Genomic DNA, 56,686 nt, shown 5'->3' with positions numbered 1-56,686 from the left:
GCGACCCCCATCACTAGAACCTGTTCCATGATCATGGAACAGGTTCTAGTGATTTCGTGGCGCTACCGGCCGGTAACCAGCGACTGCGTCTGGGACAGCACGGGGGCGGCTTCGGCCGAGCCGGACCGCCCCTGCTGCACGCCCGCCGCGAACAGCGCGCCGCACAGCACCAGGAACGCCGCCGTGTGCAGGACCGCGCGCACGATGTTCCAGCGCACCCAGCTCGCCTCGAAGTCCGCGCGCACCGCGGCGAGATCCGCGATCAACGCCGGATCGCCCGCCGCCATCAACGCGTCGTTGAGCGGGACATTGAGCGCGGTGGTGACCGCGAAGGCGATCACATTGAGCGCCAGCGCGATCGCCAGCCAGATCAGCGTGGCACGGTGCTCGCGGCCCAGACTCACCACCGCGGCCAGCGCGCTGAAACCGACGGTGCCCAGAAAGCCGAACATGAACCAGGGGTTGATGATCACCACATTGATCTTCTGCATGACCTCGATCAGCGTGCGGGCGTCGGTGCGGGCCAGCGCGGGCATCACCGAGATCGCGTAGGCGTAGAAAGTCCCCGCGATCAGGCCGGTGCTCAACAGCGCGAAGACGATGGCGGACAACCGGATTGCGTACATTTCCCAGGCTCCTGACTCCCGATTCCGGAGCGGGGAATCCGTGCTCCGGCGTTGAGATCAGTCAACCGGGTGGCGGTCCGCGCCGACATCGTTCAGACGCTCGCCCACCTACGCGAGCGTCGTGGGCTCACAGATCGTGATCGGAGATCATCCCGCTCTGCATGGCCAGCGCGGCCAGCCGGGTGCGCTTCTGGTTCTGCGGCAGGTTCTCGACGCCGAACTTCGCGAAGAGGGCACGCAGGTGGGTCTTGATCGCATCGATGGAGAGGAACAATTCCTCGGCGATCTGCTGATTGGAGGCGGGGGTCGCGAATCCGGCGCCGTGTTTGTACGGGCGGCACAGCGCGACGAGCACCGCGCGCTGGGTATCGGTGAGCGAGCGCATGGTGGGAATGGCCGCGGCGGCGGCATGGGTGGCGTCGTCGACCACGCCGCCGAAATCGAAGAAATGCAGCAGGGTGGTGCCGACACGGATGCGATCACCGGGGCTCAGGCGACGGCGGCCGATGAGACGTTCGCCGTTGACGAAGGTGCCGTTGCGGGACAGGCCATCGTCGATGATGGTCCAGTGCGTGCCCAGATGCTCGACCGCGGCGTGCAGGCGGGAGACCTCGGCATCCCAGCCGAGCACGAGATCGGCCTGGACATTGCGACCGATGGTGAACCGCTGCCGTTCCGGGACCAACGGCAGTTCGTGCTGCCGACCGGTGTTGTCGGTATACCGCAGGAACGAACTGGCTGCTTCGGTCACTGTGTCGATACCTTACCTACCTCGGAGGCCCCCTTCAGCGATCCCATTCTATCTCCCGGGGTTCCCGGCCCGGATCATGCTGTCCACCAGCGTTTTCCGAGACGCCTGAGGGGCCGATCCGGGCAGGTGGTCCTGCGGTGGATCGGCCCCTCGGGCGCGGAGACGAACGGCGCGACGAGCGCCCGCCGGCTAGTTCTTGCCGACCTCTTTGTTGTAGGCCTCGGTGATGTCGGCCGAGATACGGCCACGGGCCGAGACCTTGTGGCCCTTACGGCGGGCCCATTCGCGAATGGCGGCGCTCTGCTCGCGGTCCATGGAAACGCGGCTCTTGCCCTGCGGCGCGGGCGCACCGGCGGCCTTCACCCGGCGACGGCCACTCACGCGGCGGGCGTTGGCGACCCACTCGTCCAGCCCTTCGCGCAGGCGAGCCGCATTTTCCTCCGACAGATCGATCTCGTACGAAACCCCGTCGAGCGCGAACTCGATGGTCTCGTCCGCGATGGACTCACCGTCGACATCGTCGATCAGGCTAACGGTGACCTTCTTTGCCATGAGATGAACGTCCTCTCGAAATCGTCAAGCCTGCCTCCAGGCCGAATACCCGAGGCAAGAATACCCCGAAATGCGAAATTTCCAACACGAGACCTTCGCCCCGCAAATTGACTGGTCAGCGACTAGTCGGACGCACAATCGGGAACAGGATCGTTTCCCGGATTCCCAAACCGGTCAGTGCCATCAACAAGCGATCGATTCCCATACCGGTTCCGGTGGTCGGCGGCATGCCGTGTTCCATCGCGGCGAGGAAGTCTTCGTCGAGCACCATCGCCTCGTCGTCGCCCGCCGCGGCGAGCCTCGCCTGGTCGACGAAGCGTTCCCGCTGGATCACCGGGTCGACCAACTCCGAATAGCCGGTGGCCAACTCGAACCCGCGGACATACAGATCCCACTTCTCCGTAACCCCGGACTTCGTGCGATGCTGACGGGTCAGCGGAGATGTCTCGACCGGGAAGTCGCGGACGAAAGTCGGTGCGTAGAGCTTGTCACCATAGGCATGTTCCCACAGTTCTTCGACGAGTTTGCCGTGACCGTAGCCCTTACCCGTGGGAATTTCCAGACCCACCCGATCGGCGAGCGCCAGCAATTCTTCGACAGTGGTTTCCGGAGTGACCTCGACACCGATCGACTCCGACAGCGAGGGATACATCTCGACGGTCGTCCACTCGCCACCGAGATCGTATTCCGTCCCGTCGGCGAGGGTCACCACCAGGGTCCCGAAAGCCTCCTGCGCGACTTCCTGGATCAATTCCCGGGTCATCGTCGCCGAGGTGTCGTAGGTACCGTAAGCCTCGTAGGTTTCCAGCATGGCGAACTCGGGCGAATGGGTCGAGTCGGCGCCCTCGTTGCGGAAGTTCCGGTTGATCTCGAAGACCTTCTCCAGGCCGCCGACCACGCAGCGCTTGAGGAACAGTTCCGGCGCGATGCGCAGGAAAAGGTCCATGTCCAGGGCGTTGGAGTGGGTCACGAACGGGCGCGCGGCGGCGCCGCCGTGGATGGTCTGCAACATCGGGGTCTCGACCTCGAGGAAACCGCGGCGCTCCAGCGCGGTGCGCAGCGCGCGGACCACGTTCACCCGGGTCCGAGCCATTTCCCTGGCCTCCGGGCGCACGATCAGGTCGACATAGCGCTGCCGGACCCGCGACTCCTCGTTCATCTCCTTGTGCGCCACCGGCAGCGGCCGCAGCGACTTGGCCGCCATCGACCAGGAATCGGCCATCACGCTCAATTCGCCGGTGCGCGAGGAGATGACCTCACCGTGCACGAAGACGAAGTCGCCGAGGTCCACATCGGACTTCCAGGCGGCCAGCGCCTCGGCACCCACCGCGGCCAGGCTGATCATGGCCTGCAGCTTGGTGCCGTCGCCCTCCTGCAGGGTGGCGAAACACAACTTGCCGGTATTGCGCACGAAAATGACGCGACCCGCGACACCGGCCCGCAGACCGGTCTGGGTGTCGGGCTCCAGATCCGGGTAGGCGGCCCGAATTTCGGCCAGGGTGTGCGTGCGCGGCACGACGACCGGATAGGCCTCCCCGCCCTCGGCTAGCAGCCGTTCCCGCTTGTCCCGGCGAATCCGCATCTGCTCGGGGACATCACTGTCCACGGCGGAACTGACGGCGCGGCCGGTCTCGGCAGGGTTAGGGGTGCTCACATCCGATAACAGTAGCGTGCGCCGAAAATGGATTCGCGCGCTCCCCGGACAAACTCCCCGGTCATCGGAGCCCACCCCGCCCATTCCCCGGCCGGATGCAACCCACGTCACACAACTGAAACACAACGAGCCCTGAAACGACACGCGGACAACACAACTCACCCCGCCGTCCGGCACGCGGACAGCGGGGTGATCGAACGGCGAACTACAACGCGGCCAGCGAGTCCAGTTCGCGGGCGAAGTGCGGGACACCGACGCCGACGGTCAGCATGCCCGCGGACTTCAACGCCTGGTATCCGCCGATGAGATCGGTGGCCCGGTGCAAACCGAGCTGTTGCAGCGAGGCCGCGGCCAAACTCGAGGTGTAGCCCTCCGAGCAGAAGATGATCCATTCCACGTCGTGGTCCGCCGCCAGCGACAAGCGGGCCGAGGAGGTGGGGTCCAGCCGCCATTCCAGGACATTGCGCTCGATCACCAGCGCGCCCGGCAGCGCGCCTTCGCGGACCCGCTGGGCGGCGGGGCGGATGTCGACCAGAATCGCGCCCCTGGCCAATGCGGCGGGCACGTCGTAGACATAGAGCCGCTGTAGCTCCGCGCGGGCGTTCTCGAGCATCTGATCAATCGTCAAACGACTCATCACAGGTCACCTTCGGGCTGGTCGGTGAGGACAGTTTTGGTGCGCCGCAGGGTGCCGTGACCGGTCACCTCGTAATACGACATCGCCGACAACGGCGGGGAATAGGCGTGCACGCTGAGCGTGGGGTCGAGCGGGCCGACGGATTCGGCCGCGGCGGGCGCGCGCACCACGTCGTGCACCCAGCCGATCGGGAAAGATGCCTGGTCACCAGCGGCGAGGGTGCGCCTGCGCAGTTCCGAACCGTTCCAGCGGAATTCCGAGAGCGCGCCGCTGAGCACGGTGAGCGCGCCGAGCGAACCGGCGTGGTCGTGCAGGTCGGTGGACTTACCGGGGGTCCAGCTGATCAGCCAGACGTCGACCTCGTCGTCGTGCTGCAGGCGGGTGGCCCAGCGCTGTTCGGTGGGCCAGATGCCGTCGGCGGGTAACAGGTGGTCGTAGCGACCGGCGAGGACGTCTTCGGCACCCTCGTCGGTCAGCCGCAGCAGATCGGCCGGACGCAGGCGGGTCGGCAGCGCCGAGGCGATGGCCCGGTCGAGCGGGGGCGTCGCGGAGTATTCGTCGCGCGCGGACGAAAGGGAAAGGACAGAAGAACGCATGAGCGCATCTCCAGAAGGTGTGGATCGGTCGAGGGGAAAACGTCAGCCTCGAACGGTCGAGGCAGGTCAGCCTCGACAACACTCCTGGGTGCTCACACGGAAATACACAAGCGTGAGTTTAGCAGGTCATGATCAGCGGAGTCGATCATGACCTGCGTCTCACTTCTTGTTGCGCTCGTAGACGTGGCGCAGGCCGGTCAGCGTGAGATGCGGCTCGTGGGAATCGATCGTCTCGGATTCCGGGACGATGAGCGGGGCGCCCGCGCCGGTGCCCACCACGGTGACATCGCTGCCCGCGAAGGCGTCGAATTCGTCGCGGATGCGGTCGATCAGGCCGTCGACCAGGCCAGCGAAGCCGAAGACCGCGCCCGACTGCATGCACTCCATGCTGTTCTTGCCCAGCACCGAGCGGGGGCGGGTGAGTTCCACCCGCCGCAGCGCGCTGCGTTCGACCAGCGCCTCGGTGGCGATCTCCACGCCCGGCGCGATCACCCCGCCGAGGAACTCGCCCTTGGCCGAGACCAGGTCGACGCAGATGGCGGTGCCGAAATCGACCACGATCGCCGGGCCGCCGAACTGGCGGTAGGCGGCCAGGCAGTTGACGATGCGGTCGGCGCCGACCTCCTTGGGGTTGTCCACCAGCAGCGGGATGCCGGTGCGCACACCGGGTTCCACCAGCACGTGCGGCACGTGCGCCCAGTAGCGGGCGAGCATGGTGCGCAGCTCGCGCAGCACCGGCGGCACGGTCGACAGCGCCGAGACGCCGATGACCTGGTCGAGCTCGTCACCGACCAGCCCGCGCACCTGCATGGCGAACTCGTCGGCGGTGAGCAGCGGGTTGGTGTGGATGCGCCAGTGGCGCACCAGCTTCGCATGGTCCCCGGAGCCGGAGATCAGGCCCAGTTCGATCCCGGTGTTGCGGACGTCGATCGTCAGCAGCATCTCGCGACCCCCGTCGCGCTCAGGCGAACGACAGCGAGCGCGGGGAGGTGAGCCCGGAGCCCTCGGGGGCGTGCGCCGGGTCGGAACCGAGTTCGACCGGGCGGTTGCGCTCGTCGACGAAGACCACCTTGGGGTCGTAGGCGCGCAGCTCGGCCTCGTCCAGCTGGCCGTAGGCGATCAGGATGACCAGGTCGCCGGGGTGCACGAGATGGGCGGCGGCGCCGTTGATCCCGATCACGCCCGAACCGCGCTCACCGGCGATCACGTAGGTCTCCAGGCGGGCGCCGTTGTCGATGTCGACGATGCAGACCTGCTCGCCCTCGAGCAGATCGGCGGCGTCGAGCAGGTCCTGGTCGACGGTCACCGAGCCGACGTAGTGCAGGTCGGCGTGGGTCACCGTGGCGCGGTGGATCTTGGACTTCATCATGGTGCGCAACATCGTCGTCGCCTTTCTCAGAGCGCCTGGGTGGCAGGCAGGGAGTTCGCGTCGGGGTGTCCGTCGATCTGGGCGCCGAGGACGATCGGGGCGTTGTCGATCAGGCGGGTGTCGCCGACCTTGGCCGCGACGAGCAGGCGGGCATTGCCCGCGGTGGGCGCGGGGCCGAGATTGGCGTCGCGCAGTTCGAGGTAGTCCACGGCGAGGCCGTCGACCGCGTCGAGCACGCCGCGCGCGGCGGCCAGCACGGCCTCGCCGCCCAGACCGGCGGCGTGCCTGCCCGCGGCAAGGGCGGCCGAGAGGGCCAGCGCGGTGTCGCGCTGCTCGGCGCTGAGGTAGCGGTTGCGCGAGGACAGGGCCAGGCCGTCGGCCTCGCGGACCGTCGGGTAGGCGACGATCTTGGCCTCGAGGTTCAGGTCGCGCACCATCTGCCGGATCAGGGTGAGCTGCTGGTAGTCCTTCTCGCCGAAGTACGCCTCGGAGGCGTGGGCGATATTGAGCAGCTTGGCGACGACGGTGAGCATGCCCGCGAAGTGGGTCGGCCTGCTGCCGCCCTCGAGCTCGGCGCCCAGCGGACCCGGCTGCACGGTGGTGCGCGGGCCCTCGGGGTACATGTCGTGGGCCGAGGGGGCGAACACCAGGTCGACACCCTCGTGGCGGAGCAGCTCGAGATCGGAGTCGAGGGTGCGCGGGTAGGCGTCGAGATCCTCGCCAGCGCCGAACTGCAGCGGGTTGACGAAGATCGACACGATTACGACCTGGTTGGCCAGCTTGGCCTGGCGGACCAGCTGCAGATGACCCTCGTGCAGGGCGCCCATGGTCGGCACGAAGCCGATGGTGCGCCCGGCGCCGCGCAGCGCCTTGGCCACGGTCGAGAGCACCTCGGGGCTGTGGTGCACGGTGAGCGCGCCGGGCTTGTACGCGCCGGTGGCCCTGGCCCCACCCTGGTGGTAGTGCACTTCTCGGGGTTCCATCAGTGGCCTTCCTTCGCGAGCAGGTCCAGCAGAGCAGGATTGGTCTCGGCGCGTTCGGCGGTGCGCAGCGACAGGGCCCGGTAGGCCTCGGCCAGGCGCGGATCCACCGACTCGAACGCGCGCAGATGCGCGGCCACCGCGTCGACATCGCCGCGCGCGACCGGACCGGTCAGCGCGGCGGGCCCCCGGCGCAGCGCGTTGTCCAGCGCGGCCGAGACGAGCGGGGCGAGCAGTCGTTCGGGCAGGCCGCCGGGCTGGTCGTCGACCACCGGCTGGCCGAGCAGGCCCGGACCGGACAGCGCCGCACGCAGGGCGGCGACCGCGTCGACGATGACGGTCACCAGGTGATTGGCGCCGTGCGCGAGGGCGGCGTGATAGAGCGTGCGCTGCTCTTCCGAGACGCGCACCGGTTCGCCGCCCATCTCGATCACCAGCGCCTGGGCGATGGCGTAGCCGATCTCGTCGGCGGCGGTGACGCCGAAGCAGGCATTGGCAAGGCGCTCGATGTCCTCGTCGTGGCCGGTGAAGGTCATGGCGGGGTGGATGGCCAGGCCGAGGGCGCCCTGCTCGATCAGCGGGTTCAGCACGGCGATGCCGTTGGCGCCGGAGGTGTGCGCGACGATGGTGCCGGGCCGCACGACGCCCGCGCTCGCCAGGCCGCGGACCAGTCCGGCCAGCTCGGCGTCGGGGACCGCGAGCAGCAGCAGCTCGCTGCGGCGGGCGATCTCCTCGACCGGCAGCACCTGCGATTCGGGCAGCCGCGTCTGCGCCCGGTGCACCGAGGCATCGGAGATCGCGGCGACACCGAAGACCACATGGCCGGCTCGCTCGAGCGCGACACCCAGGGCCGAACCCACCCGTCCCGCCGAGACGATTCCCACCGTCAGCCGTGCGGGCGCAGGGTCGACACCCACGTTCGCGCCATCGGAATTGACACTTCTCGAGGTCAACGTTGTCCTCTCGATTTCGTTCCAGTCCCGCGCAGCGGGTACCGGACGTTACGCATCGAGAATAGAGGGCGGGCGGTCCGCACCGCCACGGCCCGCGCCCGTGATCTATCTCTCGGGGCTCAGGACCGGCTGGCCTCGGACTCGAGGTTGGCCATGATGTCGGCGACCGAGAGGCGGGTGGCGCCCTCGGATTCGGCGCGGCGGCGTCGGCGGGAGCTGGTGCCGACGGCGGGCGCGGCGGGTTGCGCCGGGTCCGCGGGCGGTTGGGGCGCGCTCGACGCGGGATTCGCCACCGCGGCGGGCTCCGGGGCAGGGCTCGCCGCGGACGCCGGGTCGGCGGGCTCCTTGCTCGCCGTGGCGGGGTCGTCCAGGCCGTCGGCGTTGAGCTGACGGGTGTGCGGGGCCGACAGGCGCGGCGGGGGCGTCTTGCCGGTGGTGGGCGGGACGAAGGGCGAATCCGTGCCGGTGGCCGAGGCGACGACCGGCGAATCGGTGGCAGCGGCCTGCTGGGCCTCGGCGTAGTCCTCGAGCGAGACGGCCGAGGTCTCGGCGGTGACCGGGTCGTCGTAGGGGTCGGCGAAATTGGCCGCGACGGGCTGCATGAAGACCGGTTTCAGTGCGCTGGGCGGTTGCTGCCACGGGCCGAACCAGGCCGCGTTGGCATCCACCGGGCTATCCTCGAAATCCGGCTCGACGTCGTCGAAGGCATCGAAACTGCCCGCGGGCAGGGCGTCGATGCGGACCGCGTCGGCCTGCAGGGCCACCTGCTCGTCGGGCAGGGCACCCTCGAAGAGAACCTGCAGGTTCTGGCGCAGCAGGGTCAGCTCGGCGCGCAGCGCGGCGATCTCGGTGGCGTCGGCACCCACCTCGGCGCGCACCCGCGCCTCCACCCCCATCTCGTACTCGCGGCGCGCGTTGATCTCCCGTTCGAGCTGCAACTCGTACACCGTCTGCAGATCACGAACCTTGGCCTTGTCGACCGCGGCGTCCTTGCGGTAGCGGGTGGCCGCGAGCGCGCCGATCACCGCCGCCCACAGAGCCGCTACCAGGCCGATCCGGACGTATTGCACGTTCTCGCTGAAGATCAGGAAAACGCTGGATGTCAGGCCGAGCAGGATGAGAACGCCGATGAAGAGCTTTCCCGCGTCGTCCCGCCGTCGACGGGGCGTGGTGCTACGGGAGGGTGAAACCATGGTGGCCAGGGTAGCCGGGAATCGCTGGTGGGCCCACCGTTGTGGCCGGTGGTTCCATTCGAAAGTTGCTATGTGGTAGCCGGTTCGTCCGGCGGATCCTCGGGTGCCCGGCAGCAGTACTCCAGCCAGAATGCCGCAGCAACCAGGGCAGAACCGGCCAGCAGGCCCGCCACCGCACCCGGGGTGTCGGACGCGGCGGCCGTCACGGTGGCGCGCTGTGGCAATACCCACAGCAGGAAACCGAGCCAGGCGCCCGCCGCCAGCGAACCCACCTGCAGCGATGCCTTCGCCAGCGCGGCCAGCCGGGCCACATTGATCGGGTGCACCTCGCCGGGACCGTCGCCGACCTTGTCGTCGGCGATCTTGGCCTTGATCGCGAACCCCAGTACGGCCTCGAGCGCGGCGACCGGCAGCAGCGAGGCGCCCGCCGCCACCGAGATCGGCGGGAAGGCGGAATACGCGACGCGGGTGCCGATCCAAGCCACCGCGGCGGCCAGCACCACGTTCAGCGCGAGGTCGAGCAGCCGGGTGGGTTTCAGCACGGGCGGACGCCCTCGTCGATGAGGGTCAGGTCGGTGCGGATCACCCCGGCGCGCTCGGCCGGGTCGAGCACGGCGAGCAGCTGGGTGAGGGGGATCTCGGCGCCCGCGACGGGCAGGGTAGCGGTGGGCCGCACGTCCAGCCACGGGATGAGCACGAACGCGCGGTGGTGGGCCTGCGGGTGCGGCAGGATCAGCGCGGGATCGGTGTCCCGCACGATCGTGGCACCGGTGGCGTCGGTGCAGGTGAGCACGTCGACGTCGAGCGTGCGCGCGCCCCAGCGCACTTCGCGCACCCGGCCAGCGGCCTGCTCGAGCTCCTGGCCGACGCGCAGCCAGGCGTAGTCGTCGAAGGCCGGGTCCTCGGCGACGAGCACCGCGTTGAGGTAGTCGTCCTGGTCGACCCCGCCCCACGGCGCGGTGGTGTACACCGGCGACACCGCGACGACCCGCTCCCCCAGCCCGTCGACCACGCTGCGCAGGTGCGCCAGGCGATCACCCAGGTTCGCGCCGATCGAGAGCACAGCGCGAGTCATCGGCGCGGCTCCGGGGCGATGGTGCGGTAGCGGGTGGCCACCACGCGCACATCGGCGAAGGTGTGCGGGATGGGCGCGGACGGCTTGTGCACGACGGCTTCCACGGCCTCGATGCGCGGGTCGGTCATCACGTCGTCGGCGATCTCGGAGACGACCGTCTCGATGAGGTCGCGCGGCTCCCCCGCGACGATGCGGACCGCGCGCTCGGCCAGCGCGCCGTAGTCGACGGTGTCGGCCAGGTCGTCGGAGGCCGCGGCGGCGGCGAAATCGACCCACACGGTCAGGTCGACCACGAACTCCTGACCATCGCGCCGCTCGAAATCGAACACGCCGTGCCTGCCGAACACCCGCAGTCCACGCAACTCGATCCGCGAGGACGCGGCACGCCCGGCGGGCGGGGGCAGCAGCGGTGAGTTCATCGGGCGGCTCCTCGGGCAGCGGTGGCGTGACGCCACGTGTCGACGACGGCGATAGCGTCCAGCGAGGCGCGCACATCGTGCACGCGCACCCCCCACGCGCCCTGGGTGGCGGCGATGGCCGACACCGCGGCGGTGGCGATCTCCCGGCCGTCCGGCGGACGCGGGCCGGACTCGTCGGCCAGCAGCGCGCCGAGGAAGCGTTTGCGGGAGGCGCCGATCAGGATGGGCAGGCCGTCGGCCACGAATTCCGGCAGCGCGGCCAGCAGTTCCCAGTTGTGCTCGGCGTTCTTGGCGAAGCCGAGGCCGGGATCGAGGATGAGCTTGTCGGCGGCCACGCCCGCGGCCACGGCCAGTTCGACCTGGGCGGCCAGTTCGGCGCGCACCTCGGTGACCACGTCGTCGTAGTGGTCGGCGGGACCGGTGTGCCGGTAGTCCGCGCCCGCGCGCCAGTGCATGAGGATCCACGGCACTCCGGCCTCGGCGACGACCTTCACCATGTTCGGGTCGGCCCGCCCGCCGGAGACATCGTTGACCACCGCGACGCCCGCTGCCAGGGCCGCCTCGGCGACCTCGGCGCGCATGGTGTCGACGCTGGTCGGCACGCCTTCGGCGACCAGGCCGCGGATCACCGGCGCGACCCGCGCGGCCTCGGTGGCCGGATCCACCCGGTCAGCGCCGGGCCGGGTGGACTCGCCACCCACATCCACGATGTCGGCGCCCGCCGTGTACAGCTCGATACCGTGCGCGATCGCCAGTTCCGGATCCAGATAGCGGCCACCGTCGGAGAAGGAATCCCCGGTCACGTTGACCACGCCCATGACCACACAGGAGCGGTCACCGCGCGCGATCACGCCGGATTCGCTCATTTGCGCAGGATGAGGTCCAGCGCCTCGGCACGCGAGGCGGCATTGGTCTGCAACAGGCCGCGCACCGCCGAGGTGGTGGTGCTCGCGCCGGGCTTACGGATACCGCGCATCGCCATGCACAGATGCTCGGCCTCGATCACCACGATCGCGCCGCGCGGTTCCAGCTTGCGCATCACCGCGTCGGCGACCTGGCTGGTCAGCCGCTCCTGCACCTGCGGGCGCTTGGCGTAGAGGTCGACGACGCGGGCCAGCTTGGACAGCCCCGTCACCCGGCCGTGCGGGCCGGGGATGTAGCCCACGTGCGCCACCCCGTGGAAGGACACCAGGTGGTGCTCGCAGGTGGAGTACATCGGGATGTCGCGCACCAGCACGAGTTCCTGGTGGCCCTCGTCGAAGGTGGTGGAGAGCACCTCGTCGGGCTCGGTGTAGAGCCCGGCGAACATCTCCCGGTAGGCGCGGGCCACCCGGGCGGGGGTGTCGAGCAGGCCGGGGCGGTCGGGGTCCTCGCCGACGGCGAGCAGCAGCTCGCGCACCGCCGCCTCGGCCCGTTCCTGGTCGAATTCGCGCCCGGTCGCCAGTGCCGTCAGCTGCGACGGGCTCGTCGCCCCGAGCTCGCCGGCGAATTCGGCGCTCGACCCGTTACCAGACAACTTCTCCGCACCTCCACATGTCGATGCCGGGTCCTGCACCGGCATCCGACGATCGAGCGTAGTTGGCCACCGGTCAGCGGCGGCCGTTCGGCCCTTCCCAGTCGTTGTTCTCCGGCTCGGGCGCGGGCTGCTGGGCGGGCTGTTCGCCCCAGGCCTGGAAGCCGTCGGCGTGCTGCTCGGGCTGGGCCCAAGCGCTGCCCTGGTTCGGCGGCGGGGCCTGCGGCTGCGGCGGTTGCTGCTGCTGCGGCTCCTCGCGCGGCGGCCAGCCCGGCGCCGACCAACCGGCCGGGGCACCGTAATCGGGCCGCGAACCGTGCGTGCCGGACTGGCGCGGGAACGCCTGGGTCGGTGCGCTGGGCAGCGGGTACCCCGACGCGGGCGGCGCGGGCTGGTACTGCGGCGGTGCCGGATGACCGTTGGCCGGTTCCATCGGCGCACCGGCGGGCACCGGCGCTGGCTGGGCGGGCGGCCACGGCTCGCCGCGCTCGGCGGCCAGCTCACCCGGGGTCTTCACCGGCGGCTTGTCCGAGGGCAGCCGGTCACCGAAATCGTTGAACGCGGTGATACGCGGGCGCTTCTCGACCCCGGCCAGGATGGTCTCGAGATCCTTGCGGTGCAGCGTCTCGCGCTCGAGCAGCGCGGTGGCCAGCGCGTCGAGCTGCTCGCGGTACTCGCTCAGGATCGACCACGCCTCGGTGTGCGCGGCCTCGATCAGGTTGCGCACCTCCTCGTCGATCTCGCGGGCGACCTCGTGCGAGTAGTCGGCCTGGGTGCCCATCGACCGGCCGAGGAACGGGTCGCCCTGCTCCTGGCCGTAGCGGACGGCGCCCAGGCGCGCGCTCATGCCGTACTCGGTGACCATCCCGCGGGCGATCTTGGTGGCCTGGTCGATATCGGAGGACGCGCCGGTCGTCGGCTCGTGGAACACCAGCTCCTCGGCCGCGCGGCCGCCCATGGCGAACACCAGCCGGGAGATCATCTCCGAGCGGGTCATCAGGCCCTTGTCGTCCTCGGGCACCGTCATGGCGTGACCGCCGGTGCGGCCGCGGGCCAGGATGGTGACCTTGTAGACGGGCTCGATATCGGGCATCGCCCAGGCCGCGAGCGTGTGGCCACCCTCGTGGTAGGCGGTGATCTTCTTCTCGTGCTCGCTGATGATGCGGCTCTTGCGGCGCGGACCACCGATCACGCGGTCGACCGACTCCTCCAGCGATTCGCCGGTGATCAACTGACCGTTCTCGCGCGCGGTGAGCAGCGCGGCCTCGTTGATGACATTGGCCAGGTCGGCGCCGGACATGCCGACGGTGCGCTTGGCCAGACCCTCCAGATCGGCCTCGGGCGAGATCGGCTTGCCCTGCGAGTGCACCCGCAGGATCGCGCGGCGACCGGCCAGGTCGGGATTGCCGACCGGGATCTGCCGGTCGAAGCGGCCGGGACGCAGCAGCGCCGGGTCGAGGATGTCGGGCCGGTTGGTGGCCGCGATCAGGATGATGTTGGTGCGGTCGCCGAAGCCGTCCATCTCGACGAGCAGCTGGTTGAGCGTCTGCTCGCGCTCGTCGTGACCGCCGCCGAGACCGGCGCCACGCTGGCGGCCGACGGCGTCGATCTCGTCGACGAAGATGATGCACGGGCTGTTCTGCTTGGCCTGCTCGAACAGGTCGCGCACGCGCGAGGCACCGACACCGACGAACATCTCGACGAAGTCCGAACCGGAGATGGTGAAGAACGGCACGCCCGCCTCACCGGCGACCGCGCGGGCCAGCAGGGTCTTACCGGTTCCGGGCGGGCCGTAGAGCAGCACGCCCTTGGGGATCTTGGCGCCGAGGGCCTGGTAACGCGAGGGGTTCTGCAGGAAGTCCTTGATCTCGTAGAGCTCCTCGACCGCCTCGTCGGCACCGGCCACATCGGCGAAGGTGGTCTTGGGCATGTCCTTGGACAGCATCTTGGCCTTGGATTTGCCGAAGCCCATCATCCCGCCGCGACCGCCGCCCTGCATGCGCGACATCACGAACAGGAACAGGCCGACCAGCAGCACCATCGGGACGATGAACAGCAGCAGCTGCGAGAGCCAGCTCTCCTGCTTGACGACCGTGTCGTACTTCGCGCCGGACTGCTTGACCGCGTCGAAGATCTGCGCGGAGGTCTCCCCGCCGCCCGGATACTTGGCGACGATCTTGGTGTTGTCGTTGGTCGCCTCGTTGCCGTTGTTCAGCTCGATGCGGAGCTGCTGCTCCTTGTCATCGATCTGGACGTTCTTGACGTTGGCTTTGTCGTTCAGCTGGCTGAGCGCCACGGAGGTGTCGACACTCTCCCAGCCGCGCGTGTCATCGCCGAGATAGCTGAACAGCCAGATCATGAGCATGATGCCCGAGATGATCGCCAAAGTGCGAAACACTGTCTTGCGGTTCATAGAGCGTCGGCCGGACGGCCCAGTCCTTTCCGGTTATTTCTCCGGGTGTGCCTAGCGAAGCGTCGAGATCGGCGGGTTTCGGATGCGGACATGCCACGTTACCGCGTACGGTCTAGTTCGATACATCGCGCAGTTCGGCTGCTGGTGCAGTTGCACTGGTAAACGCCCGGAGCACGCAAGAGGTTCCCGAACGCTCCGAGGCGGGTTGTGGCAAGTGGCCACAATCATGTCATGCCCGCCCTATCGTGGGCGGCGACACAACTACAGCGCAGGGGGTACGGTCATCGTCGAGCTACGAACACCCACAGCGATTCTGCGCCACGGCCGCGGGCGGCTCACCGTCCTGCGACCGGGTAGCGACGGCGAACGGGTTCTCGACGTTCCCATCGCCGACCTGCTCAAAGTGCGGCTCAACCGCCGTGCCGACGACGCGGTGGTCATCGAGATCTACCTGCGTTATCCCACCCCCGTGCTCACCGGCGTGCCCGCCGACCGCACCCCGCTGCCGGTCCTGATCGCCGAGCACGACGTGCCCGCCGCGCTGGGCATCGTCGACCGGATCAACGACCAGATCATGGCCACCCAGCGCATCGACGTGGCCGCCCCCGACCTCACCCCGCCCGCGCCCGAGTGGGGCAAGTCCGGCCCGACCCGCGCCGATGTGGAGCGGGCGGTGCGCCGGATGGCCCCGCGCAAGGAGGCCCGCTCGGCGGTCACCGCGCTCAACCGCTACGTCACCCCGGACGAATACGTGCTGGAGACCGCCATCGCGGTGGCCGCGCCGCCCGCGGGTTCGGGCACCGGTCTGCTCGCGGCGACCACCACCCGGCTGCTGTTCATCGCCGTCGGCGGCGGCGAGCGCTACGCCCATGAGCTGGCGGTGCCCGCGATCCTGGGCGCCCGCACGGTCGAGGCGCGCACCGCGCCCGGCGAGATCGATACCCGGCACGGCGGCTCCGGCATGGATGTCAACGACGGCAACCGCACCCTGCACTTCGCGGGCGTCGACCGGGCCGACACCGAGCGCGTCACCTGCGCGGTGAACTTCGCGGTGCGCAGGCAGGCCGCCGACGGTGCCGCGGGCCCCGCCGATCCGGGCGTCTCTCAGCTCTACGCCGAATGGGAACTGCTGGTGGAACGGCATTCGCTGGGCATGGTCGACGACACCCAGTTCCAGCGCTACGGCCGCGGCATCCTGCGCAGCCTGTAGAGCTGTGTTGTTTGGAGCGCTGGCGCGCTCGAGTTCGCGCCCCCTTGGGTCCCGTCGGGATGTGTGGGGCTGAGTCGGGTGCTCAGGTCGGTTCGGTGGCTTCGGTTTCGGTCTTCTGTTCCGGCTCGTTGAGTTCGATCCGGCGCCACGGGCTGGTGGGCCGGGTCCACAGCCGCAGCAGTTCCATCCGCCGGTCGACGCCGCCGTTCTTGAGTTCGGCGAGGTCCTCGGTGGCCTGCCAGTAGGTCCAGCCGGTGAGGTAGGCGTCGCCGAACTGGCGCCAGTTGCGGTAGCGGCGCTGCGCGGGGGCCAGCGCGCGCATGGCGTACTCCCAGGCCACGTCGGCATCGATGTAACCGGCGGTGAAGGCCATCCGGGCCACCGCGACCACGCGGGCCAGGTCCCAGGCGTGGATGTCGTTGGGCAGCGGGCGGGCCAGGTGGTCGGTGAAGCCGATCTTGATGGCCTGGGCCCAGATGTCGTAGTCGCGGACCAGCGCTTCGGGGTTGTCCATGCCGCGGAAGGAGCCGACCTGGCGCAGGAAGGCGCGGTGGCGGTCGGCGCGCTCGCCGAAGCGGTCGCGTTCGCTGGCGTTGATCGAGGCCGACACCAGCGGGTGCACCAGCGCGTAGAGCGGGGCGTGCATGCCCTCGAGCAGCTGCTCCATCGAGGCGCGGGCCTCGGTGCCGTCGGTGATGCCCCAGGCACCGGTCAGGGTGTCGATGGCGAGTTCGCGGCGGTCGCCGAGCGGATGCTCGCGTTCGGGGCCGAGCAGCATCGCGTCGTGGAAGGCATCCCAGCGGGTGGAGTAGAAGGCACCCAGCGACAGGGCGCGCAACTCGTCGTCGCTGACCCCGGCGCCGGACCAGTGGTCTTCCTCGCGATCGTCCAGTTCCGGGTACGGAAAAGTGGTCAGCGCTGGTACTCCCCGAGCAGGCATGCGGCCGAGTCTAGTGCCGGACACGCCGTCGTGGGCGGACAGCGCGGGCCCGTGCGTCACGAGATTTTCAGATCGCGGCTTTCTTGCCCTGACGTGAGATGCCCCACAGGTCTATGGTTCTGACATGTGTAGAAATATCACCGTCTTGCGTGGTCTGGAGCCTGCCGCCACCGAGCAGGAGATCTACGCTGCCGCCTTGCAGTACGTGCGCAAAGTCGGCGGCATCTCCGGGCTGAGCAGCACCACCAAGCCCGCCGTCGACAAGGCCGTCGCCGCCATCGCCGCGGCCACCACGACCCTGCTCGCCGAACTTCCGGATCGGCGTGTCCCGCCGCCCACCGAGCCGCCCTTGCGCCGGATCGCCGCGCGCGACGCCGCCGCGGGCGAGGGTTCGGCCGCCAGGTAGACCCGGTCACGGCTCCCGCTGTCCCGTCGTTCCCACGCGCCGGGACGGTTTCCCCTGTTGTCACCGCGCCAGTTGTGCCACGCTGAGGGAAGGTGAACTGATTCACACAATGTAGTGGGGAGCACGACCGTGACCGATATATCGCAGACCGCCTCGGTGATCGAGGTTCGCAATCCCGCGACGGGGGCCCTGAGCGGCACCGTGCCGGATACCTCGCCCGAAGATGTGGCCGCCGCGGTCCGGGAACTACGCCTCTACCAGCCCGAATGGGAGGCCATCGGCCCCGACGGGCGCAAGCAGTGGCTGCTGAAGCTGCAGGACTGGCTCATCGACAACACCGAGCACCTGGCCGAGGTACTCCAATCGGAGACCGCCAAGCCGCGCGTGGACGCGCTCATCGATCCGACCTTCGCCGTCGACCTGCTCGGCTACTACGCCCGCCGCGCCGGGAAGTTCCTCGCCGACGACCATCCCTCCCCGCACAGCCCGCTGGCCCGGGTGAAGACCCTGACCGTGGCCTACCGGCCGTATCCGGTGGTCGGCGTGATCACCCCGTGGAACTTCCCGCTGGCCATGCCCGCGATCGATGTGTTCCCCGCGCTGGCCGCCGGTGCCGCGGTGATCCTCAAGCCCTCGGAGGTCACCCCGCTCTCGGCGGTGGAGCTGGCGCGCGGCTGGGCCGAGATCGGGGCGCCGCCGGTGTTCAAGGTGGTCACCGGGGCCGGGGCCACCGGCGGTGCCGTGGTCGACAACGCCGACTACATCCAGTTCACCGGCTCCACCGCGACCGGCCGCAAGATCGCGGCCCGCTGCGTCGAGCGGATGGTCCCCTACAGCCTGGAGCTGGGCGGCAAGGATCCGGCGATCGTGCTGGCCGACGCCGATATCGACCGGGCCGCGCACGGTATCGCCTTCGGCGGCATGTTCAACGCCGGGCAGGTGTGCATCTCGGTCGAGCGGGTCTATGTCGAGGCGCCGGTCTACGACGAGTTCGTCGCGAAGCTCACCGCGGCGGTGGCCGCGCTGCGCCAGGGCGCCGACGGGCGCGAGTCCGAGCACGAGGTGGGCGCGCTGGCCAACGAGAACCAGGTGCGCATCGTGCAGCGCCATGTCGACGAGGCGGTGGCCGCGGGCGCGCGGGTGACCACCGGCGGCAAGCGCACCGGCGTCGGCACCTTCTTCGAGCCGACCGTGCTGGTGGATGTGGACCATTCGATGTCGTGCGTGGCCGAGGAGACCTTCGGACCGACCCTGCCGGTGATGAAGGTGGCCGACGAGGCCGAGGCGATCCGCATGGCCAACGATTCGATCTACGGCCTGTCGGCCTCGGTGTGGACCGGCGACAAGGACCGCGGCGAGCGGGTGGCCCGGCAGCTGAACGCGGGCGCGGTGAATATCAACGACGTGTTCGCCAACCTGTTCAACTTCGCCATGCCGATGGGCGGCTGGGGCCTGTCCGGCGTCGGCGCGCGCTGGGGCGGCGCCAACGGCGTGCGCAAGTACTGCCGCGCGCAGGCCATGACCAAGCCCAAGCTCCCGACGATGACCAAAGAGCTGCTCTGGTACCCCTACGACATGAACAAGATCGTGTTCGCGCTCGGGGCGATGCGGGCGGCGGGCGCGCGCGGCCTGCGCCGGATCGACCTGCCGACCGTCCTGCGGCTCAAGAGCGGTAAGTAGCAACGGATTCCGGCCGCGGCGGCCGTCTCGCCGCGGCCGGATTTCCGGCCCCGAAACCTGTTGGTGACGAATATCACTCCCCTAACCGGTCCAGCCTCCTGAACCCCGGTCGACGGGCGGTTTCGGCGCACGAGGCGACCCCGACGGCACCCGCCGCGGCCAGGCACGATGTGTGAAGCCGGACGCATTTTCGCTGGTCAACCGCCCAGCTGTCCGGGACAGCCCGGCGCGGCACCGATTCCGGCCCCCGAAAACCGACTCGATGGTGCGACGCACCATGCCAGGCCATATGCTGTGCGTTACCAACCTGGTGACTGTTTTGATCCACCTCCGCGAACTTCCTTGCCCGTTTTGGCTGGAATTTCCCGACCGATTCTGATAGCAAGGTGCTATGGACCCGCATTTGCGCGATCTGCGGTATTTCGTCGCCGTCGCTGAGGAACTGCATTTCACCAACGCCGCCCAGCGGTTGCACATCGCTCAGCCGACGTTGTCGCGCCAGATCCGCCAGCTCGAACGCCAGCTCGACGTGGTCCTGTTCGACCGCAACCAGCGCAGCGTCGCCCTCACCGTCGCGGGCAAGGAACTGCTCGAAGGCGCCCGCAAGATCCTGGAGCTGTGGGAGGTGACCAACGTCTCCCTGCAGGAAGCCGGTGAAGTGCTGCGCGTGGGTATCCAGTCCGCGCTCGGCCGCGGCCTGCTCAACGATCTGGAGAGCGCCAGCGGCCACCGCCTTGCCCTGCACGCCGCCTCCTGGAACGACCCGTCCAGCGGGCTGGCCGGTCGCCAGGCCGACCTGGCCCTGGTGTGGCTGCCGCTGCCCGACCCCAACCGCTACCGCTGGCAGGTGCTGCGCACCGAGCCGCGCTGGGTGCTGCTGCCGGAGAACCACCCGCTGGCCGAACAGGACACCATCGAGTTCGCCGATCTGCTCGACGAACCGTTCGTCGCCCTGCCCACCGAAGCCGGTGCGGTGCGCGACTTCTGGCTCGGCAACGACGCCCGCGGCGGCCGCGCCGCCAAGATCGGCGCCGAGGCGGCCACCCCCGAGGACAAGCTCGAGGCCGTGAGCCTGGGCCTCGGCGTGTGCCTGCTCGCCGAGAACAATGTGCCGATGTACCGCTGGCCCGGGCTCACCGCCCGGCCGGTCGCCGGGCTCACCCCGTGCGAGCTCGCGGTGGCCTGGCGGGCCGACGACACCCGCCCGACCATCCTGGAATTCGCCGGTCGCGCCGTCGACGGCGGTTTCTCCGAGCCCGCGCCGCAGCCGCAGCCGATCGCGGTCTAGCTCGACAGCTCCAACTGGGCGGCGAGGCCGAGCAAGGTGGCCTCGCTGCCCGGCGGACCGGCCAGCTGCGCGGCCAGCGGGGTGTGCGCCTCGGGATGCACCCCCATCGGCACCGACGCGGCGGGCCAGCCGACGAGATTCCACAGCCCGGTGAACGACGCGTAGCGCAGCGACGCGTACACATTGGCGCCCCAGCCCCGCCCGCTCCAGCGCCGGGCCTTGGGCGGCTGCGCGGCCAGCGTCGGGGTGATCACCACATCGAAGTTCTCGAAGAAGTCCAGCAGCCGGGCCTCGGTCCGGTCGACCTGCTGCGGGCGGACCAGCCCGAGCCGGTGGATGAGTTTGCCCAGCGCCAGATGACGGCGCGTGCGACGTTGCAGCGCGGCCGGATTCGGCAACCGCTGCGCGTCGCTGAGGCCAACGCTCGGCCAGCGCAGCAGCATGCTCAGTGCCGCGTCGCCGTAGGGCAGCTCGACCGGCTCCACCAGGTGCCCGGCCGCTGCCGCGCGCGCACCCGCGGTGCGCGCCGCCGCCGTCCAGTGTCGATCCATCCGGACCAGTCGCGACGGCGGAGCCACGGCCAGCCCGACCCGTAGTCGATGCGGCGCGCGCACCTCGGCCAGATCCGAGCGACCGGCCAGCACCGACAGCCCCAGCGCCGCGTCCGACACCGTGGTCGCCAGAATCCCGTTCTCGGCCATGCCACCCCAGGAATCGGCGCCGATCGCGCTGGGCACCACCTGGCGTCCCGGCTTGATCCCGAAGACCCCGCACGCGGCGGCGGGCACCCGGATCGAGCCGAGCCCGTCGGTGCCGTGCGCGATCGGGACCAGTCCCGCGGCCACCGCGGCGGCCGCACCGCCGGAGGAGCCGCCGGGCGTGCGGCCCACATCGCGCGGATTGCGGGTCACCTTGCCGTCCTCGTCGGTGCACGCCCACAGGCCCAGCTCGGGCATGGCCGTGAGCCCGACGACGATCGCGCCCGCGGCCCGCAGCCGCGCCACCACCGCGTGGTCGGCCTGCTCCGGCGCGGTCGAGGTCGCCGCCGAACCCGCGCGGGTCGGCTCCCCGGTGACGGCGATGTTCTGCTTGATCGCCACCGGCACCCCGGCCAGCGGCAGCTCGTCCAGATCGTCGCGGGCGGCCAGTTGCGCGGCCTCGGTCCGCGCGCGCTCGGCGCGCACCACGGTGAAGGCATTGATCTTGCGATTCTCCGACGCGATGCGGGCCAGTGCCTCGCTCACCACGTCCGTGGGCGTGATGGTGCCCGCGCGTACCCGGGCGGCCACCGCCGCGGCCGGGCCGCCGATCGGGTAGTCGTCGGCGGGTGGGTGGGACGACACCATCGTCACCTCAGCGTCCGTCACGCCGTCGTCGTCGACGGACTCCCATGCTACCGCTGTGAGGTCATCGTGCATCTGCGGATTCGCCCCCGTTCGCATGGTCGTCGAAATTCGGGTGATCAGCTCTCGAGGCGCAAGTTATCATTTCGAGTACGGCTCGGGGGCCCATGGCGTTGGGTGTCGCACGAACCTTTAGGTCGGTGGATGAGCGATAACACCGCAAGCGGCGGACGGCCCGACGGGAATTCCGGTCGGAACGCCGATCTGCGCGCCGACATGGTCGAGGCGTTCGCCGCGGCCTGGGGGCAGGCCGGTACCCGCCCGCCCGAGATCGCCGAGTTCCTGCCCGACGCGCGCACGCTGCGCCGCCACGCCCTGCACGAGCTGATCCGGGTCGATCTGCGCCACCGCTGGTTGCATCACGCGAGCGCCGAGGTCGACCGCAAGCGGCTGGCCCAGTACTGCGCGGAATTCCCCGAACTCGATCCGGCCGGGCTGCCGCCGGGGCTGGTGTTCGAGGAGTTCGTGATCCGCAGGCACAGCGGCGAGCGGGTCGACCCGCGCGAGTGCCTGCGCGAATATCCCGCCCAGGCGGCCAGCCTGCGCGCCCTGCTCAACAGCGACGAGCTCGACCAGAGCACCCATCGCAGCGAGCCGACACTGAACCATCCACCGGACCCCACTCGTACTACCGAGATGACCGCTCGGCAGCTCGACCTCACCGCCACCGCGACCTCGGCGGCCACCGCCGCGGACTCGGTCGCGGCCGGGCTCGCGCCGCTGGACCGCATCGAGGTAGGCGAGCGCATCGGCGATTTCGAGCTGCTGACCGGGCTCGGGTCCGGCGCGTTCGCGCGGGTCTTCCTGGCCAGGCAGCGTTCGATGCAACGGCTGGTGGCGGTGAAGATCTCCGCCGACCGCGGCACCGAACCGCAAACCCTGGCCCAGCTCGACCACGACTACATCGTGCGGGTGTTCGACCAGCAGCTGCTCGACACCGCCGCCGCGCCCGCGGATTCGCGGCGACTGCGGCTGCTCTACATGCAGTTCCTGCCCGGCGGCACGCTGCTCGGGCTGCTGCGCTGGGTGCGCGCGACACCCGCGAGCGAGCGCAGCGGCAAACTGCTGCTCGACGCCGTGGACGCGGCCATGGAGGAGAAGGGCGAGATCCGGCCCACCGATTCCAGCGTGCGCGACGAGCTGGCCGCGCTGAGCTGGCCGGAGACGGTGGCCTGGCTGGGCAGGCGGCTGGCCGAGGCGCTCGACTACGCGGCCGCGCACGGCGTGCTGCACCGCGATGTGAAACCGGCCAATGTGCTGCTCACCGCGGAGGGCGTGCCCAAGCTGGCCGACTTCAATATCAGCTTCAGCCGCACCGTCGCCGGGACCAGTCCGGTGTCGTATTTCGGTGGGTCGCTGTCGTACATGTCGCCCGAGCAGCTCGAGGCGTGTCATCCGGGGCTCGGCCGTACCGCCGCCGACCTGGACACCCGCTCGGATATCTACTCGCTGGGCGTGGTGCTGTGGGAGCTGCTGACCGGCGCGAAACCCTTCGATGACAGCACCGCCGAGGAGGGCCACGGCGACGAGACCACCCTCGAGGCCATGCTCGAACGCCGCACCGGGGGCGTGGACCCCGCCGCCCAGGACCGGGTGCCGCCGGACTGCCCCACCGCGCTGCTGCGCGTGCTGCTCACCTGTCTCGAACCCGACCGCTCGCGCCGCTGGGCCGACGGCGCCGTGCTGGCCAAGCAGTTCGACCTGTGCCTGGACGCGCGCGCCCGCGACCTGGTCGACCCGCCGCCCACCAGCTGGCGGCTGTGGTTGCGCAAGTGGCCGCTGCTGGTGCTGGTGCTGGCCATCGGCGTCCCCAACGCCCTGGCCTCCTGGTACAACATCCAGCACAACGAGACGCTGGTGGTGAGCAGGCTCGGCGAATCCGCCCAGCAGACCTTCGTGCTCATCACCGCCGGGGTGAACCTGATCTTCTTCCCGGCCGGGGCCGCGCTGCTGATCTACCTGTCCCGCTTCGTGCTGTGGGTGCCCGGCGGCTTACGCAAGGGCAGACGCTACGACTCCGAGACCCTGCGCCGCGCCCGCCACGACACCCTGCGCTTCGGTGACCGGGCGGTGATCGTGGCCTTCTCGCTGTGGGCGCTGGCCGGATTCACCTTCCCGATCGCCCTGCGCCTGGCCACCGGCGACGTCCCCGGCCGGGCCGTGGTGCACTTCCTGGCCTCGCTGCTGGTCTGCGGCGCGATCGCGGTGGCCTACCCGTTCTTCCTGGTGACCTACTACCTGGTGCGCTGCGTCTATCCGGTGTTCCTGCGACACGGCGAGATCAGCGCCGACGACGGCAAATGGCTGCGCGACCTGCGCGGCCGCTGCACCTGGTACCTCGCCATCGCCGCCTCGGTCCCGCTACTGGCCGTCGCCGGACTGACCTTCCTGCCACCCGGCGACATCCCCTCGGTGATCCTCGCCGTCCGCGTCCTGTGCGTCGGCGGCATCATCGCCTTCGTCGGCTCGTATGTCCTGTTCCGCGCGCTCGAAGCCGACCTACAGGCCCTCGAGCGCGTAGTGTCCTAGGAGTAGACGGCCGGGTTCAGGGTGCCGATGTAGGGCAGGTCGCGATAGCGCTCGGCGTAGTCGAGCCCATAGCCGACGACGAATTCGTTCGGGATGTCGAAGCCCACGTGGGCGACATCGACCGGGGTGCGCAGGGCGTCGGGCTTGCGCAGGAGGGTGACCACTTCCAGCGAGGCCGGGTTGCGGGTGGCCAGGTTACGCTTGAGCCAGGACAGGGTGAGACCGGAGTCGATGATGTCCTCGACGATGAGGACGTTGCGGCCCGCGATGTCCTTGTCGAGGTCCTTCATGATGCGCACGACGCCCGAGGACGAGGTGGACGAGCCGTAGGACGAGACGGCCATGAACTCCAGCTGAGTGGGGATCGGCAGCGCCCTGGCGAAATCGGTCATGAAGAAGATCGCGCCCTTGAGCACGCAGATCAGCAGCAGGTCGCCTTCGGGGCTGTCGGGCGGGTACCGCTTCGCGACGAGCTCGGCCAGTTCCTCGATCTTGGCCTTGATCTCGTCTTCGGTGATCAGCACCGATGCGATGTCGTCTCCGTACACGGAAGTGGGTGTCCCTTCGTGATGTCGATCCCGACCGGGCCGGTTCATTATGTGTCATCGAGACGCGGCTGTGCGCGCACCGTCAGCGTGCCATGCTCGCGCGCCACGACCAACCTGTGGGCCCGGCTGCCCCCGCCCACGGCCACGCCCCCCTGCCCGCGCCAGTCGCTCACCAGCTCGTCGATCGCCTGTAAATGCGCGTTCATCAGCCCGCCGATCCCCTGCTCCGCCAACCACACCCGCACCGCCCTTCGCCTTACGGCCGCGGGCGCAGTGGCCAGGATCTCGATCGACAACCGCGGGCGATCGGTGTCGTCGGGGCCACTACCCCACACCACCGATTCCGACGACGTCATCTCCGGCACGAACTCCGCGGACGCGGGCGCGGCGGGTGGGATGGTCGCCGAGCGTCGCAGGTCCTCGGCGAGGGTGTCGAGGACAGCACCGTCCTCGCGCAACTGGTCGGCGGTGCGTGCCAGCGCCTGCGCGACCCCACCGCCGAGCACCTCCTCGAGCAGCGGCAGCACCTCGGTCCGCACGCGGACGCGGGTGTAGCCGGGGTCGATGTTGTGCGGGTCGTCCCACGGTTCGATCCCGAGATCCGCGCACATGCGCACCGTCTGCGCCCGCCGCACCCCCAGCAGCGGCCGCCCCCACGGCGCGTTCCACGCCGCCATCCCCTGAATCGAGCGCCCACCCGACCCCCGCCCCAACCCGAGCAGCACCGTCTCGGCCTGATCATCGAGCGTGTGCCCGAGCAACACCGGCCGCCCGTCCCGCACCTCCTCCAGCGCCGCGTACCGAGCCGCCCGCGCCGCCGCCTCCACGCCCCCGTCCCGCCCGACCGCCACCGGCACGACGACCGCGTCCACACACCCCAGCGCGAGTGCCTGTTCAGCGGCCCGGCGAGCCACCGCCCCAGAGCCTTCCTGCAACCTGTGGTCGACAACGACCGCTGTCACCGGACCTGCCTCGACCACGGCCGCCGCGACCAGCGCCAGCGAATCCGCCCCACCCGACAACCCGACGACCACCGGCGCACGCCCACCCCGAGCCGCGACCCACTCCCGCATACCCCGCCGCACCACCAGCACCGCCGCTGTCTCCGGCAACCGCACCGCACCGCCGGACCGCTTACCCGTCATCGGGCGCACCCCTGCGCGACGTCACGCCGTCGAGCATCGAACCACCGGACATGCCAGCAGGCTACCGAGCCCCGCACCATCGACACCGCAGATCCCGCCCCGATCACGCCCCCACCAACCTGGACCATTGATCACCACGCTCCGGTGGCGCACCCTTCTCGGCCGATGTTTACCTGAGAGCGTGGTGATCACCCGTCCAACATGGGTCAGGTGAGGACGCGGGTGATCCAGCGGCCGGGGTCGTCGATTTCGTCGAGCAGCGGCAGGGTGTCGGCGTTCGTCCAGACCGTGTTGAACTCCGCGACGCCGACGCGCTCCACCACCGCGTCCACGAACTTCTTGCCGCGCACGTACTGCGCCACCTTCGCGTCGACGCCGAGGAGCGCGCGCATGATCCGCTGGATCGGGTTGGACGGCTTCTGCCTGCGCCGGTCGAAGGCGCCGCGGATCTCGGCGACGGTCGGCACCACGGCGGGGCCGACGGCGTCCATGACGTGGTCGGCGTGGCCTTCGAGCAGGGTGCCGAGCATGAGGAGGCGGTCGAGGGCCTCGCGCTGGGGTGGGGCCTGGGCGGCACGCAGCAGGCCGACGATGCCGCGGCTGTTGGGGTCGTCGACGGCGTCGGCGTCGCGCCGGGCGCGGACCTCGCCGAGCAGACGGGTGAGCATCTCGCTCATCGGTTCCTCGCCGACCTCGCTGAGGATGTCGACATTGGTGCGCATGTACTCCGACAGCCACGGCGCCGAGGAGAACTGCACCCGGTGGGTCACCTCGTGCAGGCAGACCCAGAGCCGGAAGTCCGACGGGTCGACGCCCAGCGCCCGCTCCACCCCGACGATGTTCGGCGCCACCAGCAGCAGTGTGCCGTCGGCACCGGTGAACGGGTCGTACTGGCCGAGGATCGCCGTCGACAGGAAGGCCAGCATGGTCCCGGCCTGCACCCCGGCCGGTTTGCCGACGAACCGCCCGGTCGCCGAGGTGGTCTCGGTGCCGGTGAGCACGGCCATGGAATCGGCGGCGGCGGCGATCCAGCCGGGCCGGTCGACGATCCTGGCCTCGGGCACCGGCCGGTCGTCGAGCAACCCGCTGACCTCACGCACCGGCCCCTCGGCCCGCACCGACGCGGCCGCCAGCTCGGTGACGGCCTGTTCGGCCGCGTCCCGGGAGATCCGCGGCCCGGCGGGCGCGAGCGCCCCACCGGTGCGCGCGGCCAGCCGCCAATCCACCGCGCCGCTGAATCCCGACGGCTTGCGCCCGGATTTGTCCTCGCTCATCGCCACCCGCTCTCTCAGGAGCAACCGCAGTTGCGCAGGGCGCCCGCCACCGCGTCGAGTGCCGGCCTGCTCACCTCCGGCAACCTGTCGTTGGACATCAGCGCGAAGGTGAGCACCCGCCCGTCACGGTCGAGCACATACCCGACCAACGCGCTGGCGACGCTCAGAGTTCCGGTCTTGGCCCGCACCCAGCCCGCGCCCTGCCGGTTCTGGGTGACGAACCGCGGCGCGAGGGTGCCGGTGCCACCCGCCACCGGCAGATCGTCGAGCAGGGGCGCGAGAGCCGCTGCCCGCGGATCGGTTTCGGGCCTGGCCTGGGTGCCCGCCGGGACGACAGTGGCATCGCCGGTGGGTTCGGCGGCGGTGGCGATGATCGAGTCGAGCAGCCGCGGCGGCACCCGGTCGTCGACGGACAGACCACTGTTGTCGGCCAGATGCAGTCCGGTGACATCGAATCCGGCGGTGCTCAGCACGGCGGTGGTCGCGGCGACGGCACCGGCGAAGGACGCCTCCTGCCCGGTCGCCATGGCCAGTTCGCGCCCGATCGCCTCGGCCAGCACATTGTCGGAGTGGATCATCATGTCGTGCAGCCGGACTCGCAGCGGCGCCGATTCCACCCTGGCGATCTCGGTGCCACGCTGGGCGGCCTGCCCGACCCGCACCGCGGCGGGGTCGACGCCGAGTTCGGCGGCCAGCGCCCGGCCCGCGTCGAGTGCCGGGTTGGCGCTGCGCGGGGAGTAGTCGGCCGACGGGTCGAAGCGGCCGCCGTCGAGCATGATCGGTTCGATCGGCGCGATCGAGCCCTCGGGAATGTCGATGGGGTCCCACCCGGCGGCCATGGTCGGCCCCGCGTAGACGGAATTGTCGACGACGATCGAGCTCACCGGCGTGCCCGCGGCCTTCACCTGCGCGGCCAGATCCGCGATGCGCGCGCCGTCGGTGTAGTAGCCGCCGTCGGCGCGGGTGGTCAGCGTCGGATCGCCGCCCGCCACCAGCACCAGCTCGCCCGGCGCCCCGGCGACGACCTTGGTCGCCACCCGCTGCTCGTCGGGCAGGGTCAGCAGCGCGGCCGCGACCAGCATGATCTTGGCCGTCGAGGACGGGATCATGGCCTTGGCCGGATCCTGGCTCCACAGCACCGTCCCGCTGGCCGGATCGGTGACCTGCCCCGCGAACGACCCCAGATCGGGACTGCCGACCACCGGAGCGAGCGCCGCCGCGAGCCCAGCGGGAGTGGGCGCGGGCGCGTTCGAGCGCGCGGGTGTCACCTGCGCGGCTGGCCCTTCGGTCGACGGCGGCGCGGCCACCGTCAACCCCCCATGCCGGAACTCCGGCGACCACGGCTTCGCGATCGCCGCGAACCCACCGGCGATCACCAGCACCGCCACGACCACCGCCGACAGCCAGATCCACAGCGCTCGCCGACCCGATTTCGCCTGGTCACCCCCGCGTTCGAGCACCACGGTCGGCGCCTCGCTGCCATAGGGCGGATAGCCCCCTCCGCGCTGATCCATCAGGCCACCCGGCCGGCCGGAATCTCGAACCTCGACATCAACGCCTCACCGATCCTCGACTGTCTCGCCCGACACGCCTCGACTGCGCGCGCTGAGCCGCCTGCCGCACCGGTGTTCCAGCACACCACACTATCCTCGTTGCGCAACGGTTCCCCAGAACGATCTGGCGATTCGGCACAGAAGCACTCGAACGAGCAAGGAGATGGCGTGGAGTTCGACGTCACCATCGAGATCCCCAAGGGTTCTCGGAACAAGTACGAGGTCGATCACGAGAGCGGCCGGGTCAAGCTCGACCGGTACCTGTACACCTCCATGGGCTACCCGGCCGATTACGGCTTCATCGAGAACACCCTCGGTGAGGACGGCGATCCGCTGGACGCGCTGGTGCTGCTGCCGGAATCGGTGTTCCCCGGCGTCATCGTGGAGGCCCGCCCGATCGGCGTGTACCGCATGACCGACGAGGCAGGCGGCGACGACAAGGTGCTGTGCGTGCCCGCGGGCGACCCGCGCTGGGACAACGTGCAGGAACTGGGCGATGTCTCGGAGTTCGAGCTGTCGGCCATCAAGCACTTCTTCGAGCGCTACAAGGACCTCGAGCCCGGCAAGTTCGTGCAGGGTTCGGAGTGGCTCGACCGCGCCGAGGCCGAGAAGGTCATCGACGAGGCGTTCACCCGACTGAAGGAATCCGGCCACTGAGCCACCGAAACGGGAGGTCCGGATACTTCGGACCTCCCGTTTCGCGTTTCCGGACTAGGTGAGCGCCGCCTCCGGCTTCTTCGGTTCGCCCGCCGCCTGGATGCCGCCCTGCATCCGCAGTGGGACCTCCTTCCAGAACAGCACCAGCAGCAGCGCCAGCGCCGCGACCGCCGCGGCCACCAGGAACACCGTCGACATCGAGTCGGCGAAGCCCACCTGGAACGGCTTGGCCAGCCGCGGGTCGAGCTGCTGGATGATCGAGCTGTCCTCGAGCACGTGTCCGGCCGCCGAGGTGTCGTGCGCGAGCAGGCCCTTGGCCAGCGCGGCGTCGGCGGGGTTGTCGCTGTGCGCGCCCGCGACCACGGCCTGCTGGTAGGCCGGATCGGTGGCCGCCTGCTGCATCTCGGTGGTGATGTTGGGCGTGAGCAGCGAGAACAGGATCGACAGGAACACCGCGGCGCCCAGCGTGCCGCCGATCTGGCGGAAGAAGGTGGCCGAGGCGGTCGAGACGCCCATGTCCTTGGGCGGCAGCGCGTTCTGCAGGGCCAGGGTGAGCGGCTGCATCAGGTTGCCCAGGCCGAAGCCGGTGAACGCCATGAAGATCATGGCCAGCCACAGCGGGCTGTCGGCGTCGAGCAGGTGCAGCAGGAACAACCCCACGGTGAGCATGACCGCGCCGATCACCGGGAAGGCCCGGTAGCGGCCGGTCTTGGAGATCAGCCTGCCCGACACGATCGAGCCGATCATCAGCCCGAGCACCATCGGCAGCATCTGCAAGCCCGCCTCGGTCGGTCCGGCGCCGCGCACCACCTGCAGGTACTGCGGCAGCAGCAGCATGCCGCCGAACATGGCCGCGCCGACCACGAACGAGATCACCACGCCCAGCGCGAAGGTGGTGTTGGTGAAGATCCGCAGCGGGATCAGCGCCGCGTCACCCATGAGCTTCTCGACCGCGACGAACCCGGCCACGCCGAGCGCGCCGATCACGTAACAGATCACCGACGCGGTACTGCCCCAGCCCCATTCGCGGCCCTGCTCGGCCACGATCAGCAGCGGCACCAGCCCGATCGCCAGCACCAGCGCGCCGCCGAAGTCGATGCGGTGGGTGGCGTGCGGCTTGCGCGGCAGCTGCAGCACCCGGGTCACCACCACCAGGGCCAGCAGGCCCAGCGGCACGTTGACCAGGAACACCCAGCGCCAGCCGGTGATGCCCAGGATGGTGTCCTGTCCGGCCAGCAGGCCGCCCAGCACCGGCCCGAGCACGCTGGAGATGCCGAACACCGCGAGGAAATAGCCCTGGTAGCGGGCGCGTTCGCGGGGGCTGATGATGTCACCCATGATGGCCAGCGCCAGCGACATCAGACCACCGGCGCCCAGGCCCTGGAACGCGCGGAACGCGGCCAGCTGATACATCGAGGTGGCCAGCGTGCACAGCAGCGAGCCGATGATGAACAGCCCGATCGCGGTGAGGAAGAACGGCTTGCGGCCGAACATGTCCGAGAGCTTGCCGTAGAGCGGGGTGCTGATCGTGGCGGTGATCAGGTAGGCCGTGGTGGCCCAGGCCTGTAGCGAGTAGCCGTGCAGGTCGTCGGCGATGGTGCGGATCGAGGTCGACACGATCGTCTGGTCCAGCGAGGCCAGCAGCATGCCGAGCATCAGCCCGGACAGGATGGTCAGGATCTGGCGGTGGGTGAAGCCTGCCGGTGATTCCACCGTGGGCGCCGTCGTGGTCACGAATTGTTCTCCGTACAGGTTGTGCTCGGCTCCGCCGGGCGGGCCAGCAGGGTGAGGCGGGCGCTGTCGTAGTCCGCGACGAAGCGCGTCAGCAGCGCGGCGAAGCTCGCACGGTCCTCGGCCGACCAGTCCTCGGTGACGATGGCGACGCTCTCCTGGCGCCGGGCCCGGATCCGGTCGGCCACCTCGCGGCCCTTGGTGGTGACTTCCAGGACGGTCGCGCGGCCGTCGTCGGGGTCGGCGGTCCGGATGACCAGCCCCCGTTCCACCAGCTGGGCGACCTGCCTGCTGACCGTCGACGCGTCCGAGTGCACGGCCTCGGCCAGCGCACCCGACCGCATCGGCCCGTCACAGACCAGCCGGAACAGCACGACGAAACCCGCCGGGTCTATCCCCGAGCGGTCCTTGACCTGCGCCAGCGCGCGATCGCGCAGCCGGTGCAGCCGCACGAGCTGGGTGGCGATCACGTCGATCGCCGGTTCGCTCTGACTCACTGCCTCACCTTTTACTTGCATCAATCAATTAGTTGTGTGATGCAAGTATGTAGACAGAACGGTCGCCGGGGCAACCGTTTGAACTGCCTTTACTCGCCCTTGAACTCGGGGGCGCGCTTCTGGAACACCGCCGTGATGGCCTCGGTGAGGTCCTTCGACGGCAGGAACGCCGAGTTCCAGGTCGACACGTAGCGCAGGCCCTCGGCCACCGCCGGGCTGGTGCGCTGCTCGAGCACGTCCTTGATGCCCTGCACCACCAGCGGCGGGTTCTCGGCGATCTCGCGCGCCATGGCGTGCGCGGCCGCGACCACCGCGTCCTGATCGGCGAACACCTCGTTGACCAGGCCCATGCGCTCGGCGCGGGCGGCGTCGATGTCCTTGGCGGTGAAGGCCAGCTCACGCAGGTTGCCCTCGCCGATGATGCCGGGCAGGCGCTGCAACGAGCCGATGTCGGCCACGATGGCGACCTTGGCCTCGCGCAGGCTGAACTTGGCATCTTCGCTGGCCAGGCGGATATCGGCGGCCGCGATGAGATCCAGACCGCCACCGATGCACCAGCCCGAGACCGCCGCGATCACCGGCTTGGTGCACTCGGCCACAGCCGTCACCGAAGCCTGCATGGACCGGATGACCTTGAGGAATTCGGTGCGCGGCGCGGCCTTGGCGTCGTCGGCCAGCACCGGCGCGAGCATGCCGCCCATGGCGGCCAGGTCCAGGCCGAAGGAGAAGTGCTTGCCAGCGCCGGTGAGTACCACCGCGCGCACCTGCGGGTCGGCGTCGAGCTCGCGGAAGATCTCCGGCAGCTCCCGCCAGAAGTCCGGTCCCATCGCGTTGCCCTTGCCAGGGCCGATCAGGGTGACCTGCGCGACGTGGTCGGCGGTCTCGACGGTGAAGGCTTGCCATTCAGTCATGGGTCGAGTCTATTGGCGCGGGGCCAAGTGCTGCCGTCGGCCCTGGCCCAACCCCAAAATCCCGCTCCCCCGGCATATTTCCCGCAATCGCCTTACTCTGGAATTATGCGCAGGTCGTCTCTTCCGGCGGTCGCATGCCGCGTCGCCGACACGCTCATCGCCCGCGGGCACCACGGCGTCATCGTTTCCCCCGAGACGCCGACCCCCACCGCGGCCGATGCCGCCCGCGCCCTGGGTGCCGAGCCCACCGCCATCACCACCTCCCAGGTCTTCCTGCTCGACGACGATCCGGTGCTGCTGCTGGTCGCCGGGCACCACCAGGTCGACCTGAAACGCACCGGCAAACGCCTCGAAGGCACCCTCACCCCCGCACCCGCCGCCCTGGTGGAGCGCATCACCGGCCAGCCCATCGACGGCACTGCCCCCGTCGGCCATCCCACCAACCTGCCGACCTGGGTCGATACTGCCCTGGCCGCGCATCCGGAGGTCTGGGCGGCGGGTGGTCATCCGAACACGGTGTTCCGCACCAACTTCCGCGAGCTCGTCCGCATCACGGCGGGCCTGCCGCTCGACGTCGACTGAGCCCACGCGGGTGATATCGGTCAAATCCCCGGCGCGGCCATAGGTACGCCCGGGCCCCGGGCGTAGTTTGGCGGGGTGGGTGATGTGCGACCTGAATCGGGTGAACTGGTGATTCCCGACGATCTGAGCGGGATCACCGCCGAGCAGTACCGGGCGTCGATGCGCCACTATCCGGCGGGCGTCACCGTGGTGACCCTGGGCGCCGAACAGGGCCCAGTCGGCTTCACCGCGACCTCCTTCGCCTCCCTCTCCCTGGAACCCCCACTCGTCTCGTTCAACATCGCGCACACCTCCTCGAGCATCGCCGCCCTGCGCGAGGCGGGCTCGGTGGTCATCCACTTCCTCGGCGAACACCAGCACCACCTCGCCCACCGCTTCTCCCGCACCGCCGCCGACCGCTTCACCGACCGCTCCCTGTGGACCCCCCTCGACACCGGCGAACCCGTCCTCCACGGCACCCCCATCTGGCTCCGCGCCACCCTCCACCAACTCATCGACATCGGCGACCACACCATCGCCATCGCCCTGGTCACCCGAGTCCACGACGAAACCCACGAATCCCCCTCGGCGGCCCCCCTCCTCTACTACAACGGCAAATACCACCGCCCCACCGCCCTCGACACCTGACACAGATCGGACGACGACCGCGGCCACGAGCGAGTTCCGCGTTACCGGCGTCTTCCCCTCTCCCGCCGGTGAGTTCTCCTTCACGCTGTCGACGAGGCTCGCCGGTCACGTCCAGGCAGGCGATTCGCTCCGGGCCGTCGCGACCGAGCAGTAGTCCGCTACTCGCAGGCCACGCCGTCGCCGTCGCGGTCGAGATCGGAGCGGTAGCCCGGGTCGCCGCGGTGCAGCGGGGCGGCGCCTGCGGCTTTCGCGGCCTTGCAGTTCTTGTAGTAGACGCTGGGCGACGAAGGGATTTCCGGTTCGGGGACGAGGGCAGCGGGCGGGGCGGGGAGGTCGACGGTGGTTGTCGGTGCGGGGATGACGACCGGCGGCGGGGGTGCGGCGGTCGTCGTTGTCGGAGCGACGGGAACCACGGGGACATCGACGGTGGTGGTCGGCGTGACGTTCGCGATGGCGGGCGCCGTGGTGGTCGGGGTCGCCGTGGTGGTCGGGGTCGCGGTGGTGGTCGACGCGACCGTCGTCGACGACGTGCGGGTCGTGGTCGACACCTCGACGACGCGAGTGGGCGAGGTCTTCGTGTCCGCGCCGTCGTCGGCCAGCCCGCCGATCGCGGCCAGACCGACCACACCGGCGACCCCGATCCCGGCGATCAAGGGCCACCGGCGCTTCTTGTCCTGTGGTCTGGGCGGACGGGCCCAGGGATCGGGCGGCTGAGTCGGTCGTGTCACGGTGTCCCCTAACGAATCCGAGCGTTGTTTCGGGGCTCATCGCGACCGGCCGAAGTCCTGTTACCCACACGGGCGGCGCGTCAAACATTCCTGTTTCGAGCACTGCGGGAGCCGGTCGAGCATCGACACGATGAAGCGGTCCGGCCGGAACACCGAGGACTTCGGCGCGGCCGGACCCGCGCGGGCCCGACCGTCGCGAAGTCAGCCGATCAGGCAGGGCGCGGCACCGACCGAGGCATCGGGAGTGAGGGGGCGGGTTTCGGGGGTGGGGTTCCAGAGGCCATCGGTGGCGGCGTAGTCCCAGGTGGGGCCCTGGGTGACGAGGGTGGCGACGGCGGTGATCAGGCGATCGACGTCGGCGGGGGTGGTGCCCAGTCCGATGCTGGCGCGCAGGGCGGCGTCGAGGCCGAGGCGGGCGAGCAGGGGGTGGGCGCAGAAGCGGCCGTCGCGGACGCCGATGGCGTGTTCGGCGGAGAGGTAGGCGGCGGCCTGGCCGGGGGCGTACCCGTCGACGGTGAAGGCGACGATGCCGACGGAGTCCGGGCTGTCGGACCAGATGCTGACCAGCGAGACACCGGGCAGAGCACTCAGTCCCTCGCGCAGCCGATCGGCCAGGAAGCGTTCGTGCGCAACGAGTTCGGCCGGGTCGATGGCGGCCAACGCGTCACAGGCGGCGGCGATGGCGGCCGCGCCCAGCACATTCGGCGATCCGGCCTCGTGCCGCTGCGGCGCGGGAGCCCATTGCACCGCGTCCACACCCACCGAGCGCACCGCGCCGCCACCGGCCAGGTACGGCTCGCCCGCGTCCAGCCAGTCTCGGCGCCCGACCAGCACCCCGGCGCCGAAGGGCGCGTAGAGCTTGTGGCCGGAGAAGGCGAGGTAGTCGATGCCGGTATCGCGCAACGAGATCCGGCGATGCGGTGCGAGCTGGGCCGCGTCGACGAGAATGCGCGCACCACACAGATGCGCGATGGTGGCCAGCCGCTCCAGCGGCAGCACCTCCCCGGTGACATTCGACGCCCCGGTGACGGCGAGCAGCGCGGCGGGCTTGCTGCACAGCTCGGCGACGACCCGGCGGATGGTCTCCTCGACGGTGTCGGCGGCCTGCACGACCCGTCGCCCGTGCGCGGTCCACGGCAGGAAGTTGGCGTGATGCTCGATATCGAGCACCACGGTCTCCCCCGGCACGCACCCGGCCAGCAGGTTCAGCGAGTCGGTGGTGTTGCGGGTGAACACCACCACCTGGTCGTCGTCGGCATCGAGGAACCGGGCGACCGCCCCGCGCGAGGCCTCGTAGCACTCGGTGGAGATCCGCGAGGCGTAACCCGCGCCGCGGTGCACGCTGGCGCAGTACGGCAGCAGCTGCGAGATCCGGTCGGTGACCTGCTTCAACGCAGGCGCGCTCGCCGCGTAGTCGAAGTTGGCGTAGGTGCTGGTCCCGCCTTGGACCAGCGGCACCTGGAGGTCGGCGCCGGAGACGGCGACGAGGGCACAGGTGGGGTCGATTACTGCGGTCATGACGAAATCCCGTCGGTTCAGGGACTCGTTCCCGAGGGATGCTCCGAGTCCGCGCTTGCCGCGCCCACTGCGGACGGCGGCCAGGTCGTCACCCGGAGCACCCCACCGCGGAGGAGGGTTGCCGACCAGCTAGCCGGGGCTTGTCGCTGGTACTCGTGACCTGCAACGAGAGTGACAGACGATCGCCGCGGCTGTCAACCACCGAATTCCGCCGCCCGGAAAATCGCTGCCCGACAGGCCCCTTCGCCACGACACGCGATTGCCCCCGGATTGCCCTCGCGCGCGAACTCCCGCAACCATCGGATGACTCCACGATGGAACCGCCAAATGATTGAGTTCACCCACTATTTGTTAGAGTGGCCGCCATGTCCTCGAACCCGAACGCCGTCCGCGGTCTGCCGCGCTACCCGGTGTACGCGCTCGCACGACTCACCAAGGCCCTGCACACCGAGATCGACCTCCCGCTGCGCGACCACTGGGTGCTCACTTTCATCGCCGAGAACGCCGACCTGACCCAGAAGAAGGTCGGCGAGGCGCTCGGCATCGACCGCAGCGAAGTGGTCCGTCTGGTCGACGCCCTGGAGGGCGCGGGCCTGGTAGAGCGCACCCGCGACGGCAAGGACCGCCGCAAATACCGGCTGCGCGTCACCGACGCGGGCCGCAAACGCTGTAAGCGCACCGACAAGCTGATCGCCGAGGCCACCGCCCGCGTGCTGCACCGCCTCGACCCCGACGAGCAGGTCACCCTGCACCGGCTCGTCCTCACCGCGCTCGGCGACGAGGCGGATCCGTCCACGTGAGCACCGGCGCGGCACCGGCCGCGCACCGGTCCGGCACACCGTCCGGCGAGTACCGTTGGCATCTGGTGACCATCCCGTTTGCCCTCCGGTAACCCGACCGTGAAACAACAGACACCGATGGGGGTCAACCGATGAGAGGTGGACGCAGCGCGATGCTCGAGCCACACACCGAATTCGGGGCAGAGCTGCTCCGCGATCCGCTGCTGCGCGCCGATCTGGCGGCCGCGCCGCGCACCCTGGTCGACATCCTGACCAGCACCGCCCAGACCCACCCCGACGCACCCGCGATCGACGACGGCACCGTGGTGCTGAGCTATCTGGAACTGATCGCCGCCGTCGAGGCCAGGATGGCCGAGCTCGTCGAGGCGGGCGTGCGCCCGGGCGACCGGGTCGGCGTGCGGATGCCCTCGGGTTCGGCCGCGCTCTACGTCACCATTCTGGCCGTGCTCTACTCCGGCGCCGCCTACGTCCCCGTCGACGCCGACGACCCCGAGGAGCGCGCCAAGCTGGTCTTCGGCGAGGCCCGCGTCAGCGCGATCGCCACCGGTGACGGCATCGAGTCGGCCACCACCGCCGCGGGCGACGCGCACTGGGACACCCTGCCCGCCCCCGCCGACGACGCCTGGATCATCTTCACCTCCGGCTCGACCGGCACCCCCAAGGGCGTCGCGGTGACCCACCGCAATGCCGCCGCCTTCGTCGACGCCGAGGCGCGACTGTTCTTGCGGCACAAGCCGATCGGCCCCGGCGACCGCGTGCTCGCTGGCCTGTCGGTGGCGTTCGACGCCTCCTGCGAGGAGATGTGGCTGGCCTGGCGCCACGGCGCCTGCCTGGTCCCCGCCCCGCGCGATCTGGTCCGCACCGGCGCCGACCTGGGCCCGTGGCTCATGCGCCGCGCGATCTCCATCGTCTCCACGGTGCCCACGCTGGCCGCCACCTGGCCCGCCGAGGCGCTGGAATCGGTGCGGCTGTTGATCTTCGGCGGCGAGGCGGTGCCGCCGGAACTGGCCGAACGGCTGGCGGGCGCCGAACGCGAGGTGTGGAACACCTACGGCCCCACCGAGGCCACCGTCGTCGCGTGCGCCGCCCAGCTCGACGGCACCATGCCCGTGCGCATCGGCCTCCCGCTGGACGGCTGGGATCTCGCGGTGGTCGACGCACAGGGCACCCCCGTCCCCGAGGGCGAGACCGGCGAACTGGTCATCGGCGGTGTCGGCCTGGCCCGCTATCTCGACCCCGCCAAGGACGCCGAGAAGTACGCGCCCATGCCGTCGCTCGGCTGGGAACGCGCCTATCGCAGTGGCGATCTGGTGCGCAACGACCACGAGGGCCTGATCTTCCTCGGCCGCGCCGACGACCAGATCAAGATCGGCGGCCGCCGCATCGAACTCGGCGAACTCGACAACGCCCTGCAACACCTGCCCGGCGTGAGCGGCGCGGCCGCGGCGATCCGGACCACCAAGGCGGGCAACAAGATCCTCGTCGGCTACCTCACCGGCGCCGCCCCCGGCTACGACCTCAAGAAGGCCAGAGAGATTCTGGCCGAACAACTTCCGGCCCCGCTGGTCCCGCGCCTGGCGATCGTCGCCGACCTGCCGACCCGCACCTCGGGCAAGGTCGACCGCGACGCCCTCCCCTGGCCGCTGCCCAGCTCCGAGGACACCCCCGAGCACGGCCTGCACGGCACCGCCGCCTGGGTGGCCGGGCTCTGGGACGCCATCCTCGGCGCCGAGGTGACCGGCCCGGACACCGATTTCTTCGATGTCGGCGGCGGCTCGCTCTCGGCGGCCCAGCTGGTCGGCGCGCTGCGCGAACGGTATCCGCACGTCACGGTGGCCGACCTCTACGACCATCCGCGCCTCGGCTCGCTGGTCGAGCTGCTCGACGGCAGCGCCCCGGTCGACGCGGTCGACGAACGCGTCGTCACCCCCACGCCGCTGCGCGCGCAGATCACCCAGGTGCTGGCCACCATCCCGCTGACCACCCTGACCGGCCTGCAATGGGTCACCTGGCTCACCGTCGTCTCCGCCATCGCGGGCTGGTCCGGCTCGCTGCCGTGGCTGCCGCGGCTGTCGTGGTGGTGGATCGCGCTGGCGTTCGTGCTGTTCATCTCGCCGCTGGGCCGGATGACACTGTGCGTCGCGGGCACCCGCGTGCTGCTGGCGGGCCTGCGCCCCGGCACCTACCCGCGCGGCTCCGGCGTGCATCTGCGGCTGTGGGCGGCGGTGCGCCTGTCCGAGGCCAGCGGCGCCGAAAGCCTGTCCGGCGCACCGCTGATGGTCCCGTTCGCCCGGGCGCTCGGCGCCAAGATCGGCAAGGGCGTCGACCTGCACACCCTGCCCCCGGTCACCGGCATGCTCGAACTCGGTGACGGCGCCAGCGTCGAACCCGAGGTGGACCTGTCCGGCTACTGGGTCGACGGCGATCTCGTGCACATCGGCGGCATCACCGTCGGCGAGGGCGCGGTGATCGGCGCCCGCTCGATCCTGTTGCCCGGCAGCAAGATCGGCAAGAAGGCCGAGATCGCGCCCGGTTCGGCAATCGTCGGCAAGGTGAAGGCGGAGCAGGAATGGGCGGGCTCGCCCGCGGCGAAGACCGGGAAGGCGCCGCGCCGCTGGCCCGACCACGCGCCCGATCGCGCCCGGCACTGGCTGCTGGTCTTCGGGGTGTCGTCGATGGTGCTGGCGGCCATGCCGGTCTTCGGGCTCGCCGTCGGCGGCACCTTCATCGCCTGGTGGGTCCGCGAGGAGACCACCATCGGCGCCGCCGCGCTGCACGGTTTCGCCATCCTGCCGGTGGCCACCCTGCTCAGCCTGTTCGTCTACGCCGCGGCCACCGTGCTCGCCGTGCGTCTGCTCGGGATCGGCCTGCGCGAGGGCTACCACCCCGTGCGCAGCCGCACCGGCTGGCAGGTCTGGGCCACCGAACGTCTGCTCGACTCCGCGCGCACCTTCCTGTTCCCGCTCTACGCCAGCCTGCTCACCCCGCTGTGGTTGCGCCTGCTCGGCGCGCGGATCGGCAAGAACGTCGAGGCCTCGACGGTGCTGCTGCTGCCCAAGTTCACCGTGGTCGCCGACGGCGCCTTCCTGGCCGACGACACCATGATCGCCAGCTACGAACTCGGCGGCGGCTGGCTGCGCATCGGGGAGGCCAAGGTCGGCAAGCGCGCCTTCCTCGGCAATTCCGGCATGACCGCGCCCGGCCGCCGGGTCCCCAAGAACGGTCTGGTCGCGGTGCTCTCGGCCGCGCCGAGCAAGGCCAAGGCGGGCTCGTCCTGGCTGGGCAGCCCACCGGTGCGCCTGCGCCGGGCGGCCGAATCCAGCGACACCTCCCGCACCTTCGATCCGCCGCTGCGGCTCAAGCTGGCCCGCGCCGTCGTGGAGACCTGCCGGTTGATTCCGGTGATGGTCACCTTCGCGATCGGCCTCGGCGTGCTGTTCGTGCTGGCGCTCATCGCCCAGTACACCGACTACCTCGTCGCCGCGCTCGCCTCCGGTGTGGTGCTGATGGCGGCGGGCGCGCTGGCCGGTGCGCTCGCGGTGGCCGCGAAGTGGTTGCTGGTCGGGCGGATTCGCGCGGTGGAGCATCCGCTGTGGAGCTCGTTCGTGTGGCGCAACGAGGTCTCCGACGCCTTCGTCGAGACCGTCGCCGCGCCCTGGTTCGCCCGCGCCGCGACGGGTACTCCCGTGATGAATCTGTGGCTTCGCGGACTCGGCGCCAGAATCGGGCGCGGGGTATGGTGCGAATCCTATTGGCTACCGGAGGCGGACCTGGTGACACTCGGTGACGGCGCGACGGTGGAACGCGGCTGCGTGGTGCAGACCCACCTGTTCCACGACCGGATCATGTCCATGGACACCGTGACCCTCGACGCCGGTGCCACCCTCGGCCCGCACTGCGTCGCCCTGCCCGCCGCCCACATCGGCGCGGGCGCCACCATCGGTCCCGCGTCGCTGGTCATGCGCGGCGATGTCGTCCCGCCCTCGACGCGCTGGTGGGGCAACCCCATCGCGCCGTGGACCGGTCCCGTCTCGACCGTGGAGTCGAGGCAGCGCGGAGCCGCCTGATGCGGAGCAAGTTCTACGAGGACCCGATCGACCCCTACCTGCCGCAGAACGGCAACCGCGGCTACCGGGTGTCGCGCTACGAGCTGGAGCTGAGCTATCGGCCCGCCAGCAACCGGCTGGCCGGGCGCGCGGTGGTCATCGCGGTCACCACCGCCGCGCGCGCCTGGTTCACGCTCGACCTGTCGCAGGCGCTGACGGTGTCGAAAGTGCTGGTCAACGGGACCAAGGCGGCCAAGTTCGCGCATCAGCAGGGCAAGCTCGCCGTCACCCCGCAGCAGAAGATCCCCGCGGGCGGCGTGCTCGAGATCGCCGTGCACTACGCGGGCACGCCCAAGCCGGTGCGCGGGCCGTGGGGCGAGGTCGGCTGGGAGGAACTCACCGAGGGCGCGCTGGTGGCCAGTCAGCCCAACGGCGCGGCCTCCTGGTTCCCCTGCGACGACCACCCGAGTTCCAAAGCGTCCTACCGGATCTCGATCACCACCGACAGCCCCTTCTACGCCCTGGCCAACGGCACCCTGATCAGCAAGCAGGCCAAGGCCAGCCAGACCACCTGGGTCTACGAGATGGCCGAGCCGATGGCCAGCTATCTGGCGACCATCCAGATCGGCAATTACCGCAAGTACCGCGTCGGCACGCCCGGCGAGCCGGTGCCGATGCAGGCCGTGGTCCCGCCGCGGCTGCGCGCCAACTTCGAGCACGATTTCGCCCGGCAGCCGGAGATGATGGCGCTGTTCACCGAGCGGTTCGGGCCGTATCCGTTCGAGAACTACAGCGTGGTCGTCACCGAGGACGAGCTCGACATCCCCATCGAGGCCCAGGGCATCTCCATCTTCGGCGCCAATCACTGCGACGGCAGGCGCGGCTCGGAGCGGCTGGTCGCCCACGAACTGGCCCACCAGTGGTTCGGCAACAGCCTCACCCTGAAGCGCTGGAGCGATATCTGGCTGCACGAGGGCTTCGCCTGTTACGCGGAATGGATGTGGTCGGAGGCCGCGGGCGGGCCCAGCGCCGACCAGCTGGCCAGGGCCGCGCGCGCCAATCTGGCCCGGCAGCCGCAGGACATCGTTGTCGGCGATCCCGGTCCCAAGGACATGTTTGACGACCGCGTCTACAAGCGCGGCGCCCTCACCCTGCACGCGCTGCGGCTGGAACTGCGCGACCACCTGTTCTTCGAACTGATCCGCGAATGGACCGCGCGCTACCGGCACACCGCGGTCACCACCGAGGAATTCGTCGATCTGGCCGGGCACTACAGCGTGGCGCCGCTGCGCTCACTGTTCGCGCTGTGGCTGGGCACCAAACCGCTGCCGCAACTCCCCCCGCTCGGCGGCCAGGCGCATCAGAACACCAGGTAGCGCTGGGCCAATTCCTCGACGAGCGGATCGTCGGAGGGCACCATCTCCAGCGCCTCGAGATCATCGGACACTGAGATGCTGCGGGAATCGTCGCGCTCGGGGTCGGGGCCGTCCTCGGCCAGCTGGCGCAACAACTTCTGCCGGACTCGATCCTTCAGTGAATCGCGCATACCTCCAGATTGCCTGGCCGACGGCGCGGTTTCCAGTATCAGACCGGGGCCAGCCAGGTGCCCCACGGCGTGTTGCGCAACACGGAGTAGACCGCGAGCAGGCCGAAGAACGTCCACACCGTCGCCGCGCTCAGCCCCGGCAGCCGCCAGCGCAGGCCGCGCCGGGCGCGGTTGAGCCAGTCGAGGACGAACACCGCGAACGCGACCACCAGCGCCACCGCCAGCAGATTGCTCTGCAACGCGTCGACGATCCGGCCGTCGGTCAGATTGTGGATCGAGCGCATGCCGCCGCAGCCCGGGCAGTACACCCCGGTCAGCACGTAGACCGGGCACAGCCCGTAGGAACCCTCGACGTGCGGGTCGCGCACGTGCAGCAACACCAAGGTCGCCACCCCGGCCCCCGCGGCGAGCAGCGGCGGAGCCAGCCGCCGCCACAGCGGACGCGGCGCGCCCGGCTCCTGACCGGCGCCGGGGAATCCTGCGGTGACGTGCGAGATGTCCACCCTGCACACGGTAGCGGCGCCCGTTCGGCACCGCCAGCACGCGACCGGTCGTGACAATCCACGCCACGCCGTAACTTTCCGGAGATTTCGTGCGATTTCACAGTGTCTTCGCGCTGTGTGACCCAGTCGACAACAAATGGGACACTGTGACCCGCTAACACTAGCTAGCGCGTGTGCTTGCACTGTACGGTGGCCTACGACACAAAGGAGTGCCGACATGCTTGCGAAGTCGATGAAGACGCTCGCGGCAGCGCGAAAACTGGTCTCGCACGGAGAGACCGGCGCCCTGACCGCCCAGTACCGTGCCGCACTGCGGAACCGCAGTTTCGCGACGGCGAGGCTCAACGCCCCCACTGCCGCGCACCAGGTCGTCCCGGTCACCACCACCGACGGCGCGCACCTGCGGGTGCACGTCTACGGTCCCGAGACCGCCCCCACCCTGGTCCTCATCCACGGCTGGGCGTGCAGCATCGAGTACTGGAACCCGCAGATCAGCGCCTTCGCCGACGAGTACCGTGTGGTCAGCTACGACCAGCGCGGCCACGGCGAGTCCACCCTCGGCACCGCCACCCCCAGCGAGCACACCCTGGCCGACGACCTGGCCACCGTCCTGGACGCGACGCTGCGCCCGGACGAACGGGCCGTGCTGGTCGGCCACAGCATGGGCGGGCTCACCATCCAGGCCTGGGCCAAACACCACCCCGAGCAGGTCGCCGAGCGCGCCGCCGCGGTGCTGCTGGCCAATACCGCCAATGCCGACATCCGCTGGGAAACCGACATGATGCCGGTGCTGAACAAGCAGCTCACCCTCGGTGAGTACCCGGTCACCGTGCTCGGCGCGCCCGTGCGGATGCCCCAGCCGATCAGCGAGTCGCTGCTGTTCGCGCCGCTGCCGATCCCCGGCGGCTGGCTCACCGAGCAGATCTTCCGGCACCGCATCGTCACCCCGGAGGCCACCGCCGACGAGGTCGACTTCGCGATCGGCATCATCCGGTCCTGTCGCCCGCTGGCCCGCGGCCGCCACGCCGCCGCCATGGCCGACATGGACCTGTCCGAGGGCACCGCCAACCTCAACGTCCCGACCACCGTGATCGCCGGTGCCCAGGACCGCCTGCTCCCGCAGCGCCTGTCGCGCCCGCTCATCGACACCCTGCGCCGCACCGGCCACCTCGCGGATTTCCACATCCTCCCGCACGGCCACCTCGGCAATATCGAAGACAACGACGCCTTCGACGCCATCCTCCGCCAGATCCTGCTCTCCGCCACGAACTCTCGGGCCACCCGCCGCAACGTCGCCGCCCGCTGACCCGAGTCAGGTCTCCTGAGCCGGTCAACGGCGATTCGCTCAGGAGCACCCCGTGAAGGGCCCTCGACCATGTCGGGGGCCTTTTCCGTTAGCCTTGAAAAGGTGACTCTTCGACACATTGCGGTGTTCGAGTACGGCGGCGAGTCGATCCACTACGCCCAACGCGGCTCCGGTTCGCGAGTGGTCATCTTCCTCCACAACCTGGGTTCGAGTCGGCTCATCTGGGAACCGGCGATCGCCGGACTCGACGACCGTTTCACCGCGTACGCCCTGGACTTCCCCGGCTACGGCGACTCCCCGCTGACGACCGAGCCGAGCATCGACCGCCTCGTCGAGATCCTCGAGGGCTTCGTCGCCGAGATCGGTGCCGAACGCATCGATCTGGTCGGCAACTGCGTGGGCAGCGCCGTCTCGCTGCTGTTCGCCGAGCGCCACCCGTCGACCGTCGGGTCGATGGTCCTGTTCAACCCCGCCACCGCCGCCACCCTCGCACCGACCCCGCTGGGCGTGCTCGCCCGGCTGGCGGCACGAAATGTCTTCCCCCACCGCCTGCTTCGCGCGCTCGCGTTGCCGAAGCCGATCGCCGACGCGATCGTGTGGGCCCAAACCGGCACCGGCCGGGTCGCGGCGTCGAACGCGGCGACCAGGGAGCGGTTACGAGACCTGTGGACCGACAAGGGTCGCATCCTGCCCATGGCGGGCATCGCCGCCGCCGTGGCCGTGCCGTTCGAGCGCATCGACCGGATGTCACCGGATGTGTTCGCCGACATCAACGTTCAGATGATCTGGGGCGAACGCAACAAGGTGCTCTCCGCGAAAGCGGGCCGCGAACTCGCCCACCGCCTCGGCATCCCCTACCTCGGCCTTCCCACCGCGGGCCACCTCGCGATGCTGGAAACACCCCCGGAAGAAATCGACGACATCCTGCGCGCGACACTCACCCCGTAATCACAGCGCGGGCGAGCCCTGCCCCTGTACGGAGCAGAGTCAGGATTCGCGCGCCGCGATGGCGGCCTGGATCCGCCGCAGTGTGCGCAGCCCCTTCTTCGCGGCCACACTCACCATCCCGTCGAACACCGTCGACCCCCTGTCCTCGGCCATCAGCCGCTCCAGGGTCGGCACCGCGCGATCGTCCCCGGTAGACCCGAGCGCGACCGCCGCCCAATACCGCTGGTCCGGATCATCGCTCCGCGCCGCCGCGCACAACCGGGGGATGATGTCCGGCGCGAACCTGGCCAGCGCACTGGCGATGTAGCCGATCCGGAAGTACCGCCGGTTCTCGAACTCCTCCCACAGCGCGGCCAGCGCCGCCTCCCCACCGATCAGCCCGAGCGCCTCGGCGGCCCGCTCCCGCATCCAACTGTCCGAGTCCCGCAGCAGCGGCGCCAACACCGCAACCACCGACTCGTCCCCCAACTCCCCCAGCGCGATCACCGCCTGCTCCCGCGCGATCTGCTGCGAATGCTCCAGCATGGCCACCAACCCGGGAACCGCCTCCCGCACCCCCAGCGCCGCACACCCCATCGCGGCCCACGCCTGACAGTTGTACCGAGTGTCGGCGAGCGCGTCGAGCAGCGACGGCGCCAACGACGCGTCCCCGAACACCGCCGCCCGATTCAACGCCCGGCTGTATAGCGCCCGATGGTAGGCGGGATAGTCGCGAACGAGCACCCGCAGCGTGTCCTTCGCCGACCCGTCCCCCGCATCCGCCCGCTCGAGCAGGACCCGCAGGTTCTCCTCCCGGGTCTCGAGATCGCCATCCCGAAGAAGTCGCGTGTCAGCTGAGTTCACCCCGCAACGATACGGCCAGATCCCCAACCCACCGCACCATCTGCTCCCCCGCCTCGACTACCACCGTCGTGGACGCCGACCAGTTCCCGTCCGCATGCCGCCACGGCCGGACGGTCCAGGTCAACCCGACACAACCCCCGGACCCGAAAACCGCCTCGATCCGCAGATCCCGGTCCACGCTCGACCATCCCCGAACGCCGTCCCAGCCGGCGAAGTCGGCGCACAAACCATCGAAGAACGGGACCAGATCACACTCGCCCATCACAGCCAACGTCACTCGATGCAGGGTCGCGCGCAGCCCAGGCCCCCCGACCTCGACACAAACCTGAACCGATCCATCGTCCCAAGGATCGACCCGATTCCCCAGCCGAACCCACGTGCCGAAACCTGGATCCCCCAGGGACGTCCACGCGCCCTCATCCACGCAACAGTCACAGTCGATCACTACGTCCCCCTCGAATCCACCCGCCGATCATGCGGCCCAACTCCCACCCGGCCGCGGTCCACCGCATGGACGAATCATCAGTCGGTTCCAGGCGAGCCGAAACGAGTAAGGCCCTCCCCGGCGAACCGGAAAGGGCCTCTGACCTGGAGCCGCCTGGGGGAATCGAACCCCCGACCTTTTCATTACGAGTGAAGCGCTCTACCGACTGAGCTAAGGCGGCGTGCCTTTCGGCGACGCGAGTCTATCGCGGGGAGGGGCCGAACGCGAAAACGGGTGGTCAGGTGGAGCGGGCGGAGATGAGGGTGGCGACCATGGCGGCTACGGCGAAGCGGGGTTTGACGTTGAGGTCGAGGGCTTCGCGGCAGGCGAGGACGGCGTCGATGCTGCGGAGCAGGCCTTCGGGGCGGACGGCGGTGGCGAGGTCGGTGATCTCCGTGGCCATGTCGGGGTGGGTGAGGGTGATGGGGGTGCCGCGGCCTGCGAAGCGCATGGCCAGGGCGTCGCGATACATGCCCGCGACGTCGATGAGGGCGCGGTCGAGGGCGTCGCGGCCGGTGCGGGTGGCGCGGGATTTCTGGCGGCGTTCGAGTTCCTTGAGGACGCCCGCCGAGCCGCGGGTGGCGGAGGCGGCGCCCTTGCCGGTGCCGCCCGCGCCGAGGGCGGTGGCCAGTTCGTCGCGTTCGCGGTCGTCGCGTTCGGCGCTCATCTGCTTGGCTTCGTCGTCGGCGGATTTCACCAGTTCGTCGGCGGCGGCGTAGGCAGCGCCGGGGCGTTCGGTGGCGGTGACCAGGGCTAGGGCGCGCTTGCGGCGCTTGCGGGCGTCTTCGTCGGTGGCCAGACGGCGGGCCCGGCCGACGTGGCCGCCGCTCACCGAGGCCGCCCATTCGGCGGTCTTCGCGTCGAGCTGATCGCGCTCGCGCAGCACGTGCGCGATGGCGGGTACCGACGGCGTGACGAGGTGGACGTGCCTGCACCGCGAACGCAAGGTCACCGAGATGTCCTCGGGATCGACCGAGGGCGCGCACAGCAGGAACACCGTGCGGTCCGGCGGCTCCTCGACGACCTTCAGCAGCACATTGCCCGCCGCCTCGGTGAGCCGGTCTGCATCCTCGACCACCACCACCTGCCAGCGCCCGGTACTCGGCCGCCGCGAGGCGACCTGCACGATCTCGCGCATCTCCTTGGTACTGATGCTGAGCCCCTCGGGGACGACCCGTCGCACGTCACCGTGTGTCCCGGCCATCGTCGTGGTGCAGGCATGGCACTTCCCGCACCCGACCACGTCGGGATCGGTGCATTGCAGGGCTGCCGCGAAACACAGCGCGGCCACCGACCGACCCGAGCCGGGCGGCCCGGTGAACAGCCACGAATGCGTCATCGCCCCCGTGACGACACCGGCCCGCGCCGCCGTCGCGGCAGCGGTCAGCTCCGCCTCGACCACGTCCTGGCCGACCAGTCGATCGAAGACACCTGCCACGCCAGACACACTAGCCGCGGGCTACGACAGGTTCGACGAACGGCCCACCGCGACCGGCCTCAGCGGCCGAGGACTGGCAACACGGCACCGGGTCGCGGATGCCGCTCAGCGCCGACCGGATACCGGACGCCGGACCGAATCTCGCCCCTGGTCAGTCCTCGTCCGCAGCGGCAGGCTTCGCCGGAGCCTTCTTCGCGACGGTCTTCTTCGCCGCGGTCTTCTTGGCCGCCGTCTTCTTGGCAGCGGTCTTGGTCGCCGTCTTGGTGGCGGTCGACTTGGCCGCGGCCTTCTTCGCAGGCGCCTTCTTGGCCGCCTTCTTCGCGGTGGTCTTCTTGGCCGCCTTCTTCACCGGACCCCGGGCGCGGCGGTCGGCGAGCAGCTCGGAGGCCCGCGCATCGGTGATCGACTCGACCTCGTCGCCCTTGCGCAGGCTGGCGTTGGTCTCACCATCGGTGACATACGGACCGAACCGGCCGTCCTTGATCACCATCGGCTTGTCGGTGGCCGAGTCCTTGCCCAGCTCACGCAGCGGCGCGGCGGCGGCCGCTTGCCGACCCCGGCGCTTGGGCTCGGCGTAGAGCTTGAGCGCCTCGTCCAGGGTGACGGTGAACAGCTGCTCCTCGGTCGCCAGCGAGCGGGAGTCGGTGCCCTTCTTCAGATACGGACCGTAGCGGCCGTTCTGGGCGGTGATCTCCTCGCCGGAGGCGGGGTCGGCGCCGACCACGCGCGGCAGTGACAGCAGCTTCAGCGCGTCGTCGAGGGTGATCGTGGCCAGGTCCATCGACTTGAACAGCGAACCCGTGCGCGGCTTGACCTCGGCGGCCTTCTTGGTGGTCTTCTTCGCCGGGGCGGCGGCCGGGTCGGGCGCGGGCGGCTCGGGCAGCACCTCGGTGACGTAGGGGCCGAAACGTCCTTCCTTGGCGACGATTTCGTGCCCCGACACCGGGTCGACGCCGAGCGAACGGCCTTCCTGCGGCGTGGAGAACAGCTTCTCGGCGACCTCGGGGGTCAGCTCGTCGGGCGGCAGGTCGTCGGGCAGGTTCGCCCGCTGCGAGATCGGATCTCCTTGCGGGTCATCGGGATTGACGACCATCCGCTCGAGGTACGGCCCGAACCGGCCGACCCGGACCACCACGTCGCGCCCCTCGGCGTCGACGAACATCTTGATCGAGTTCACTTCGCGGGCGTCGATGTCGTCGAGCTGCTCGCCGACCATCTTCTTGAGCCCGCCGGAACGCGCCACCGACCCCTCGGCGCCGTGATCGCCACCGAAATAGAAGCTGGACAACCAGTTTCCGCGCTGCTCGCGACCACCGGCGATGGCGTCGAGATCGTCTTCCATGGCGGCGGTGAAGTCGAAGTCGACCAGTCGGCCGAAGTACGCCTCGAGCAGCCCGACCACCGCGAAGGCCACCCACGAGGGCACCAGCGCGCTACCACGCTTGTAGACGTAGCCACGATCGAGGATGGTCTTGATGATCGAGGAGTACGTCGACGGGCGGCCGATGCCGAGCTCTTCGAGCGTCTTGATCAGCGACGCCTCGGTGTAGCGGGCGGGCGGGTTGGTGCTGTGGCCGTCGGGGGTGAGCTCGACGGCGGTGACGCCCTGACCCTCTTCCAGTGCGGGCAAACGGGATTCGGCGTCGTCGGACTGGCCGCCCGCCTCTTCGTCGACGCTCTCGACGTAGGCCTTGAGGAAGCCGGGGAAGGTGATGGTGCGGCCCGAGGAGGAGAACACACACTCCTCCCCGGTGCGGGCGGTGCCGGTGATGCGCAAGGTCAGCGTGGTGCCGCGCGCGTCGGCCATCTGCGAGGCGACGGTGCGCTGCCAGATCAGCTCGTAGAGCTTGAACTCGTCCTGGTCGACCTTGGACGCCAGCTGACCCGGCGTCATGAAGGTGTCACCGGACGGGCGGATCGCCTCGTGGGCTTCCTGCGCGTTCTTGACCTTGCGGGTGTACTGACGCGGCGACGGCGAGACGAACTCCGCGCCGTAGAGCTGGGTGGCCTGCGAGCGCGCCGCGGCGATGGCCGACTCCGACAGCGTGGTCGAGTCGGTACGCATGTAGGTGATGTAGCCGTTTTCGTAGAGCCGCTGGGCCACCCGCATGGTGCGCTCGGAGGTGAACCGCAGCTTGCGGCCCGCCTCCTGCTGCAGCGTGGAGGTCATGAACGGCGGGTACGGCTTGCGCGTGTACGGCTTGGCCTCGGCGGAGGACACCACCAGGTCGGCGCCGTCGAGCGCCTCGGCCAGCCTGCGCGCGTACCCCTCGTCGAGGACCACGACGCCGGAGGCCGACTTGAGCTGCCCGTCGGAACCGAAGTCGCGGCCCGAGGCCACCCGATCGCCCTCGACCTGCACCAGCCGCGCGCCGAACGTGCGCGGGTTGGTGGAATCGGAGTTCTCGTCGGGGCCCGCGTCGAGCTTGGCGGCGATATCCCAGTACTCGGCGGACCGGAACGCCATGCGCTCACGTTCACGCCGCACGATCACCCGGGTGGCGACCGACTGCACGCGACCGGCCGAGAGCCGGGGCATGACCTTCTTCCACAGCACCGGACTGACCTCGTAGCCGTAGAGGCGGTCCAGGATGCGGCGGGTCTCCTGCGCGTCGACCAGATCGTTGTCGAGTTCGCGCGTGTCGGCGGCGGCGGCGAGGATGGCGGGCTCGGTGATCTCGTGGAAGACCATCCGGCGGACCGGCACCTTCGGCTTGAGCGTCTCGAGCAGGTGCCAGGCGATCGCCTCGCCCTCGCGGTCGGGGTCGGTGGCGAGATAGAGCTCGTCGGCGTCGGCCAGCAGGCTCTTGAGCTCGGAGACCTTGGCCTTCTTGTCCGGGCTGACCACGTAGATCGGCTCGAAGTCGTGATCGACGTCGACACCGAGGCGGGCCCAGGACTGGCCCTTGTATTTGGCGGGCACGTCGGCGGCACCGCGCGGAAGGTCGCGGATGTGGCCCACCGAGGCCTCGACGGTGTAGTTGCGGCCCAGGTAGGGCGCGATCTTGCGGGCCTTCGTCGGGGACTCGACGATCACGAGACGACGCAGGGGACGCCCCTGGTCGGCTGAACTGCGGTCTCGTGTTGCCACCGGCGAACACCTTCCTTCTAGATCCGCGCGTCGGGAGGTCCGCTCGGTGCGCGGCTGGGGCAGACGGCGCGACGATCGGACATCGCCACCAGTGACGTTTATACCCTGCGCACCTGGGTAGCCGCGTCGACCAGGCTACGAAGACACCCGAAAGTCATACGGATCGGGCCCCGGAAACGGCTCGTCCCCCACCTCCGAAGACGGAGGTGGGGGACGGGCGTTGATGGGTTTCGCAGCTCAGGAGAGCGCGCGAACGCCGGTGGCCTGCGGGCCCTTGGTGCCCTGGCCGACCTCGAACTCGACCTTCTGGTTCTCTTCGAGGGTACGGAAGCCCGTGCCCTGGATCTCCGAGTAGTGGACGAAGACGTCAGCGGAGCCGTCCTCGGGCGCGATGAAGCCGAACCCCTTCTCCGCGTTGAACCACTTCACAGTTCCCTGTGCCATTCTGTTCCTTCTCTTTCTTACCGGAACGGCGGACAACTGGGTTCGTCCACCGGGCCCGTTCCGACCGCTGTACTGTTGGTCCCCCTGCAAGGAAATCCTGAGCACGGCGTTCGCAACATCGATCCTGCTGATGGTTGGACCTTCGATCCGTCCCTCGAACACAGAAGCTTGCGACCGAGACCCAGTGAACCATGTCTTTGAGCAATTCAACAGCCGAGTTACCGACAATTTGCAAAATTCTTGATCTTGCGAATGTGCAGGTAAGGGACACATTGGGTGAATCCGTACTTTCGGTCTGTTTGCTTCAGGATAACCGGGCGGGTTTCCAGCAAACCAGCTGTGACCCAGGTCGCTATTGGGTTACGAAATCCCAGGTCGCGGTCTCGACACACACACGTTTCACACTTCCCGTGTCGCGGGAGAGAGGTCGGGATGAATCCGACAGACCGGGCCGAGGTTCGGCAGCAGGGAAAGACCGAAAGCTACGGTCGATCGTTGCTGAATCGTGTCCTGACCGAGGCGGCGGGCGGCGACAGCCCGCTGACCCATGTCGCCGAGCTCCCCGCCCGGGCCGCCCGCACCACCCCGTGGCCGGAATGGACGCCATCGGCACTGGTCACAGCCTTGAACGCGAGCGGGATCGAACTGCCGTGGGAACACCAGACCCGCACGGCCGAGCTCGCCGCGGCTGGCAACCACGTCGTCGTGAGCACCGGAACGGCCTCCGGGAAATCTCTCGGCTACCAATTGCCGGTCCTCACCGCCCTGCACGAGGACCCGCGCGCCACCGCGCTCTACCTGTCCCCCACCAAGGCGCTTGGCGCCGATCAGCTGCGCGCCGTGGGCGGGCTGATCCACGACAATCCCCTGCGTGAGGTGCATCCGGCGAGCTACGACGGCGACACTCCGGCCGAGGTCAGGCAGTGGGTTCGGGCCAATGCGCGGTGGATCTTCACCAATCCCGACATGCTGCACGTCGGCGTGCTGCGATCGCACCAGCGCTGGGCGCGGATGCTGCGCAATCTTCGCTACATCGTGGTCGACGAATGCCACGCCTACCGGGGCGTGTTCGGCTCGCACGTGGCGCTGGTGTTGCGCAGACTCCGCCGTATCGCCCGTTTCTATGGTGCCGACCCGGTGTTCGTGCTGTGCTCGGCGACCAGTGCCGACCCCGCCGCCTCGGCGAGCACCCTGATCGGCGCGCCGGTCACGGCGGTCACCGCGGACGCCTCACCGCGCGGCGCGCGCACCGTCGCACTCTGGGAACCCCCGCTGAGCAAGACCCTGACCGGGGAGAACGGCGCGCCGGTGCGCCGCACGGCCACCGGCGAGGCCGCCAAGATCATGGCGAGCCTGGTGGCCGAGGGCGCGCGCACACTCACCTTCGTGCGCTCGCGGCGTGGCGCCGAGCTGATCGCGCTCGACGCCCGGCGCGTCCTGGCGGAAACCGCTCCTGAACTGCAGGAACGGGTTGCCGCCTATCGGGCGGGGTATCTGGCCGAGGACCGGCGCGAGCTGGAGAAGTCGCTGTCGCAGGGCGAGTTGCTGGGCGCGGCCAGCACCAACGCGCTCGAACTCGGCGTCGATATCGCCGGTCTCGATGCCGTGGTCATCGCGGGTTTTCCGGGCACGGTCGCCTCGTTCTGGCAGCAGGCGGGCCGCGCGGGCAGGCGGCTACAGGGGTCGCTCGTGGTGCTCGTCGCCACCGACGACCCGCTCGACACCTACCTGGTGCATCACCCGGACGCCCTGCTCGACCGGCCGATCGAGGCCACCATCACCGACCCGCACAACCCGTACGTGCTCGGCCCCCAGCTGCTGTGCGCCGCGCTGGAACTGCCGCTCACCGATGCCGAGGTGACCGACCTGCGGGCCGCCGAAGTACTCGCTGACCTGGCCGAACAGGGTCTGATCCGGCGCAGGCCCGGCGGGCGCGAGCAGCAGGGACGCTGGCATGTCACCGCGCATACCCAGCCGCACGACACCGTCGATGTGCGCGGCGGCCTCGGTTCCCCGGTGGCCATCGTGGACGCCGAGACCGGGCGGCTGCTCGGGACCGCGGACGCCGGTCGCGCGCCCGCCACCCTGCACGACGGGGCCGTACACCTGCACCAGGGCGAGACCTACCTGGTCGACGAGCTCGACCTCGAGGGTGGCGTCGCGTTCGTCAACGAGGTGGATCCCGGCTTCACCACCAGCGCCCGGCAGGTGACCTCGATCCGCGTCGAAGCGGTGCTCGCCGAGCGGGTCCACGGGGCCGTCACGGCGGCATCCGCGCAGGTCGCGGTCACCAACCAGGTCGTCGGGTACCTGCGCACGCTGGTCACCGGCGAGGTGCTCGACCAGGTCGAACTCGACCTGCCCGCGCACACCCTGCGTACCCGCGCCGTCCTCTACACCGTCACCCCCGCCCTGCTCGCCGCGGCGGACATCGCCGACGACGCGCTCCCCGGCGCCCTGCACGCCGCCGAACACGCCGCCATCGGCCTGTTGCCCCTGGTCGCGGGCTGCGACCGGTGGGACATCGGCGGTGTGTCCATCGCCGAACACCCCGATACCGGCGCGCCGACGGTGTTCGTCTACGACGGCCAGCCGGGTGGTGCGGGGTTCGCCGAGCGGGGATATGCCCAGCTCGAGGCCTGGTTGTCGGCCACGCTCAGCGTGATCGACAGCTGCGCCTGCCTGGACGGCTGCCCATCGTGCGTGCAATCGCCCAAGTGCGGCAACGGCAACAATCCGCTCGACAAGGACGCCGCGGCCCGCCTGCTGCGCGCCGTGCTCGGCGAGTTGCGTGGGGGCGAACAGCACCCTGCCGATCCGTAATGCCCGCGCATCGTTGACGTGACAACGGCTACACCTCGCCCGTCGATAACTGGTCGACTGTCCGAATTTGCGCTGACCAGCACCGAAGGGCTCACGGGTGCCCCGTGGACGAATAAAAAGGACAAGTCTTCTGTTAACTGGTCCATTGCCCAGGGGTACGCACGAGTAACCGCCACCATTGTTTTCATTTTTTTCGCAGTGTCATCAAAGAATGCGCATGGAATGGCATCGGCGCTATTCAGCGAATTATCGATTAGTGCGCGGCGAAACATCCACCGGCCAGTGTGAACACTTCCGCGTCACCCCCTCTCCTCCACCGGACCAGCCCGAGCGGACGCCACCACGGTCCGCACCCCGAACACCCCGAACGACACCTCCGCCCGCACCTGCACCATCACGTCCCACTGCTCGACCACGCACCCCCGCACCCCCACACCCATCCGCCCCGCCACTTCCCCCGCCACCGCACACCCCGCATCAGCCCCCTCCACCAACCGCCCAGCCGCCGCCAACGCCCCGAGATCCGCCGCAGCCTGCGCCCGATGCCGAGCCGCCACCGCCGCCCCCACCTGCCCGACCACGACCGTCAGACAGATCAACCCGGCCAGCGCGAAACACGCCAACGCCGACGCACCCCCGAGATCCCCACCCCTCCACCACACCCCCACACGCACCGCACGAGACCGAACGGGCACCAGCACGAACGACAACCAACCCCGGCGCACTCCCCCCACGTCCCGGACACGAGCCTGCGTCGCCCAGCTAGCCTGCGCGACTGCGGATGGGATCGAGCAGGCAGCTTGACCCGGGACGGGGTCGTTGTTGAGTGGCGTGGGCTCGGGTGCGGCGGGGTCGGGTGGCGGTTGTCCGGTGTTGGCGGGCGGCATCATCGGACTCCCGGTTCGGTAACGGCGACTGCGCGGGCGTGTAGGCGGAGGCCGGGGAGTAGTGGGGTTGTCGCAGAGACTGTGGCCAGGTGCTGGTCGCCCTCGGTGCGGAGGTCGATTGTCGCGCCGGGTGGAGCGGCGGATCGGGCGGCGGTGAGGGCGCGGGAGGTGTCGCCGCGGGCGGCGAGGCGGGCGGCTTCGCGGGCGGCGTCCTGGCAGCGGACCTGGGTGGACGCTGCCAGGAGGGCGCCGATGCAGAGGGCGACGGCGCAGACGAGGGCGGCCAGGGCGATGGCGGCCTCGACCGTCACCGCGCCTGCGTCGTCGGCGAGGGTGCCCGGTGACCAGCGGGTCAGACGCTGGTGTTGAGTGCCTTGTCGATGATCTGGGTCAGGGCGTTGACGATGCTGTCGCCGGTCACCACCCCGTACAGCACCGCCCCGAAGGCCGCCGCGGCAATCGTGCCGATGGCATATTCTGCCGTGCTCATCCCGTCGTCGTCGATGAGCAGGCGGGTGAGTCTGGTGCGCGCTCCTATATATACGGTGCGAACGAGCGTCATCATGTTCCCCTTCTCTTCCACACCGTGCGGCCGATCCGCACGGTGACGATTCGGTGGCCTCGTCGAGGCCGGTCACAGCAGGCCTCCGCCGCCGAGCACCCGGTCGGCCAGGCCGATCACGATCGGGACGATGCCGAGGCAGACGAAGGCGGGCAGGAAGCACAGGCCGAGTGGGCCGCCGATGAGCACACCGGCGCGTTCGGCGCGCGCCACGGCCGCGTCCTCTACGGCATCGCGCCGCTGGACCGCGAGCTCGCCGACCGCGTCGGCCAGCGAGGCGCCGGACCGCGCCGAACGCCGGGCCATCCTGGCCAGCGCCTCCACCTCGTCCGCGCCGGGCGAGCCGACCGCATCGGCCGAGGCCCGCTCCCAGGCGGTAGCGGCGTCCGCGCCGAGGGCCAGCAGATCAGCGGCCCGGAGCAGCGCGGCCCGTAAGACCGGCGGCGCCGTCGGCGCACTGGCCCGCGCGGCCGCCGCCATCGGCAAGCCCGAGCGCAAGCACGCCGCGAGCAGGTCGAACGCCGACGCGGACCCGAGCGGATCGACCCGGACCTGTCCCTGGACGGCCGCAGGTCCATCCACAGTGATCCCCACCAACGTGCGGACCCGTCTGCTGACCGCGACACGCCCCGGCACTACCAGCATTGCCAACGCGGCCACCACCAACGCTCCCGGCGACACCCCATCAGCCAGCTCCATCACGGAAACCCTTTCGCTCGGCCCGCGCGCCCGGATCAGGCGCAAGGACGCTGATTGATCCCCACTTGTCCACACTGTGTCGGTCGGCCACATCGCGAGACGGTCGCGCGGCGGCCTCCGCACCTTCCCCGGTCCGTACCGGCGATGCCTGGTGCCCCACCACCACGCCGAGGCATAAGACCACTTCGCGGCGCATCCGCACACCGGCCCGTCGCGTGCCAACCGCAAGGCGGTGGCGACCCTGCGCGGCGCGCAGAGCGACTCGCACCGGGCCGTCCGCTGCCCCCCCCCCCCCCCCCCCCCCCCCC

The 56,686-nt window shown here is 70.0% G+C and carries 53 protein-coding genes, 1 tRNA gene and 1 riboswitch; of the genes, 14 read left to right on the top strand and 40 right to left on the bottom strand.

What is annotated here, in order from left to right:
• Positions 1 to 62: 62 nt before the first annotated feature.
• From WA675_RS24650 to ftsH, 17 genes are all read right to left on the bottom strand, one after another.
• A complete protein-coding gene (locus tag WA675_RS24650) occupies positions 63 to 626 on the bottom strand; it encodes an anthrone oxygenase family protein (RefSeq protein WP_336087554.1) in 564 nt (187 codons plus the stop codon).
• A gap of 127 nt (positions 627 to 753) precedes the next feature.
• Positions 754 to 1,377 carry an FHA domain-containing protein gene (locus tag WA675_RS24645; RefSeq protein ID WP_442945715.1) on the bottom strand — a complete coding sequence of 208 codons (624 nt, stop codon included), beginning with the start codon at positions 1,375 to 1,377 and terminating at the stop codon, positions 754 to 756.
• Between the two features lie 189 nt (positions 1,378 to 1,566).
• Positions 1,567 to 1,929, bottom strand: a complete 363-nt coding sequence (locus tag WA675_RS24640; RefSeq protein WP_336087553.1) for a histone-like nucleoid-structuring protein Lsr2 — start codon at positions 1,927 to 1,929, stop codon at positions 1,567 to 1,569.
• 115 nt (positions 1,930 to 2,044) lie between these two features.
• Positions 2,045 to 3,511, bottom strand: coding sequence for a lysine--tRNA ligase (lysS, locus tag WA675_RS24635; RefSeq protein WP_336087612.1), 1,467 nt, complete (start codon positions 3,509 to 3,511; stop codon positions 2,045 to 2,047).
• 277 nt (positions 3,512 to 3,788) lie between these two features.
• Positions 3,789 to 4,211, bottom strand: a complete 423-nt coding sequence (locus WA675_RS24630) for a rhodanese-like domain-containing protein (protein ID WP_336087611.1) — start codon at positions 4,209 to 4,211, stop codon at positions 3,789 to 3,791.
• Positions 4,212 to 4,219: 8 nt separating this feature from the next.
• The gene (locus WA675_RS24625; protein WP_336087552.1) at positions 4,220 to 4,816 is read right to left on the bottom strand and encodes a cysteine dioxygenase; all 597 of its coding nucleotides are present in this window, start codon (positions 4,814 to 4,816) and stop codon (positions 4,220 to 4,222) included.
• A 159-nt stretch (positions 4,817 to 4,975) separates the two neighbouring features.
• Positions 4,976 to 5,758, bottom strand: a complete 783-nt coding sequence (locus WA675_RS24620) for a type III pantothenate kinase (RefSeq protein WP_336087551.1) — start codon at positions 5,756 to 5,758, stop codon at positions 4,976 to 4,978.
• A gap of 19 nt (positions 5,759 to 5,777) precedes the next feature.
• Complete coding sequence (gene panD / locus WA675_RS24615) at positions 5,778 to 6,197, bottom strand: aspartate 1-decarboxylase (protein WP_278260553.1); 420 nt, start codon at positions 6,195 to 6,197, stop codon at positions 5,778 to 5,780.
• A gap of 14 nt (positions 6,198 to 6,211) precedes the next feature.
• Positions 6,212 to 7,168, bottom strand: a complete 957-nt coding sequence (panC, locus tag WA675_RS24610) for a pantoate--beta-alanine ligase (RefSeq protein ID WP_336087550.1) — start codon at positions 7,166 to 7,168, stop codon at positions 6,212 to 6,214.
• Positions 7,168 to 8,082, bottom strand: coding sequence for a Rossmann-like and DUF2520 domain-containing protein (locus tag WA675_RS24605; protein WP_336087549.1), 915 nt, complete (start codon positions 8,080 to 8,082; stop codon positions 7,168 to 7,170). The genes panC and WA675_RS24605 overlap by 1 nt, the downstream gene beginning before the upstream one ends.
• Positions 8,083 to 8,237: 155 nt before the next feature.
• Complete coding sequence (locus tag WA675_RS24600; protein WP_336087548.1) at positions 8,238 to 9,311, bottom strand: DUF6779 domain-containing protein; 1,074 nt, start codon at positions 9,309 to 9,311, stop codon at positions 8,238 to 8,240.
• A gap of 68 nt (positions 9,312 to 9,379) precedes the next feature.
• Positions 9,380 to 9,853 (bottom strand): DUF3180 domain-containing protein, encoded by a 474-nt coding sequence (locus WA675_RS24595; protein WP_336087547.1) that lies wholly within the window; start codon positions 9,851 to 9,853, stop codon positions 9,380 to 9,382.
• Positions 9,847 to 10,386 (bottom strand): 2-amino-4-hydroxy-6-hydroxymethyldihydropteridine diphosphokinase, encoded by a 540-nt coding sequence (folK, locus tag WA675_RS24590; protein ID WP_336087545.1) that lies wholly within the window; start codon positions 10,384 to 10,386, stop codon positions 9,847 to 9,849. The genes WA675_RS24595 and folK overlap by 7 nt, the downstream gene beginning before the upstream one ends.
• Positions 10,383 to 10,805, bottom strand: coding sequence for a dihydroneopterin aldolase (gene folB, locus WA675_RS24585; protein ID WP_336087544.1), 423 nt, complete (start codon positions 10,803 to 10,805; stop codon positions 10,383 to 10,385). The genes folK and folB overlap by 4 nt, the downstream gene beginning before the upstream one ends.
• On the bottom strand, positions 10,802 to 11,671 hold the full coding sequence (folP, locus tag WA675_RS24580) for a dihydropteroate synthase (protein WP_336087542.1): 870 nt from the start codon (positions 11,669 to 11,671) through the stop codon (positions 10,802 to 10,804). Before folP ends, folB begins: the two co-directional genes overlap by 4 nt.
• Positions 11,668 to 12,321 (bottom strand): GTP cyclohydrolase I FolE, encoded by a 654-nt coding sequence (gene folE / locus WA675_RS24575; RefSeq protein WP_442945714.1) that lies wholly within the window; start codon positions 12,319 to 12,321, stop codon positions 11,668 to 11,670. Before folE ends, folP begins: the two co-directional genes overlap by 4 nt.
• Positions 12,322 to 12,394: 73 nt before the next feature.
• Positions 12,395 to 14,731, bottom strand: a complete 2,337-nt coding sequence (gene ftsH / locus WA675_RS24570) for an ATP-dependent zinc metalloprotease FtsH (RefSeq protein ID WP_336087541.1) — start codon at positions 14,729 to 14,731, stop codon at positions 12,395 to 12,397.
• A 214-nt stretch (positions 14,732 to 14,945) separates the two neighbouring features.
• Here ftsH and WA675_RS24565 point away from each other — a divergent pair, with 214 nt between their 5' ends.
• A complete protein-coding gene (locus WA675_RS24565; RefSeq protein WP_336087540.1) occupies positions 14,946 to 15,941 on the top strand; it encodes a hypothetical protein in 996 nt (331 codons plus the stop codon).
• An 82-nt stretch (positions 15,942 to 16,023) separates the two neighbouring features.
• Here WA675_RS24565 and WA675_RS24560 read toward each other — a convergent pair whose 3' ends face one another.
• A complete protein-coding gene (locus WA675_RS24560) occupies positions 16,024 to 16,881 on the bottom strand; it encodes a DUF1266 domain-containing protein (RefSeq protein WP_336087539.1) in 858 nt (285 codons plus the stop codon).
• A gap of 124 nt (positions 16,882 to 17,005) precedes the next feature.
• On the opposite strand from WA675_RS24560, the gene WA675_RS24555 reads away from it, so the two are divergent.
• The 3 genes from WA675_RS24555 to WA675_RS24545 all read left to right on the top strand — a co-directional run bounded on the left by WA675_RS24555 (position 17,006) and on the right by WA675_RS24545 (position 20,255).
• Positions 17,006 to 17,287: a DUF2277 domain-containing protein gene (locus WA675_RS24555; protein ID WP_336087537.1), complete on the top strand. Its 282-nt coding sequence runs from the start codon at positions 17,006 to 17,008 to the stop codon at positions 17,285 to 17,287.
• Positions 17,288 to 17,416: 129 nt separating this feature from the next.
• Positions 17,417 to 18,967 (top strand): aldehyde dehydrogenase family protein, encoded by a 1,551-nt coding sequence (locus WA675_RS24550; RefSeq protein WP_336087536.1) that lies wholly within the window; start codon positions 17,417 to 17,419, stop codon positions 18,965 to 18,967.
• A gap of 391 nt (positions 18,968 to 19,358) precedes the next feature.
• Positions 19,359 to 20,255 (top strand): LysR family transcriptional regulator, encoded by an 897-nt coding sequence (locus WA675_RS24545; RefSeq protein WP_336087535.1) that lies wholly within the window; start codon positions 19,359 to 19,361, stop codon positions 20,253 to 20,255.
• Here WA675_RS24545 and WA675_RS24540 read toward each other — a convergent pair.
• On the bottom strand, positions 20,252 to 21,601 hold the full coding sequence (locus WA675_RS24540; protein WP_442945717.1) for an amidase: 1,350 nt from the start codon (positions 21,599 to 21,601) through the stop codon (positions 20,252 to 20,254). The two genes, WA675_RS24545 and WA675_RS24540, sit on opposite strands and share 4 nt — an antisense overlap.
• 273 nt (positions 21,602 to 21,874) lie before the next feature.
• Here WA675_RS24540 and WA675_RS24535 point away from each other — a divergent pair, with 273 nt between their 5' ends.
• Positions 21,875 to 24,187, top strand: coding sequence for a serine/threonine-protein kinase (locus WA675_RS24535; RefSeq protein WP_336087607.1), 2,313 nt, complete (start codon positions 21,875 to 21,877; stop codon positions 24,185 to 24,187).
• Here WA675_RS24535 and hpt read toward each other — a convergent pair.
• The 4 genes from hpt to WA675_RS24515 all read right to left on the bottom strand — a co-directional run bounded on the left by hpt (position 24,184) and on the right by WA675_RS24515 (position 28,668).
• Entirely contained in the window at positions 24,184 to 24,735 is a 552-nt protein-coding gene (hpt, locus tag WA675_RS24530) for a hypoxanthine phosphoribosyltransferase (RefSeq protein ID WP_278260567.1), read from the bottom strand. The genes WA675_RS24535 and hpt overlap by 4 nt on opposite strands.
• 47 nt (positions 24,736 to 24,782) lie before the next feature.
• The gene (gene tilS / locus WA675_RS24525; protein WP_336087533.1) at positions 24,783 to 25,880 is read right to left on the bottom strand and encodes a tRNA lysidine(34) synthetase TilS; all 1,098 of its coding nucleotides are present in this window, start codon (positions 25,878 to 25,880) and stop codon (positions 24,783 to 24,785) included.
• A gap of 206 nt (positions 25,881 to 26,086) precedes the next feature.
• Complete coding sequence (locus WA675_RS24520; RefSeq protein ID WP_336087532.1) at positions 26,087 to 27,154, bottom strand: zinc-dependent metalloprotease; 1,068 nt, start codon at positions 27,152 to 27,154, stop codon at positions 26,087 to 26,089.
• A 14-nt stretch (positions 27,155 to 27,168) separates the two neighbouring features.
• The gene (locus tag WA675_RS24515) at positions 27,169 to 28,668 is read right to left on the bottom strand and encodes a D-alanyl-D-alanine carboxypeptidase/D-alanyl-D-alanine-endopeptidase (protein ID WP_336087531.1); all 1,500 of its coding nucleotides are present in this window, start codon (positions 28,666 to 28,668) and stop codon (positions 27,169 to 27,171) included.
• Positions 28,669 to 28,875: 207 nt separating this feature from the next.
• Between WA675_RS24515 and WA675_RS24510 the strand changes: the two genes are divergently transcribed.
• Positions 28,876 to 29,364, top strand: coding sequence for an inorganic diphosphatase (locus tag WA675_RS24510; RefSeq protein WP_336087530.1), 489 nt, complete (start codon positions 28,876 to 28,878; stop codon positions 29,362 to 29,364).
• A 54-nt stretch (positions 29,365 to 29,418) separates the two neighbouring features.
• On the opposite strand, the gene WA675_RS24505 is transcribed toward WA675_RS24510, so the two are convergent.
• The 3 genes from WA675_RS24505 to WA675_RS24495 form a co-directional block, all read right to left on the bottom strand.
• A complete protein-coding gene (locus WA675_RS24505) occupies positions 29,419 to 31,098 on the bottom strand; it encodes an MDR family MFS transporter (protein ID WP_336087529.1) in 1,680 nt (559 codons plus the stop codon).
• The gene (locus WA675_RS24500; protein ID WP_336087528.1) at positions 31,095 to 31,592 is read right to left on the bottom strand and encodes a MarR family winged helix-turn-helix transcriptional regulator; all 498 of its coding nucleotides are present in this window, start codon (positions 31,590 to 31,592) and stop codon (positions 31,095 to 31,097) included. The genes WA675_RS24505 and WA675_RS24500 overlap by 4 nt, the downstream gene beginning before the upstream one ends.
• 89 nt (positions 31,593 to 31,681) lie before the next feature.
• The gene (locus WA675_RS24495) at positions 31,682 to 32,503 is read right to left on the bottom strand and encodes a crotonase/enoyl-CoA hydratase family protein (RefSeq protein ID WP_336087527.1); all 822 of its coding nucleotides are present in this window, start codon (positions 32,501 to 32,503) and stop codon (positions 31,682 to 31,684) included.
• A 105-nt stretch (positions 32,504 to 32,608) separates the two neighbouring features.
• On the opposite strand from WA675_RS24495, the gene WA675_RS24490 reads away from it, so the two are divergent.
• Both WA675_RS24490 and WA675_RS24485 read left to right on the top strand, forming a co-directional pair.
• Entirely contained in the window at positions 32,609 to 33,085 is a 477-nt protein-coding gene (locus WA675_RS24490) for a YbaK/EbsC family protein (protein WP_336087526.1), read from the top strand.
• A gap of 159 nt (positions 33,086 to 33,244) precedes the next feature.
• Entirely contained in the window at positions 33,245 to 33,712 is a 468-nt protein-coding gene (locus WA675_RS24485) for a flavin reductase family protein (protein WP_336087606.1), read from the top strand.
• 158 nt (positions 33,713 to 33,870) lie between these two features.
• Here WA675_RS24485 and WA675_RS24480 read toward each other — a convergent pair whose 3' ends face one another.
• Positions 33,871 to 34,440 carry an excalibur calcium-binding domain-containing protein gene (locus WA675_RS24480; RefSeq protein ID WP_336087525.1) on the bottom strand — a complete coding sequence of 190 codons (570 nt, stop codon included), beginning with the start codon at positions 34,438 to 34,440 and terminating at the stop codon, positions 33,871 to 33,873.
• A gap of 201 nt (positions 34,441 to 34,641) precedes the next feature.
• The gene (locus WA675_RS24475) at positions 34,642 to 35,958 is read right to left on the bottom strand and encodes an aminotransferase class V-fold PLP-dependent enzyme (protein WP_336087524.1); all 1,317 of its coding nucleotides are present in this window, start codon (positions 35,956 to 35,958) and stop codon (positions 34,642 to 34,644) included.
• Between the two features lie 46 nt (positions 35,959 to 36,004).
• A riboswitch (SAM riboswitch) is annotated at positions 36,005 to 36,119 on the bottom strand.
• A gap of 204 nt (positions 36,120 to 36,323) precedes the next feature.
• Between WA675_RS24475 and WA675_RS24470 the strand changes: the two genes are divergently transcribed.
• The 3 genes from WA675_RS24470 (at position 36,324) to WA675_RS24460 (ending at position 42,180) form a co-directional block, all read left to right on the top strand.
• A complete protein-coding gene (locus tag WA675_RS24470) occupies positions 36,324 to 36,758 on the top strand; it encodes a MarR family winged helix-turn-helix transcriptional regulator (RefSeq protein ID WP_336087523.1) in 435 nt (144 codons plus the stop codon).
• Positions 36,759 to 36,910: 152 nt separating this feature from the next.
• A complete protein-coding gene (locus WA675_RS24465) occupies positions 36,911 to 40,825 on the top strand; it encodes a Pls/PosA family non-ribosomal peptide synthetase (RefSeq protein WP_336087522.1) in 3,915 nt (1,304 codons plus the stop codon).
• Positions 40,825 to 42,180, top strand: coding sequence for a M1 family metallopeptidase (locus WA675_RS24460; RefSeq protein WP_336087521.1), 1,356 nt, complete (start codon positions 40,825 to 40,827; stop codon positions 42,178 to 42,180). Before WA675_RS24465 ends, WA675_RS24460 begins: the two co-directional genes overlap by 1 nt.
• Here the strand turns inward: WA675_RS24460 and WA675_RS24455 are convergent.
• Both WA675_RS24455 and WA675_RS24450 read right to left on the bottom strand, forming a co-directional pair.
• Entirely contained in the window at positions 42,165 to 42,350 is a 186-nt protein-coding gene (locus tag WA675_RS24455) for a hypothetical protein (RefSeq protein WP_278260582.1), read from the bottom strand. The genes WA675_RS24460 and WA675_RS24455 overlap by 16 nt on opposite strands.
• 38 nt (positions 42,351 to 42,388) lie before the next feature.
• Positions 42,389 to 42,853, bottom strand: coding sequence for a DUF2752 domain-containing protein (locus WA675_RS24450; RefSeq protein ID WP_336087519.1), 465 nt, complete (start codon positions 42,851 to 42,853; stop codon positions 42,389 to 42,391).
• Positions 42,854 to 43,070: 217 nt separating this feature from the next.
• Here WA675_RS24450 and WA675_RS24445 point away from each other — a divergent pair, with 217 nt between their 5' ends.
• Entirely contained in the window at positions 43,071 to 44,159 is a 1,089-nt protein-coding gene (locus tag WA675_RS24445) for an alpha/beta fold hydrolase (RefSeq protein ID WP_336087518.1), read from the top strand.
• A 102-nt stretch (positions 44,160 to 44,261) separates the two neighbouring features.
• Positions 44,262 to 45,107 (top strand): alpha/beta fold hydrolase, encoded by an 846-nt coding sequence (locus WA675_RS24440; RefSeq protein WP_336087517.1) that lies wholly within the window; start codon positions 44,262 to 44,264, stop codon positions 45,105 to 45,107.
• 39 nt (positions 45,108 to 45,146) lie between these two features.
• Here the strand turns inward: WA675_RS24440 and WA675_RS24435 are convergent, their stop codons facing one another.
• From WA675_RS24435 to WA675_RS24410, 6 genes are all read right to left on the bottom strand, one after another.
• On the bottom strand, positions 45,147 to 45,950 hold the full coding sequence (locus WA675_RS24435; RefSeq protein WP_336087515.1) for a HEAT repeat domain-containing protein: 804 nt from the start codon (positions 45,948 to 45,950) through the stop codon (positions 45,147 to 45,149).
• Positions 45,937 to 46,374: a DUF6228 family protein gene (locus WA675_RS24430; protein ID WP_336087605.1), complete on the bottom strand. Its 438-nt coding sequence runs from the start codon at positions 46,372 to 46,374 to the stop codon at positions 45,937 to 45,939. The genes WA675_RS24435 and WA675_RS24430 overlap by 14 nt, the downstream gene beginning before the upstream one ends.
• A gap of 165 nt (positions 46,375 to 46,539) precedes the next feature.
• Positions 46,540 to 46,615 (bottom strand) — tRNA-Thr (locus WA675_RS24425).
• A gap of 57 nt (positions 46,616 to 46,672) precedes the next feature.
• Positions 46,673 to 47,872 (bottom strand): DNA polymerase III subunit delta', encoded by a 1,200-nt coding sequence (locus tag WA675_RS24420; protein WP_336087514.1) that lies wholly within the window; start codon positions 47,870 to 47,872, stop codon positions 46,673 to 46,675.
• Between the two features lie 151 nt (positions 47,873 to 48,023).
• Entirely contained in the window at positions 48,024 to 50,963 is a 2,940-nt protein-coding gene (gene topA, locus WA675_RS24415) for a type I DNA topoisomerase (RefSeq protein WP_442945713.1), read from the bottom strand.
• A 237-nt stretch (positions 50,964 to 51,200) separates the two neighbouring features.
• Positions 51,201 to 51,407 (bottom strand): cold-shock protein, encoded by a 207-nt coding sequence (locus tag WA675_RS24410; RefSeq protein WP_019044597.1) that lies wholly within the window; start codon positions 51,405 to 51,407, stop codon positions 51,201 to 51,203.
• Positions 51,408 to 51,839: 432 nt separating this feature from the next.
• On the opposite strand from WA675_RS24410, the gene WA675_RS24405 reads away from it, so the two are divergent.
• Positions 51,840 to 54,230 (top strand): DEAD/DEAH box helicase, encoded by a 2,391-nt coding sequence (locus WA675_RS24405; RefSeq protein ID WP_336087513.1) that lies wholly within the window; start codon positions 51,840 to 51,842, stop codon positions 54,228 to 54,230.
• 299 nt (positions 54,231 to 54,529) lie between these two features.
• On the opposite strand, the gene WA675_RS24400 is transcribed toward WA675_RS24405, so the two are convergent.
• The 4 genes from WA675_RS24400 to WA675_RS24385 form a co-directional block, all read right to left on the bottom strand.
• Positions 54,530 to 55,117 carry an Rv3654c family TadE-like protein gene (locus WA675_RS24400; RefSeq protein WP_336087603.1) on the bottom strand — a complete coding sequence of 196 codons (588 nt, stop codon included), beginning with the start codon at positions 55,115 to 55,117 and terminating at the stop codon, positions 54,530 to 54,532.
• Positions 55,117 to 55,428: a TadE family type IV pilus minor pilin gene (locus tag WA675_RS24395; RefSeq protein WP_336087512.1), complete on the bottom strand. Its 312-nt coding sequence runs from the start codon at positions 55,426 to 55,428 to the stop codon at positions 55,117 to 55,119. The genes WA675_RS24400 and WA675_RS24395 overlap by 1 nt, the downstream gene beginning before the upstream one ends.
• A gap of 41 nt (positions 55,429 to 55,469) precedes the next feature.
• Positions 55,470 to 55,682, bottom strand: coding sequence for a DUF4244 domain-containing protein (locus WA675_RS24390; RefSeq protein WP_336087511.1), 213 nt, complete (start codon positions 55,680 to 55,682; stop codon positions 55,470 to 55,472).
• A gap of 69 nt (positions 55,683 to 55,751) precedes the next feature.
• Positions 55,752 to 56,378 (bottom strand): type II secretion system F family protein, encoded by a 627-nt coding sequence (locus WA675_RS24385; RefSeq protein WP_336087510.1) that lies wholly within the window; start codon positions 56,376 to 56,378, stop codon positions 55,752 to 55,754.
• Positions 56,379 to 56,686: the final 308 nt, after the last annotated feature.

The organism is Nocardia sp. SSK8 (assembly GCF_037034205.1).
Lineage (GTDB): Bacteria > Actinomycetota > Actinomycetes > Mycobacteriales > Mycobacteriaceae > Nocardia.
Note: the sequence above shows the minus strand (reverse complement) of the source record. Positions and strands in the feature narration are given on the sequence as shown.

Bases quoted from the DNA above. Each gene is read 5' to 3' on its own strand.
- WA675_RS24455 (WP_278260582.1), bottom strand. From the start codon at position 42,350: ATGCGCGATTCACTGAAGGATCGAGTCCGGCAGAAGTTGTTGCGCCAG.
- WA675_RS24485 (WP_336087606.1), top strand. From the start codon at position 33,245: ATGCGCCACTATCCGGCGGGCGTCACCGTGGTGACCCTGGGCGCCGAA.
- folP (WP_336087542.1), bottom strand. From the start codon at position 11,671: ATGAGCGAATCCGGCGTGATCGCGCGCGGTGACCGCTCCTGTGTGGTC.
- WA675_RS24475 (WP_336087524.1), bottom strand. From the start codon at position 35,958: ATGACCGCAGTAATCGACCCCACCTGTGCCCTCGTCGCCGTCTCCGGC.
- WA675_RS24445 (WP_336087518.1), top strand. From the start codon at position 43,071: ATGCTTGCGAAGTCGATGAAGACGCTCGCGGCAGCGCGAAAACTGGTC.
- folB (WP_336087544.1), bottom strand. From the start codon at position 10,805: ATGAACTCACCGCTGCTGCCCCCGCCCGCCGGGCGTGCCGCGTCCTCG.
- WA675_RS24465 (WP_336087522.1), top strand. From the start codon at position 36,911: ATGCTCGAGCCACACACCGAATTCGGGGCAGAGCTGCTCCGCGATCCG.
- WA675_RS24410 (WP_019044597.1), bottom strand. From the start codon at position 51,407: ATGGCACAGGGAACTGTGAAGTGGTTCAACGCGGAGAAGGGGTTCGGC.
- WA675_RS24385 (WP_336087510.1), bottom strand. From the start codon at position 56,378: ATGGAGCTGGCTGATGGGGTGTCGCCGGGAGCGTTGGTGGTGGCCGCG.
- WA675_RS24600 (WP_336087548.1), bottom strand. From the start codon at position 9,311: ATGGTTTCACCCTCCCGTAGCACCACGCCCCGTCGACGGCGGGACGAC.
- WA675_RS24515 (WP_336087531.1), bottom strand. From the start codon at position 28,668: ATGGATCAGCGCGGAGGGGGCTATCCGCCCTATGGCAGCGAGGCGCCG.
- panD (WP_278260553.1), bottom strand. From the start codon at position 6,197: ATGTTGCGCACCATGATGAAGTCCAAGATCCACCGCGCCACGGTGACC.
- WA675_RS24560 (WP_336087539.1), bottom strand. From the start codon at position 16,881: ATGCCTGCTCGGGGAGTACCAGCGCTGACCACTTTTCCGTACCCGGAA.
- WA675_RS24390 (WP_336087511.1), bottom strand. From the start codon at position 55,682: ATGATGACGCTCGTTCGCACCGTATATATAGGAGCGCGCACCAGACTC.
- tilS (WP_336087533.1), bottom strand. From the start codon at position 25,880: ATGACGGGTAAGCGGTCCGGCGGTGCGGTGCGGTTGCCGGAGACAGCG.
- WA675_RS24640 (WP_336087553.1), bottom strand. From the start codon at position 1,929: ATGGCAAAGAAGGTCACCGTTAGCCTGATCGACGATGTCGACGGTGAG.
- WA675_RS24545 (WP_336087535.1), top strand. From the start codon at position 19,359: ATGGACCCGCATTTGCGCGATCTGCGGTATTTCGTCGCCGTCGCTGAG.
- WA675_RS24400 (WP_336087603.1), bottom strand. From the start codon at position 55,117: ATGCCGCCCGCCAACACCGGACAACCGCCACCCGACCCCGCCGCACCC.
- WA675_RS24535 (WP_336087607.1), top strand. From the start codon at position 21,875: ATGGTCGAGGCGTTCGCCGCGGCCTGGGGGCAGGCCGGTACCCGCCCG.
- lysS (WP_336087612.1), bottom strand. From the start codon at position 3,511: ATGCGGATTCGCCGGGACAAGCGGGAACGGCTGCTAGCCGAGGGCGGG.
- WA675_RS24520 (WP_336087532.1), bottom strand. From the start codon at position 27,154: ATGAGCGAGGACAAATCCGGGCGCAAGCCGTCGGGATTCAGCGGCGCG.
- panC (WP_336087550.1), bottom strand. From the start codon at position 7,168: ATGGAACCCCGAGAAGTGCACTACCACCAGGGTGGGGCCAGGGCCACC.
- WA675_RS24540 (WP_442945717.1), bottom strand. From the start codon at position 21,601: ATGGTGTCGTCCCACCCACCCGCCGACGACTACCCGATCGGCGGCCCG.
- WA675_RS24650 (WP_336087554.1), bottom strand. From the start codon at position 626: ATGTACGCAATCCGGTTGTCCGCCATCGTCTTCGCGCTGTTGAGCACC.
- WA675_RS24470 (WP_336087523.1), top strand. From the start codon at position 36,324: ATGTCCTCGAACCCGAACGCCGTCCGCGGTCTGCCGCGCTACCCGGTG.
- WA675_RS24555 (WP_336087537.1), top strand. From the start codon at position 17,006: ATGTGTAGAAATATCACCGTCTTGCGTGGTCTGGAGCCTGCCGCCACC.
- WA675_RS24625 (WP_336087552.1), bottom strand. From the start codon at position 4,816: ATGCGTTCTTCTGTCCTTTCCCTTTCGTCCGCGCGCGACGAATACTCC.
- folK (WP_336087545.1), bottom strand. From the start codon at position 10,386: ATGACTCGCGCTGTGCTCTCGATCGGCGCGAACCTGGGTGATCGCCTG.
- WA675_RS24495 (WP_336087527.1), bottom strand. From the start codon at position 32,503: ATGACTGAATGGCAAGCCTTCACCGTCGAGACCGCCGACCACGTCGCG.
- WA675_RS24460 (WP_336087521.1), top strand. From the start codon at position 40,825: ATGCGGAGCAAGTTCTACGAGGACCCGATCGACCCCTACCTGCCGCAG.
- ftsH (WP_336087541.1), bottom strand. From the start codon at position 14,731: ATGAACCGCAAGACAGTGTTTCGCACTTTGGCGATCATCTCGGGCATC.
- WA675_RS24490 (WP_336087526.1), top strand. From the start codon at position 32,609: ATGCGCAGGTCGTCTCTTCCGGCGGTCGCATGCCGCGTCGCCGACACG.
- WA675_RS24620 (WP_336087551.1), bottom strand. From the start codon at position 5,758: ATGCTGCTGACGATCGACGTCCGCAACACCGGGATCGAACTGGGCCTG.
- WA675_RS24405 (WP_336087513.1), top strand. From the start codon at position 51,840: ATGAATCCGACAGACCGGGCCGAGGTTCGGCAGCAGGGAAAGACCGAA.